This is a genomic window from Streptomyces sp. NPDC059861, from assembly GCF_042731435.1.
Classification (GTDB): Bacteria; Actinomycetota; Actinomycetes; order Streptomycetales; family Streptomycetaceae; genus Streptomyces.
On sequence record NZ_JBHWJQ010000021.1, the window covers coordinates 1 to 56,302 of the forward strand.

The 56,302-nt window shown below is 72.9% G+C and carries 53 protein-coding genes (1 of these 53 cut by a window edge); 33 read left to right on the forward strand and 20 right to left on the reverse strand.

Annotated elements, in window-relative coordinates:
• Positions 1-91: 91 nt before the first annotated feature.
• Positions 92-403 (reverse strand): hypothetical protein, encoded by a 312-nt coding sequence (locus ACFV6X_RS19550; protein WP_385385114.1) that lies wholly within the window; start codon positions 401-403, stop codon positions 92-94.
• Between the two features lie 321 nt (positions 404-724).
• Entirely contained in the window at positions 725-1,891 is a 1,167-nt protein-coding gene (gene xylA, locus ACFV6X_RS19555; protein WP_365450829.1) for a xylose isomerase, read from the reverse strand.
• A gap of 210 nt (positions 1,892-2,101) precedes the next feature.
• On the opposite strand from xylA, the gene xylB reads away from it, so the two are divergent.
• The 3 genes from xylB (at position 2,102) to ACFV6X_RS19570 (ending at position 5,669) form a co-directional block, all read left to right on the forward strand.
• Complete coding sequence (xylB, locus tag ACFV6X_RS19560) at positions 2,102-3,547, forward strand: xylulokinase (protein WP_385385117.1); 1,446 nt, start codon at positions 2,102-2,104, stop codon at positions 3,545-3,547.
• 106 nt (positions 3,548-3,653) lie between these two features.
• Positions 3,654-4,868, forward strand: a complete 1,215-nt coding sequence (locus ACFV6X_RS19565) for an ROK family protein (RefSeq protein ID WP_385385120.1) — start codon at positions 3,654-3,656, stop codon at positions 4,866-4,868.
• 201 nt (positions 4,869-5,069) lie between these two features.
• Positions 5,070-5,669, forward strand: a complete 600-nt coding sequence (locus ACFV6X_RS19570; RefSeq protein WP_385385123.1) for an N-acetylmuramoyl-L-alanine amidase — start codon at positions 5,070-5,072, stop codon at positions 5,667-5,669.
• 30 nt (positions 5,670-5,699) lie between these two features.
• On the opposite strand, the gene ACFV6X_RS19575 is transcribed toward ACFV6X_RS19570, so the two are convergent.
• Entirely contained in the window at positions 5,700-7,151 is a 1,452-nt protein-coding gene (locus tag ACFV6X_RS19575; RefSeq protein WP_385385126.1) for an FAD-dependent oxidoreductase, read from the reverse strand.
• 48 nt (positions 7,152-7,199) lie between these two features.
• Positions 7,200-8,432: a polysaccharide pyruvyl transferase family protein gene (locus tag ACFV6X_RS19580; protein ID WP_385385128.1), complete on the reverse strand. Its 1,233-nt coding sequence runs from the start codon at positions 8,430-8,432 to the stop codon at positions 7,200-7,202.
• 562 nt (positions 8,433-8,994) lie between these two features.
• On the opposite strand from ACFV6X_RS19580, the gene ACFV6X_RS19585 reads away from it, so the two are divergent.
• From ACFV6X_RS19585 to ACFV6X_RS19630, 10 genes are all read left to right on the forward strand, one after another.
• On the forward strand, positions 8,995-9,960 hold the full coding sequence (locus ACFV6X_RS19585) for an NAD-dependent epimerase/dehydratase family protein (RefSeq protein ID WP_385385131.1): 966 nt from the start codon (positions 8,995-8,997) through the stop codon (positions 9,958-9,960).
• 127 nt (positions 9,961-10,087) lie between these two features.
• Positions 10,088-11,749, forward strand: coding sequence for a carbamoyltransferase (locus ACFV6X_RS19590; RefSeq protein ID WP_385385134.1), 1,662 nt, complete (start codon positions 10,088-10,090; stop codon positions 11,747-11,749).
• Between the two features lie 208 nt (positions 11,750-11,957).
• Positions 11,958-13,043 (forward strand): glycosyltransferase family 2 protein, encoded by a 1,086-nt coding sequence (locus ACFV6X_RS19595; RefSeq protein ID WP_385385137.1) that lies wholly within the window; start codon positions 11,958-11,960, stop codon positions 13,041-13,043.
• On the forward strand, positions 13,040-13,666 hold the full coding sequence (locus ACFV6X_RS19600) for a D-glycero-alpha-D-manno-heptose-1,7-bisphosphate 7-phosphatase (RefSeq protein WP_385385139.1): 627 nt from the start codon (positions 13,040-13,042) through the stop codon (positions 13,664-13,666). Before ACFV6X_RS19595 ends, ACFV6X_RS19600 begins: the two co-directional genes overlap by 4 nt.
• Entirely contained in the window at positions 13,663-14,829 is a 1,167-nt protein-coding gene (locus tag ACFV6X_RS19605; protein ID WP_385385142.1) for a glycosyltransferase family 9 protein, read from the forward strand. The genes ACFV6X_RS19600 and ACFV6X_RS19605 overlap by 4 nt, the downstream gene beginning before the upstream one ends.
• A complete protein-coding gene (locus tag ACFV6X_RS19610; protein ID WP_385385145.1) occupies positions 14,826-15,791 on the forward strand; it encodes a glycosyltransferase in 966 nt (321 codons plus the stop codon). Before ACFV6X_RS19605 ends, ACFV6X_RS19610 begins: the two co-directional genes overlap by 4 nt.
• Positions 15,788-17,059: a glycosyltransferase gene (locus tag ACFV6X_RS19615; protein WP_385385148.1), complete on the forward strand. Its 1,272-nt coding sequence runs from the start codon at positions 15,788-15,790 to the stop codon at positions 17,057-17,059. Before ACFV6X_RS19610 ends, ACFV6X_RS19615 begins: the two co-directional genes overlap by 4 nt.
• Positions 17,060-17,191: 132 nt before the next feature.
• Positions 17,192-17,851: an SIS domain-containing protein gene (locus ACFV6X_RS19620; protein WP_385385150.1), complete on the forward strand. Its 660-nt coding sequence runs from the start codon at positions 17,192-17,194 to the stop codon at positions 17,849-17,851.
• Positions 17,848-19,257, forward strand: a complete 1,410-nt coding sequence (gene rfaE2 / locus ACFV6X_RS19625) for a D-glycero-beta-D-manno-heptose 1-phosphate adenylyltransferase (protein ID WP_385385153.1) — start codon at positions 17,848-17,850, stop codon at positions 19,255-19,257. The genes ACFV6X_RS19620 and rfaE2 overlap by 4 nt, the downstream gene beginning before the upstream one ends.
• The gene (locus ACFV6X_RS19630; RefSeq protein ID WP_385385156.1) at positions 19,254-20,267 is read left to right on the forward strand and encodes a glycosyltransferase family 9 protein; all 1,014 of its coding nucleotides are present in this window, start codon (positions 19,254-19,256) and stop codon (positions 20,265-20,267) included. Before rfaE2 ends, ACFV6X_RS19630 begins: the two co-directional genes overlap by 4 nt.
• A gap of 26 nt (positions 20,268-20,293) precedes the next feature.
• Here the strand turns inward: ACFV6X_RS19630 and ACFV6X_RS19635 are convergent, their stop codons facing one another.
• Positions 20,294-21,559, reverse strand: coding sequence for an MFS transporter (locus ACFV6X_RS19635; RefSeq protein ID WP_385385341.1), 1,266 nt, complete (start codon positions 21,557-21,559; stop codon positions 20,294-20,296).
• A 383-nt stretch (positions 21,560-21,942) separates the two neighbouring features.
• Between ACFV6X_RS19635 and ACFV6X_RS19640 the strand changes: the two genes are divergently transcribed.
• A complete protein-coding gene (locus tag ACFV6X_RS19640; RefSeq protein WP_365445053.1) occupies positions 21,943-22,137 on the forward strand; it encodes a DUF2795 domain-containing protein in 195 nt (64 codons plus the stop codon).
• A gap of 165 nt (positions 22,138-22,302) precedes the next feature.
• Here the strand turns inward: ACFV6X_RS19640 and ACFV6X_RS19645 are convergent, their stop codons facing one another.
• The 9 genes from ACFV6X_RS19645 to ACFV6X_RS19685 form a co-directional block, all read right to left on the reverse strand.
• Entirely contained in the window at positions 22,303-23,145 is an 843-nt protein-coding gene (locus ACFV6X_RS19645) for a glycosyltransferase family 2 protein (protein ID WP_385385159.1), read from the reverse strand.
• A 173-nt stretch (positions 23,146-23,318) separates the two neighbouring features.
• Positions 23,319-24,188 (reverse strand): glycosyltransferase family 9 protein, encoded by an 870-nt coding sequence (locus ACFV6X_RS19650; RefSeq protein WP_385385162.1) that lies wholly within the window; start codon positions 24,186-24,188, stop codon positions 23,319-23,321.
• Positions 24,185-25,282, reverse strand: coding sequence for an NAD-dependent epimerase/dehydratase family protein (locus ACFV6X_RS19655; RefSeq protein WP_385385165.1), 1,098 nt, complete (start codon positions 25,280-25,282; stop codon positions 24,185-24,187). Before ACFV6X_RS19655 ends, ACFV6X_RS19650 begins: the two co-directional genes overlap by 4 nt.
• A 421-nt stretch (positions 25,283-25,703) precedes the next feature.
• Positions 25,704-25,898 carry a hypothetical protein gene (locus ACFV6X_RS19660; RefSeq protein ID WP_365445044.1) on the reverse strand — a complete coding sequence of 65 codons (195 nt, stop codon included), beginning with the start codon at positions 25,896-25,898 and terminating at the stop codon, positions 25,704-25,706.
• 144 nt (positions 25,899-26,042) lie between these two features.
• Positions 26,043-26,915, reverse strand: coding sequence for a phosphatidylinositol-specific phospholipase C/glycerophosphodiester phosphodiesterase family protein (locus ACFV6X_RS19665; RefSeq protein WP_385385167.1), 873 nt, complete (start codon positions 26,913-26,915; stop codon positions 26,043-26,045).
• A gap of 209 nt (positions 26,916-27,124) precedes the next feature.
• Complete coding sequence (locus tag ACFV6X_RS19670) at positions 27,125-28,198, reverse strand: acyl-CoA dehydrogenase family protein (RefSeq protein ID WP_385385169.1); 1,074 nt, start codon at positions 28,196-28,198, stop codon at positions 27,125-27,127.
• Positions 28,195-29,376 carry an acyl-CoA dehydrogenase family protein gene (locus tag ACFV6X_RS19675; RefSeq protein WP_385385170.1) on the reverse strand — a complete coding sequence of 394 codons (1,182 nt, stop codon included), beginning with the start codon at positions 29,374-29,376 and terminating at the stop codon, positions 28,195-28,197. The genes ACFV6X_RS19670 and ACFV6X_RS19675 overlap by 4 nt, the downstream gene beginning before the upstream one ends.
• Positions 29,373-30,344, reverse strand: a complete 972-nt coding sequence (locus ACFV6X_RS19680) for an NADPH:quinone oxidoreductase family protein (RefSeq protein ID WP_385385172.1) — start codon at positions 30,342-30,344, stop codon at positions 29,373-29,375. The genes ACFV6X_RS19675 and ACFV6X_RS19680 overlap by 4 nt, the downstream gene beginning before the upstream one ends.
• A 209-nt stretch (positions 30,345-30,553) precedes the next feature.
• Positions 30,554-31,126, reverse strand: a complete 573-nt coding sequence (locus ACFV6X_RS19685; protein WP_385385174.1) for a helix-turn-helix domain-containing protein — start codon at positions 31,124-31,126, stop codon at positions 30,554-30,556.
• A gap of 77 nt (positions 31,127-31,203) precedes the next feature.
• On the opposite strand from ACFV6X_RS19685, the gene ACFV6X_RS19690 reads away from it, so the two are divergent.
• The 8 genes from ACFV6X_RS19690 to ACFV6X_RS19725 all read left to right on the forward strand — a co-directional run bounded on the left by ACFV6X_RS19690 (position 31,204) and on the right by ACFV6X_RS19725 (position 38,857).
• A complete protein-coding gene (locus ACFV6X_RS19690; protein ID WP_385385176.1) occupies positions 31,204-32,142 on the forward strand; it encodes an NAD(P)/FAD-dependent oxidoreductase in 939 nt (312 codons plus the stop codon).
• Positions 32,143-32,171: 29 nt separating this feature from the next.
• Positions 32,172-33,710 carry an ATP-dependent DNA ligase gene (locus tag ACFV6X_RS19695; protein WP_385385178.1) on the forward strand — a complete coding sequence of 513 codons (1,539 nt, stop codon included), beginning with the start codon at positions 32,172-32,174 and terminating at the stop codon, positions 33,708-33,710.
• Positions 33,707-34,177 (forward strand): NUDIX domain-containing protein, encoded by a 471-nt coding sequence (locus ACFV6X_RS19700; protein WP_385385180.1) that lies wholly within the window; start codon positions 33,707-33,709, stop codon positions 34,175-34,177. Before ACFV6X_RS19695 ends, ACFV6X_RS19700 begins: the two co-directional genes overlap by 4 nt.
• 70 nt (positions 34,178-34,247) lie before the next feature.
• Positions 34,248-35,633, forward strand: a complete 1,386-nt coding sequence (locus ACFV6X_RS19705) for an NADP-dependent succinic semialdehyde dehydrogenase (protein WP_385385182.1) — start codon at positions 34,248-34,250, stop codon at positions 35,631-35,633.
• 25 nt (positions 35,634-35,658) lie between these two features.
• On the forward strand, positions 35,659-35,895 hold the full coding sequence (locus tag ACFV6X_RS19710; RefSeq protein WP_365445014.1) for a DUF6213 family protein: 237 nt from the start codon (positions 35,659-35,661) through the stop codon (positions 35,893-35,895).
• Positions 35,896-36,000: 105 nt separating this feature from the next.
• On the forward strand, positions 36,001-37,107 hold the full coding sequence (locus ACFV6X_RS19715; protein ID WP_385385343.1) for a type III polyketide synthase: 1,107 nt from the start codon (positions 36,001-36,003) through the stop codon (positions 37,105-37,107).
• Position 37,108: 1 nt separating this feature from the next.
• On the forward strand, positions 37,109-38,323 hold the full coding sequence (locus ACFV6X_RS19720) for a cytochrome P450 (RefSeq protein ID WP_385385184.1): 1,215 nt from the start codon (positions 37,109-37,111) through the stop codon (positions 38,321-38,323).
• A gap of 12 nt (positions 38,324-38,335) precedes the next feature.
• Positions 38,336-38,857 (forward strand): cupin domain-containing protein, encoded by a 522-nt coding sequence (locus ACFV6X_RS19725; RefSeq protein WP_385385186.1) that lies wholly within the window; start codon positions 38,336-38,338, stop codon positions 38,855-38,857.
• Positions 38,858-38,869: 12 nt separating this feature from the next.
• Here the strand turns inward: ACFV6X_RS19725 and ACFV6X_RS19730 are convergent, their stop codons facing one another.
• Positions 38,870-40,096: an acyl-CoA dehydrogenase family protein gene (locus ACFV6X_RS19730; protein ID WP_385385188.1), complete on the reverse strand. Its 1,227-nt coding sequence runs from the start codon at positions 40,094-40,096 to the stop codon at positions 38,870-38,872.
• 170 nt (positions 40,097-40,266) lie between these two features.
• On the opposite strand from ACFV6X_RS19730, the gene ACFV6X_RS19735 reads away from it, so the two are divergent.
• On the forward strand, positions 40,267-40,908 hold the full coding sequence (locus tag ACFV6X_RS19735) for a TetR family transcriptional regulator (protein WP_385385190.1): 642 nt from the start codon (positions 40,267-40,269) through the stop codon (positions 40,906-40,908).
• Positions 40,909-40,942: 34 nt separating this feature from the next.
• Here the strand turns inward: ACFV6X_RS19735 and def are convergent, their stop codons facing one another.
• Entirely contained in the window at positions 40,943-41,482 is a 540-nt protein-coding gene (gene def / locus ACFV6X_RS19740; protein WP_385385192.1) for a peptide deformylase, read from the reverse strand.
• Positions 41,483-41,638: 156 nt separating this feature from the next.
• Here def and ACFV6X_RS19745 point away from each other — a divergent pair, with 156 nt between their 5' ends.
• The 5 genes from ACFV6X_RS19745 (at position 41,639) to ACFV6X_RS19765 (ending at position 46,320) form a co-directional block, all read left to right on the forward strand.
• Positions 41,639-42,877 (forward strand): MurT ligase domain-containing protein, encoded by a 1,239-nt coding sequence (locus ACFV6X_RS19745; protein WP_385385193.1) that lies wholly within the window; start codon positions 41,639-41,641, stop codon positions 42,875-42,877.
• A gap of 20 nt (positions 42,878-42,897) precedes the next feature.
• Positions 42,898-43,629 carry a type 1 glutamine amidotransferase gene (locus ACFV6X_RS19750; RefSeq protein WP_385385195.1) on the forward strand — a complete coding sequence of 244 codons (732 nt, stop codon included), beginning with the start codon at positions 42,898-42,900 and terminating at the stop codon, positions 43,627-43,629.
• A gap of 188 nt (positions 43,630-43,817) precedes the next feature.
• Positions 43,818-44,843 carry a 6-phosphofructokinase gene (locus ACFV6X_RS19755; protein ID WP_385385197.1) on the forward strand — a complete coding sequence of 342 codons (1,026 nt, stop codon included), beginning with the start codon at positions 43,818-43,820 and terminating at the stop codon, positions 44,841-44,843.
• A gap of 112 nt (positions 44,844-44,955) precedes the next feature.
• On the forward strand, positions 44,956-45,906 hold the full coding sequence (locus ACFV6X_RS19760) for a cytochrome c oxidase assembly protein (protein ID WP_385385199.1): 951 nt from the start codon (positions 44,956-44,958) through the stop codon (positions 45,904-45,906).
• A gap of 243 nt (positions 45,907-46,149) precedes the next feature.
• On the forward strand, positions 46,150-46,320 hold the full coding sequence (locus ACFV6X_RS19765) for a hypothetical protein (protein ID WP_385385201.1): 171 nt from the start codon (positions 46,150-46,152) through the stop codon (positions 46,318-46,320).
• Between the two features lie 6 nt (positions 46,321-46,326).
• Here ACFV6X_RS19765 and ACFV6X_RS19770 read toward each other — a convergent pair whose 3' ends face one another.
• The 4 genes from ACFV6X_RS19770 to ACFV6X_RS19785 form a co-directional block, all read right to left on the reverse strand.
• Complete coding sequence (locus ACFV6X_RS19770; RefSeq protein WP_385385203.1) at positions 46,327-47,532, reverse strand: sensor histidine kinase; 1,206 nt, start codon at positions 47,530-47,532, stop codon at positions 46,327-46,329.
• Positions 47,533-47,623: 91 nt separating this feature from the next.
• On the reverse strand, positions 47,624-49,336 hold the full coding sequence (locus tag ACFV6X_RS19775; protein WP_385385205.1) for a cation acetate symporter: 1,713 nt from the start codon (positions 49,334-49,336) through the stop codon (positions 47,624-47,626).
• 23 nt (positions 49,337-49,359) lie between these two features.
• The gene (locus ACFV6X_RS19780) at positions 49,360-49,719 is read right to left on the reverse strand and encodes a hypothetical protein (RefSeq protein WP_385385345.1); all 360 of its coding nucleotides are present in this window, start codon (positions 49,717-49,719) and stop codon (positions 49,360-49,362) included.
• Between the two features lie 2 nt (positions 49,720-49,721).
• The gene (locus tag ACFV6X_RS19785; RefSeq protein ID WP_385385207.1) at positions 49,722-50,471 is read right to left on the reverse strand and encodes a LytR/AlgR family response regulator transcription factor; all 750 of its coding nucleotides are present in this window, start codon (positions 50,469-50,471) and stop codon (positions 49,722-49,724) included.
• Between the two features lie 77 nt (positions 50,472-50,548).
• Here ACFV6X_RS19785 and ACFV6X_RS19790 point away from each other — a divergent pair, with 77 nt between their 5' ends.
• The 5 genes from ACFV6X_RS19790 to ACFV6X_RS19810 form a co-directional block, all read left to right on the forward strand.
• On the forward strand, positions 50,549-51,052 hold the full coding sequence (locus tag ACFV6X_RS19790; RefSeq protein ID WP_385385209.1) for an Lrp/AsnC family transcriptional regulator: 504 nt from the start codon (positions 50,549-50,551) through the stop codon (positions 51,050-51,052).
• A gap of 121 nt (positions 51,053-51,173) precedes the next feature.
• Positions 51,174-51,995, forward strand: a complete 822-nt coding sequence (gene ddaH / locus ACFV6X_RS19795) for a dimethylargininase (protein WP_385385211.1) — start codon at positions 51,174-51,176, stop codon at positions 51,993-51,995.
• Positions 51,992-53,215, forward strand: coding sequence for an ornithine--oxo-acid transaminase (rocD, locus tag ACFV6X_RS19800; protein WP_385385213.1), 1,224 nt, complete (start codon positions 51,992-51,994; stop codon positions 53,213-53,215). Before ddaH ends, rocD begins: the two co-directional genes overlap by 4 nt.
• Positions 53,216-53,436: 221 nt before the next feature.
• A complete protein-coding gene (locus ACFV6X_RS19805) occupies positions 53,437-55,935 on the forward strand; it encodes a SpoIIE family protein phosphatase (RefSeq protein ID WP_385385215.1) in 2,499 nt (832 codons plus the stop codon).
• Positions 55,936-55,999: 64 nt separating this feature from the next.
• Positions 56,000-56,302, forward strand: partial view of a PP2C family protein-serine/threonine phosphatase gene (locus ACFV6X_RS19810; RefSeq protein WP_385385216.1) — the 5' portion only. It continues 927 nt past the right edge of the window; only the first 303 of its 1,230 coding nucleotides appear in the window; it begins with the start codon at positions 56,000-56,002; the stop codon falls past the right edge of the window.

Here is a 56,302-nt window from a genome sequence, read left to right on the forward strand (position 1 = left end):
CAACGTCGCCCGAACACGGTTCACTTCATGTGCGTCCACACACTCACCGTGCCCCTGAACAAGGTAGACACACAGACCTAACGGAGTCCTACTAGGGCAGTTCGTCGACCGGAAGGTCCGAGATCAGGGATTCCAGATCGCTCGGAAGATCGCTCGGAAGATCGTTGGGCAGCCCGCTCAGCAGGTCGCTGGGCAGCTCCGAGGGGAACTGGGTCGGAAGTGACGGCAGTCCGCTCGGCAACCTGGTGGGGAGCTCGGTGGGCAGCTCGCCGGGGATGCCGAGGCTCGGGTCCGCAGAAGTGCTGCTGCCGCCGGTCGGCTTCCCGTCCGGCGACTCGTCACTCCCGGAGTCCATCAGCACCAGCACGGCGACGGCGACCGCGACAGCCACGAGCACGGCCACGGCGAGCAGGACGGGACCGCGCCGCCGTCGCGGGGGTACTGAACCGAATTCCGTGGTGGACGGTCCGAAACCGCCGCCCGGAGGCGGCGCGTCACCCGGTGGCCCGGGCGGTTGAGGCGGTACGGGCGGAATGGCCATGGTGACCAGATTCCCGAAGCGGGCACCCGCGCCGCGACCCCCACGCGGTGGTTGACACGGGCTCATGGCATGGAGCGCACGATTCCGTGGCATCCCGCGCGGAGGTCGGACCTGCGTACTCCGGTCGGACCCTGCGCGTGCGCCGGTCGGACCTGCGTACGCCCCGCACGGCCTCGTAGGGCCTCAGCCGCGCGCGCCCAGCAGGTGGTCCATCGCCAACTGGTCGAGCCGCTCGAACGCCATCCCGCGCGCGGCGACCGCGTCGACGTCGAACTCCTCGAACGCGGTGCGGTCGGCGAGCAGCGCCTGCACGCCGTCCGCGGCCGTGGGCTGGGCCAGTTCGTCCAGTCGCGAGGCGCGCAGGGCCTCCTGGACCTCGGGGTCGGCGCGGAAGGCGGCGGCACGCTCCTTCAGGATGAGGTAGTTGCGCATGCAGCCCGCGGCCGACGCCCACACGCCGTCGAGGTCCTCGGTCCGCGGCGGCTTGAAGTCGAAGTGGCGCGGACCCTCGTAGCCGGCGGTCTCCAGGAGGTCGACCAGCCAGAAGGCGGACCGAAGGTCACCGGCGCCGAAACGCAGGTCCTGGTCGTACTTGATGCCGGACTGACCGTTGAGGTCGATGTGGAAGAGCTTGCCCGCCCACAGGGCCTGCGCGATGCCGTGCGGGAAGTTCAGCCCGGCCATCTGCTCGTGACCGACCTCGGGGTTGACGCCGTACAGCTCCGGCCGCTCCAGGCGCTCGATGAACGCCAGGGCATGGCCGACGGTGGGAAGCAGGATGTCGCCGCGGGGCTCGTTCGGCTTGGGCTCGATCGCGAAGCGCAGGTCGTAGCCCTGAGAGGTGACGTACTCGCCGAGGAGGTCGAACGCCTCCTTCATGCGGTCGAGTGCGGCGCGCACGTCCTTGGCGGCACCGGACTCGGCCCCCTCACGCCCGCCCCACGCGACGTAGGTCCGCGCGCCCAGTTCCGCCGCCAGGTCGATGTTGCGGATGGTCTTGCGCAGCGCGTACCGGCGGACGTCGCGGTCGTTCGCGGTGAACGCGCCGTCCTTGAAGACCGGGTGCGTGAAGAGGTTGGTGGTGGCCATCGGGACGGTCATGCCGGTCGCGTCCAGAGCCTGACGGAAGCGCTTGATGTGTGACTCGCGCTCGGTGTCCGAGGATCCGAAGGGGATCAGGTCGTCGTCGTGGAAGGTCACTCCGTGGGCCCCGAGCTCGGCCAGGCGCTGCACCGTCTCGACCGGGTCGAGGGCACGCCGCGTGGCGTCGCCGAACGGGTCCCTTCCCTGCCAGCCGACGGTCCACAGGCCGAAGGTGAACCTGTCCTCGGGGGTGGGCTGGTAGTTCATGCCGCGGCTCCCTTGCTCGCTTGCGACTGTCGCACACGACTATTTCGTCATGGCGGTTTACAAATTAGTATGCGAACGCATCCCTGGGAAGACACCACCGCCTCAGTGGGAAGAGACACAGGAGAGACCCAGGTGTCTCATCCCGAGACATGAGCAGCAGGAACCCCCAGGCACGAGCCGCAATGACGCCGCAGAAACAGGGAGAGCCCGATGTCAGCAGCCGAGGGTCCGCTCGTCGTCGGCGTGGACACGTCCACGCAGTCCACCAAGGCGCTGGTCGTCGACGTGTCCACCGGTCAGATCGTGGCGAGCGGCCAGGCGCCGCACACCGTCACGTCCGGCGCCGGCCGGGAGAGCGATCCCCGGCAGTGGTGGGAGGCGCTGCGCGAGGCGCTACGCCAGTGCGGTGAGCCCGCCCACGAGGCCGCCGCGGTGTCCATCGGCGGCCAGCAGCACGGCCTCGTCACGCTGGACGCCCGGGGCGAACCGGTGCGTCCCGCCCTGCTGTGGAACGACGTGCGCTCGGCGCCGCAGGCACGGCGGCTGGTCGACGAGCTGGGCGGCGCGAAGTTCTGGGCGGACCGCACGGGCAGCGTGCCCGCCGCGTCGTTCACCGTCACCAAGTGGGCCTGGCTCGCGGAGCACGAGCCCGAGGCGGTGCGCGCGACGAAGGCGGTACGGCTCCCCCACGACTACCTCACCGAACACCTCACGGGCCAGGGCACGACCGATCGCGGCGACGCCTCCGGCACCGGCTGGTGGGCGTCCGGCAGCGAGGCGTACGACGAGGAGATCCTCGCGCGCGTGGGTCTGGATCCGGCACTGCTGCCGCGCCTGGTCCGGCCCGGCGAGGTGGCGGGCACCGTGCGGGACAGTCATGACCTGCCGTTCTCCAAGGGCACCCTGGTGGCCCCGGGCACCGGCGACAACGCCGCCGCCGCGCTCGGTCTCGGCCTGCGCCCCGGCAGCCCCGTGATGAGTCTGGGCACGTCCGGCACGGTGTACGCGGTGTCGCAGCGGCGTCCCGCCGACCCGACCGGCACGGTGGCGGGCTTCGCCGACGCGCGCGGGGACTGGCTGCCGCTGGCCTGCACCCTGAACTGCACGCTCGCCGTCGACCGTGTCGCGGCCCTGCTCGGCCTGGACCGCGAGGCCGTCAAGCCCGGCACGAGCGTGACCCTGCTGCCGTACCTGGACGGTGAACGCACCCCCGACCTGCCGAACGCCTCGGGGCTGCTGCACGGCCTGCGGCACGACACCACCGGCGGTCAGCTCCTCCAGGCGGCGTACGACGGCGCCGTGCACGCGCTCCTGGGCGCACTGGACCTGGTCCTCGACGCGGACGCGGACCCCTCGGCGCCCCTGCTGCTGATCGGCGGCGGCGCCCGGGGGACGGCCTGGCAGGAGACGGTACGACGGCTCTCCGGGCGGCCCGTCCAGGTACCCGAGGCCCGCGAGCTGGTCGCTCTCGGCGCGGCCGCCCAGGCGGCCGGCGTGCTCACCGGCGAGGATCCGGCCGCGGTCGCCCGGCGTTGGAACACCGCGAACGGGCCGGTGCTGGATGCGGTCGAGCGGGACGAGGAGACGCTGGCCAGGATCTCCGGGGTACTCTCCGACGCGGCCCCGCTGCTGGAGCGGAGCCCCGAGAGCCGGTGACACCACTGATGACATCACGGAGCCGCCTGGGCCCACTGGGCCACCAGGATTGACCTAGCTGACCGAACCGGCCGAACCGGCCGAACAGATCGACAAGGACGGGGGCATGACCGCACCGCTGCACAGGGCCGACCCCGCCGGTCCCGGACGCGCGCTGCCGGACACCCAGCAGGGCATGCGGCGCCGCAATCTCGCCCGGGTGATGCACACCGTCAGCGCGGAGGGCCCCGTGTCCCGCGCCGCGGTGGCCTCGCGCATCGGCCTGACCCGTGCGGCGGTCTCCACCCTGGTCGACGACCTCATCCGTACCGGCCTGCTGGAGGAACTCGGGCCCGAACGTCCCGGCCGCGTGGGCCGGGGCCGCCCCGGATCCGCCCTCGCGGTCAGCGGGCACGGCCCCGCGGGGATCGGCGCGGAGGTCGGCGTCGACCATCTCGCCGTCTGCGCGGTCGACCTGCGCGGAGAGGTGCGCGCGCGGGTCGTACGGCACGGCACGAACCGCGACCGCCCGCCCGAGCCGGTGATCGAGGAACTCACCGCGCTGGTGCGCCAGGTCGTCGCCGAGGTGGAACGCGAAGGGTTGTGGCCCGCGGGGCTCGCGGTTGCGGTGCCCGGGCTGGTGGCGCGCGACGCCCGGACCGTTGTACGCGCCCCCAACCTCGGCTGGCACGACACCGACCTCGGCTCCCTGCTGCCCGCGGAGCTGCCCCTCACCGTGGACAACGAGGCCAACTTCGGTGCGCTCGCCGAGCTCTGGCTCGGCGAGGCGACGCCACGGGACTTCGTGCATGTGTCGGCCGAGATCGGTATCGGCGCGGGCGTGGTCGTGGACGGCGGACTGCTGCGCGGAACGCGGGGATTCGCGGGCGAGCTGGGGCACGTGCCGGTCCGGCCGGACGGGCCGGCGTGCGCCTGCGGCGGACGGGGGTGCCTGGAGCAGTACGCAGGCGAGGAGGCCGTGCTGCGTGCGGCCGGTCTGCGGCCGGGCGGGGACCGCGTCGGACTGCTCGCCGGGCTGGCTGCGGAAGGTGACGAGAGCGTACGGCGGGCGCTGAGCGAGGCGGGCGAGGCACTCGGCGTCGCGCTGACCGGGGCGGTGAATCTGCTGGACCCCGAGAGCGTGGTCCTGGGCGGCGCGCTGGCCGGGCTCGCTCCCTGGCTGCTGCCGTCCCTGCGCTCAGAGCTGGCCCGCCGCACGGCGGGGCCGGCCTGTCCGGTGTCCGTGTCGCGGCTGGGTTCCGAGGGGCCGTTGCTGGGGGCCGGGCACTGGGTGGTGCGGGGCGTGCTGGATGATCCGGCGGGGGTCGGATCGGGGGGCTGACACCTTCCGAAAAGCTCGTCAAGGTCCTGCCCGCTCCCCGTTCGGGTGAGCGAGTTGTCCACAACGTCGCGGTCGTCCACGGAACGACGGCGCCACCTTCACGCAACCGTCCCGCGCCGTACCTTGAATGACGAGAGGCGCGGTCGGCCGACCCGATTCCTCCCTTGCTCCGAACTTCCTCCAGTTGAGAGGCGATTCCCCATGGAACGGGCACGACCGCTCCCCCACCGGCGACGGATCCTCAAGGGCGCCGCCCTCGCCGTCGCCCCCTACGCTCTGCTGCCCGGGCCCAGAGCGGACGCGCAGACCCCGGCTCCGGACCACCCGCTCGCGGAGTGGCAGCCGGCGACCCACGCCAACTACACCGAGGCGAACCGTCCGGCGACCCACCCCATAGACCTGGTGGTCATCCACGTCACGCAGACCGACTACTCCGGGACCCTGGCGGTCTTCCAGCACCCCCGCAAGAAGGTGTCCGCGCACTACGTCGTCCGGTCCGGCGACGGACACGTGGCGCAGTGCGTCCGCGAGTCCGACATCGCCTGGCACGCGGGGAACTGGGGGTACAACACGCGCAGCATCGGCATCGAGCACGAGGGGTGGGTGGACCAGCCCGGCTACTTCACGGACGCCATGTACACACGCTCGGCCGCCCTCACCGCGGCGATCTGCGCCAAGCACGGCATCCCCAGGGACCGCACCCACGTCATCGGCCACTACGAGATACCGGGCACCGACCACACCGACCCCGGCCCGCACTGGGACTGGCCGCGGTACATGAGGCTCGTCAACTCCGCCTGACCTGAGCGGGGCCCAGGAGGGGCCCGGTCCTCAGCCGTGCTCCGCCGCCGCCCCGGCCGGCAGGTGCAGCCGCGCCCCCTGACGCATCAGCTCCTGCTGGACCAAGGCGTGCGGTACCTCACGTGGGCTGCGGTTGATCCGGGTGGACAGCGCGGCGCAGACGCCCGCGGCCTGGCCGGTGGCCATGGCGATAGGCATGACGCGATAGGAGGAGTGCGCCACATGGGAGCCGGAGATGCAGCGGCCCGCGACGAGCAGGTGGTCCGTGTCGCGGGGCAGCAGGCAGCGCAGCGGGATGTCGTAGAAGCGGCCACGGGGGACGCGTTTGAGGACCGTGCCGCTGCCCCTGGGGTTGTGGATGTCGACGGGGTAGGCGCCGTGCGCGACCACGTCGGGGAAGGGGCGCGCCGCCAGGATGTCGTGGCCGGTGAGCCGGTAGTCGCCGAGGATGCGCCGGGTCTCGCGGACGCCGATCTGGGTGCCGCTCTGCCCGACGTAGGCCTCCTCGAATCCGGGGACGTGCCCGCGAAGGAAGCGGTCGATCTGTTCCATCTGGCGGCGGGCGACGTACTCGGCGCGGCTCAGGTCCCACACGTCGATGCCGAGTGCCCGGGTGACGCGGGTGCTGTTGACGCTGACCTCGCGAGGGTGCGGGGTGCCGAAGAAGAGGATGTCCTCGCGGGGCAGGCTCAGTTCGCCCGCCTTGGTGGCCTCCTCCACGAGGTCCCACAGCCCGTGCACGCCGCGCCACTGGTCGGGGTGCTCACGGACGTACTCGCCGAACCGGGGCCGCAGGAAGTCCACGACGCGGAACATCAGCGTCATCGGCTGTACCAGCCCGTCCTCGGGCCGGCCGATCTCCCACGGTGCTCCGCAGGCGGCGGCCACGTCGCCGTCGCCCGTGCCGTCGACGACGACATCGGCGTCGATCACCACCGGGCCGGACTTGGTCTCGAAGACGACCCGCCAGCCGTCGCCGAGGGGAAGCGCCGAGGAGGCGAAGGAGTGGAACAGCATCTGGACGCCAACCTCGTCGAGCAGGTCGAGGAGGACGAGTTTGTAGATCTCGGGGTCGAACGGCACGGTGTACCCGGTCTGGAGGGAGGGCGGGATGCAGCCGCCGCGCTCGTTCAGCCTGTCCAGCAGCCGCCACAGGAAGCCCGCGACCACCGCCTCGCCCTCGCCGTGGTCGGTCGGCAGCAGCTGGTCGCCCTCCTCGCCGGGTTCGGTGAAGACGGCCTGCTTCTGCTCGTTGTGGAACGACATCAGCGGCATCACGAGGGCCACGGTCGCGTTGCCGCCCAGGAAGCCGTACCGCTCCACGAGCACGACGTCGGCGCCTGCGTCGGCCGCGGCGTACGCGGCAGCGGTGCCGGCCGGTCCGCCGCCGATGACCAGGACCTCCGTACGGCCCCCGTGACGGGCCTCGCGCGGGGGCAGGGTGACGGTCCGTGGCACTGGAGGTCGTTGCAGGATCGGCATCGGTTCTTCCCGTCGGAGGTGTTCCGAAGGCGGTGGGGGCCCGGCGCGTCAGGTCACCGATCCGGAACCGGGCCGCAGCAGGTGCAGGCCGGGACGTTCGGTGTCCGGCATCTCCTCGGACCGCTCGGTCCGCTCCTCCAGCGCGTCGAGAACCACGGAGCACCGGACGCAGGTCTGACGGGCGGCCCCCCGCAGCGCCTGGACGCGCGCGTCGAGATCGTCGCGCCGTTGCGGGAACTCGTCCCACAGCCGGTCGACCTCCGCGAGCAGCAGCCCGGCCTGCTCGCGCGCCACACCGACCAGCGCGGGCGCCCCGATACGGCGGGAGAAGTCGAAAACCTTGCCGGAGTAGGGCAGCGGCAGCACAGGCAGCCCCGAAAGAGCGGCGAAGATCACGAAGTGCAGGCGCATGCCGACGGCGAGGTCGAGGTGGTTCATGAAGCCGAGGACCTGGCCGGGGCTGTAGACGCTGTGCAGGATGCGCCCGCGATCAGGTGCGGTCATCCGGGAGAGCACGCCGTGGGCGTGGTGGACGTCCTGGCGTTCCATCGGCACGAAGACCACGTGCGCCTCCAGCCGCCGTACCAGGAAGTCCGCCACGTCGGCGAGGAGGGCGTGGTAGTCGCTCTCGTCGAGCTTCTCCGCGGCCCGGCCCGGTTCGCGGACCGACATCCCCACCAGGCGGGTGTCGGCGGGGATGCCCTCCTGCCGCATCATCTGCTCGGTGAAGGGCTCCGGCGGCAGCAGCAGCGCCGGATCGGCGGTCACGGTGATGTCGCGATCCAGCCCGGCCTCCTCCAGCACCAGCCGGGACTCCTCGTCACGTACGACGACCTCGTCCATGGCGGACAGCACAGTACGCACGGCCTCCCGGTCCTCCGCCTCACGCAACGGCCCCGCGCCCACGGCGTACGCGAAGGTGCGCACGCCTCTGGCCTGGGCGGCGCCCACCAGGCGCAGATACCGGCGTGCCTCACCGTCGTAGAGGAGGCCGCCGCCACCGAGCACCAGCAGGTCCAGGTCGGACAGGACGTCCAGGATCTGTTTCTGCGGGACGCCCTCCCAGTCGACCACCTCGTCGGCGGCGGGCTGGTGAGCGCGGGTGTGCTCGGCGTCCCGGCTGAAGACGACGAGCCGGGCCTGCGGGCGGTGGACGCGCAGGCAGCCCAGGACGCAGGTGAGGATGGCCTCGTCGCCGATGTTGAAGCCGCCGTACGAGCCGAGCAGACCGATGCGCGGCCCCGGTCCTGGGGGCCGGAAGGGCTGGGTGGTGAGGGTCATCCGGAACTCCTGTCCAAGGAGCTGACGAGCAGTTCGGGGGTCCGGGACAGCTAGGTGGGCGCGGCGGGGGTCGGGGGCAGGCTTCATGGGTCGCTGCGGTCGCTGCCGCGGGCCGGGCCCGGGTTGCCTTGCCCGCGCAGAAGAAACCCCAAGGCGGGGACAAACCCCTCGACCAGTTACTTTCCGACGGGCAGCGTCATCTTTTCACGGGATCGGTGCCACCACCATCGCAGCGTCGGGCCCTCTGGGCGGGGCACCCCCCGGCTCGGGTGGGTGGTCCCGGCCGGTGAGGAAACCGGCGTCGCACGTCGACGCCCGCACCTCTCCTGCCTCACTCGCCGGGGCCTCACGCTGCGTGCATCACCCGAATGCCGTACGCCTCCGCGCCTCCCGGGCCCGGGCGGAGGACGCTGATCTCGGTAACTCGGCGCGCCCCCACGGCGCCCGCGGCCGGCGTCGGAAGAGAAGGCGGAGAAAGCGGCGTCGACAAGGCAACGACCAGGGTCCCGTACCGGCGCCGGGCTTCGAAAGGCCGCCGTCGTCACGTGCAGAGGAGACCTCAATGACCACCACATCCTCACGTACCTGGGAGCACGCCGTCGTCACCGGCGGTGCGGGATTCGTCGGCTCGCATCTGTGCGCCGCGCTGCTGGACTCCGGCGCGGCGGTCACCTGCGTGGACGACTTCAGCACCGGGCGGCCCGAGAACATCGCCCCGCTTCTGGAGCGCCCCGGATTCACTCTGGTCAACGCGAACGTCGCCGAACAGCTGCCCGTCAGGCGGCCCCCCGATCTCGTCCTGCACTTCGCCTCCCCGGCCTCCCCTGCCGACTACCTGCGGCTGCCCCTGCACACGATGGAGACCGGCAGCCTCGGTACCCGCCACGCGCTGGAACTTGCCCATGCGCACGGCGCCCGCTTTCTGCTCGCGTCGACGTCCGAGGTCTACGGCGACCCGCAGCAGAACCCGCAGGACGAGCGGTACTGGGGGAACGTCAACCCGGTCGGCCCGCGCAGTGTGTACGACGAGGCCAAGCGGTTCGGCGAGGCGCTCGCCACGGCGCACGCCGACGCGGAGGGCACGGACACGTGCATCGTGCGGCTGTTCAACACCTACGGCCCACGGATGCGCGGTCACGACGGGCGGGCCGTGCCGACCTTCGTTCGCCAGGCCCTGGGCGGCGAACCGCTCACGGTCACCGGCGACGGCGGCCAGACGCGTTCGCTGTGCTACGTCGAGGACACCGTCCGGGGCATCCTCGCGGCGGCGGGGCACGGCATGCGCGGGCCGGTGAACATCGGCAATCCGGGCGAGATCACCATGCTGGACCTCGCTCGCCTGGTCATCCGGCTCGCCGGTTCCTCCTCGGAGATCCGCTTCATCGAACGGCCGACCGACGACCCTGCCGTGCGCTGCCCGGACATCACGCTGGCCCGCGACAAGCTCGGCTGGGAGCCCACGGTGGACGCGGAGGAAGGCCTGCGCCGCACGATCGACTGGTTTCGCGCGACGGCCGACGCGAGCTGAGATCCCGCGGGCAGGCGGCGGCGCCGACCCGCTCCGAAGCGGAAATGAAGCGCTGAAGGGCCCTGACGCGCACCACGCTCACGCCCGCAGGCCCCCACTCACCGCACCCGAACCCCCTGGGACCCCTATGCGCATCCTCGGAATCAACGCCCTCTTCCACGACCCCGCCGCCGCCCTCGTGATCGACGGCCGCACCGTGGCTGCCGCCGAGGAGGAGCGGTTCTCCCGCCGAAAGCACGGCAAGCGGCCGGTGCCGTTCTCCGCCTGGGAGCTGCCGGAGAAGGCCGCCGCGTGGTGTCTGCGCCGGGCGGGACTGCGCCCGCGGGACCTGGACGCGGTCGCCTACTCCTACGACCCGCGGCTCGCCCGGCCCGCCGAGGCGATGGGCCTGGACGACCCCTGGGACCACCTCCGGCAGACGTACGCCCGCGAGGCCCCCGGCTTCCTAGCGGCCGCACTCCCGGGGCTCGACGCCGAGAAGGTCCGTTTCGTCCCGCACCACATGGCGCACGCCGCGTCCAGCGCCTTCGCCGCACCCGACGCCGGAGACTCGTCCGTGCTGGTGCTGGACGGTCGCGGGGAGCGCGCCTCGCACCTCGCGGCGCGGCGGGTCGGGGACCGGCTGGAGCCGCTGCACGCGCAGGAGCTGCCGCACTCCCTGGGCCTCATCTACGAGGAACTGACCGATCATCTGGGCTTCCTGCGGTCCTCGGACGAGTTCAAGGTGATGGCCCTGGCCTCGCACGGCAACCCGAGAGTGCTGGCCGAGCTGCGCCGGTACGTGTATCCCACCGGGGACGGCGGGTTCCACGCCGCGGGCGTCCCATGGCACGAGTTGTGCCCACCGCGCGGAGCGGACGAGCCGTGGACGCAGGAGCACGCGGACGTGGCGGCGAGCGCGCAGGCGGTGCTGGAGGAGACACTGCTCGACCTGGTGCGCTGGCTGCACGGCCGGACCCACCACAGCGTGCTCACCCTCGCCGGGGGCGTCGCGCTGAACTGTGTCGCCAACTCCCGTATCGCCCGCGAGGGCCCCTTCTCACGGGTGTGGGTGCAGCCGGCGGCCGGTGACGCGGGCACGGCGCTGGGCGGTGCGCTGCTGCTGGCCGCGGGCGCGGGGGACGCGCCGGAGCCGATGGCGGGCGCCGACCTGGGCCGGGACTGGTCCGACGCGGAGCTGGGCGCGTGGCTGAAGACGGCGGCCGTACCGTTCGAACGTCCGGCGGACATAGCGGAGACGGTGGCAGAGGCCCTCGCTGACAACGGGATCGTCGCCTGGTTCCAGGGACGCTCCGAGTACGGTCCCCGGGCGCTCGGCCACCGCTCGCTGCTGGCCCATCCCGGGCACGCGGGAAATCTCGAACGACTCAACGACGTCAAGGGACGTGAGCAGTTCCGGCCCGTGGCGCCCATGGTGCCGGCCGACCGCGCCGCCGAGATCTTCGACGGGCCGCTGCCCAGCCCTTACATGCTGTTCGTGCATGACGTGGCCGAGTCCTGGCGCGAGCGCATCCCGGCCGTCGTGCACGTCGACGGCACGGCCCGCATCCAGACCGTGGATCCGGCCCAGGAACCGCTGGTCGCCCGGATGCTGGACGCGTTCGAACGGCGCACCGGACTGCCGGTGGTGGTCAACACCAGCCTCAACACGGCCGGCCGGCCGATGGTCGACGATCCGCGCGACGCCCTGGAGTGCTTCGGCTCCTCACCGGTGGACCTGCTCGCCATCGGCCCGTACGCGATCCGGCGCGGCGAGTTCTTCCGCGCCACCGGGGAGGGGAGGGCCTGATGCGGAAGCACACGGCTCGGGCGGCACATGGCGTAGGACGCCCGCAAGCCCCCGCTACCGAGCGCACCGTCCGGGCGGCACGGCGACTGCAGGGCCCCACGCCGGGCCACGCGACCCCGGCGTCCCCCGGCCGCATGACCCGGTCCGCGTACCCCGCCGGCCCTACGGCCCCCGCCGCCGACCTCGAGCACGCCCCCCGGAGGCCCCGATGAGCGAGGCAGCACCGTCGGCCCCCGCCGCGTACGCCGACGACGCCTACGCGGTGGTGATCCCCACCCTCGGCCGCCCCAGTCTGACCGCCTGCCTGCGCGCGCTGGCCCGGTCCGGCGGTCCGCGCCCGGTTCGGCTGGTCCTCGTCGACGACCGCCCGGACCCCGCGGTGGCCGAGCTGACGGGCAAGGTTCCCGAGCAGTTGCGCGCGCTCACCACGGTCGTCCGGGGTGGCGCCCGGGGCCCTGCCGCGGCCCGAAACGCGGGGTGGCGGGCGGCCGGAAGCGTGCCTTGGATCGTGTTCCTCGACGACGACGTGGTGCCCAGCGCCTCCTGGGGGGAGGACTTGGCCCTCGACCTGGCCGGGGCGGCGTTCCGGACGGGCGCGGTCACCGCGCGGATCGACGTCCCCCTGCCGCCGGACCGCCGCCCCACCGACTGGGAACGCAACACCGCCGGACTGGCCACCGCCCGCTGGATCACCGCCGACATGGCCTACCGCAGGGCCGCCCTGGAGGCGGTCGGCGGTTTCGACGAACGCTTCCGGCGGGCCTTCCGGGAGGACGCCGAGCTGGCCCTGCGGATCATCGCGGCCGGCTGGACGGTGACGGCCGGGTGCCGCCGTACGACGCATCCGGTGCGGCCCGCGGGCCGCTGGGTCTCGGTACGGCTCCAGGCAGGCAACGCGGACGACGTGCTCATGACCCGGCTGCACGGCCGGACGTGGTGGCGCCGGGCGGGGGCGCCGCGCGGGCGGCTGCCCCGGCATCTGGCGGTGACCGGGGCGGCGGTGACGGGCCTTGCCTGCGCGGCCCTGGGTCGGCGCCGGGCGGCCGCCGCGTGCGCCGGGCTGTGGCTGGCCGGGACGGCCGAGTTCGCGCTGGCCCGGACCGTGCCGGGGCCGCGCACCCGCGACGAGGTGGCCACGGTGGCGCTGACCAGCGTGGCGATCCCCCCTGCGGCCGTGTGGCACTGGCTGCGCGGACAGCTCGTCCACCGTGGGGTGCTGCCCGTCACCGGGCCCGGGCCCGGTGAGCCGCCGCGTCACCCGCGGGCACCGGACCGGGAGCGGGTTCCCTCATGACGCCGCTCACGACGCCCCGCGAGCCGCGCCGGGCACCGGGACCGTGGCTGTTCGACGGCCCCCCGCAGCCCGTCCCCGACGGCTTTCCGGCCGCCGTCCTGTTCGACCGTGACGGCACCCTCGTCGTCGACGTCCCCTACAACGGCGACCCGGCGCGGGTCGTGCCGATGCCGACGGCGCGTGAAGCCGTCGACGCGGTGCGGGCACAGGGCATCCCGGTCGGCGTGGTGAGCAACCAGTCGGGCGTCGCCCGGGGCTTGTTGACGTACCGCCAGGTCGCGGACGTGCGACGGCGGGTGGACGACCTGCTCGGCCCGTTCGCGCTGTGGGCGGTCTGCCCGCACGGCCCGGACGACGGCTGCGGCTGCCGCAAGCCCGCGCCGGGCCTGGTGCTGGCCGCGTGCGCACGGCTCGGCGCGCCGGTCGACCGCACGGTCGTCATCGGCGACATCGGGGCCGACGTGACCGCCGCCCGCGCCGCCGGTGCCCGCGGCGTGCTGGTGCCGACCCCGGTGACCCGCCCCGAGGAGACCGCACAGGCCGAGACCACCGCTCCCGACCTCCGCGCGGCGGTCCGGCGCGCCTTGGCCCTGGCACCCGACTTGACACCGGGAGAGTCATGACGGCCGATTCCCGAACGCTGCCCCGCTCGCTGGTCGTTCGTCTGGACAGCGCCGGCGACGTTCTGCTGGCCGGTCCCGCCGTGCGGGCCGTGGCCACCGCATCGTCGTACACGGCGATGCTGTGCGGGCCCCAGGGGGCAAGCGCGGGGCGGCTGTTGCCAGGCGTGGACGAGGTGCTCGTGCACGACGCGCCGTGGGTGGGCCTGGAACCGGCGCCGGCCTCCCGGCAGGCGACCCGGCAACTGGTGGACACGCTGGCGGCCCGGCGCTTCGACCGGGCGCTGGTGCTCGTGTCGTACCACCAGAGCCCGTTGCCCGCGGCCCTGCTGCTGAAGCTGGCGGGGGTCGCCTGGACGGCCGCCGACAGCGAGGACTACCCGGGGGCCCTGCTGAACCTGCGCCACCACCGGCAGCCGCACCGGCACGAGGTGCTGGCGGCGCTCGACCTGGCCCGGGCCGCGGGATTCGCCCTGCCGCCGGGCGACGACGGGGCGCTGCGTATCGCGCCGCCGCCGGACACGACCCACCTGACCGGACCCGATCCGTACGTGGTGCTGCACCCCGGCGCCGCCGTGCCCGCGCGGGCGTGGAGCGCCGGGCGGGCGGCCCGGGCGTCTGCCGCGCTGTCCGCCGCCGGGTACCGCGTCGTCGTCACCGGCGGCCCCGGCGAGCGGGACCTGACCGCCCGGGTGGCCGGGGCGCATGCCCTCGACCTGGGCGGGGTCACCGATCTGGAGCGGCTTGCCGGTGTGCTCGCCGGGGCGCGGGTCGCGGTGATCGGCAACACGGGACCCGCGCATCTGGCCGCCGCCGTCGGCACGCCGGTGGTGTCGCTGTTCGCGCCGGTGGTCCCCGCCGAGCTCTGGCGGCCGTACGGCGTCCCGCATGTGCTGCTCGGTGACCAGAAGGCGACCTGCGCGGGCACCAGGGCCCGGAACTGCCCCACGCCGGGCCATCCCTGTCTCGACGGGATAGGTGACGCGGAAGTGCTGGCCGCGGTGACCGCACTGAGCACAAACCAACCAGTCGGAACGAATGACTTCAGGCAGACAAGAAAGACATACCGGACAGGGCCCGTACTGAACCAGGACCCGTCGCCCAGGTCGGCCGGCACGCGCGGGCCGGGCGGCAGGGCCGGAACGGAACGAGGAGCGGCCAAATGAACATCCTGTTATGGCATGTGCACGGCTCCTGGACCACGGCGTTCGTCCAGGGACCTCACACCTACCTCGTTCCTGCCACTCCGGGTCGCGACGCGGACGGCCTCGGCCGCGCCCGCACGTTCTCTTGGCCCCCCTCGGTGCGGGAACTGACGCCCGCCCAGCTGCGGGACGCGGAGGTGGATCTCGTGATCCTCCAGCGCCCCCACGAACTGGAGCTGGCCGAGCGCTGGCTGGGCGGCCGGCGTCCCGGCCGTGACCTGCCCGCCGTCTACCTGGAGCACAACGCCCCGGACGGCGACGTGCCCACGACCCGGCACCCGTTCGCCGACCGCGACGATCTGAAGCTGGTGCACGTCACCCACTTCAACCGCCTTTTCTGGGACTGCGGCAGCACCCGCGTCGAGGTGATCGAGCACGGCATCGTCGACCCGGGCCACCAGTACACCGGCCGCCTTCCCCGCGCGGCCGTCGTCGTGAACGAACCGCTGCGGCGCGGCCGCTACACCGGGACCGACCTGCTGCCCGAACTGGCCCGCGCCACACCCCTGGACGTCTTCGGCATGCGAACCAAGGGGCTGGCCGACCACCTCGGCCTGCCCGAGGAGCGCTGTCGCTCCGCCGATCTGCCGCAGAGCGAACTCCACGCGGCCATGGCCGAACGCCGGATGTATCTGCACCCGGTGCGCTGGACGTCGCTCGGTCTGTCGCTCCTGGAGGCGATGCACCTGGGCATGCCGATCGTGGCGCTCGCCACCACGGAGACCGTCGAGGCCGTCCCGCCGGACGCGGGCACGCTGTCCACCCGTCCCGAGGTGCTGGCACATGCCGCTCGGCGCTACCTCGAAGAACCGGAGGCCGCCGTCGAGGACGGCGCCCGGGCCCGTCAGGCGGCCCTCGAACGCTACGGGCTCAAGCGCTTCCTGAACGACTGGGAGCGTCTGCTGACGGAGGTGCGCTCATGACGTCAACGGTCGGATCCCTGCCGCACAGCGACTTGGACGCAGAAGGGCCGGGCTCGCTGTCCATCGCCCTGGTCTCCGAGCACGCGAGCCCGCTGGCCGCGCTGGGCGGAGTCGACGCGGGCGGGCAGAACGTCCATGTGGCCTGCCTCGCGAGCGCGCTGGCAGACCGGGGCCACCACGTGACGGTGCACACCCGCCGCGACGACCCCGACCTGCCAGACATCGTGCCCCTGCGCGACGGCGTCGAGGTGCACCACGTCCCGGCGGGGCCGGCGGAGCCCATACCCAAGGACGAACTGCTGCCTCACATGGGGGACTTCGCCCACCAACTGACCCGGCTCTGGCGGGCCCGGCCGCCCGACGTCGTGCACTCGCACTTCTGGATGTCAGGACTCGCCTCGCTGCGCGCGGTGCGCTCCCTGGACCTGCCCCTGCTGCACACCTATCACGCGCTGGGCACGGTGAAGAGGCGGCACCAGCAGCTCGCGGACACCAGCCCGCCACAGCGGATCGGCCACGAGACGGACGTCGGCCTGGGCTGCGACCGGGTGGTCGCCACCTGCCGGGACGAGGTCATGGAGCTGACCCGGATGGGCATCTGCGCCGACAAGGTCGGCGTCGTGCCGTGCGGGGTCGACACCGAGCTGTTCACCCCCCGGGGACCGGTCGCGAAGCACCGGACCCGGCGCTACCGGCTGCTTCAGCTGGGCCGGCTCGTCCCCCGCAAGGGCGCGGCGGTCTCCGTCGCCGCGCTGACCCGGCTGCCGGACACCGAACTCCTCATCGTCGGCGGTCCCCCGAAGGACCGGCTCGACGAGGACCCGGAGGTCTGTCGCCTGCGCGCCCTCGCCCGTCGGGCCGGGGTCGCCGACCGGGTCCACTTCACCGGCGGGGTGCCCAGCCACCAGGTGCCCGCGCTGCTGCGCGGCTCCGACGTGGTGCTCTGCCCGGCCGACTACGAGCCCTTCGGCATCGTCCCGCTCGAGGCGATGGCCTGCGGCCGCCCCGTCGTCGCCAGCGCGGTGGGCGGCCAGCTGGACACCGTCGCCGACCCGGCCACCGGACGGCTGGTGCCGCCCCAGGACCCCGAGGCACTCGCCCGGGCCGTCGCCGAACTGCTGGCCCGGCCCGAGGTTCGGGAGACGTGCGGCGCCGCCGGGCGCCGTCGTGTGCTGCGCCGCTACGGCTGGAACCGCGTCGCGGCCGAGACCGAGGCGGCGTACTGCGCCGTCCTGGACGCCCGCCACGCCGCGACGGAGGTGGTGTGAGCCCTCGACGCCCGCCGGTCCGGGCGGCCCCGCCCGGTCTTCGACAGCGTTCCGACCCACCGCACAGCACCGACGCCCGAAGGAGGTGCGGGTCCGGCCGCCGTCCCGTGTGACGCGGTACGCCCGACCAGCATGAGCGAATTCGTGAACCCCGCGTCACCCCTGTCCCCCGCCCCGGCCGCCTTGGAGACCGCACAGAGCCACTGCCGGTCCTTGGAGCAGGCGCTGGTCCGGCTGCGCCGGGACGGGCTCGGCCGGATAGCCGGCTGGGGCGGCCGGCTTGCCGCCGTCCTGCCGGCCGGCGGCCGCCTCCTGGCCGCGGGCAACGGCGGCAGCGCCGCCCAGGCCCAGCATCTGACCGCCGAGCTGGTGGGCCGGTACGGCAGGGAGCGGCCCGCGTTTTCGGCCATCTCCCTGCACGCCGAGACCTCCAGTCTCACCGCTCTCGGCAACGACTACGGGTTCGACCAGGTGTACGCCCGTCAGGTGGCCGCCCACGGCCGCCCCGGGGACGTCCTCGTGCTGCTCTCAACCTCCGGCCGCAGCGCCAACCTGATCAGCGCGGCCGCCACCGCCCGGACGGCGGGCCTGAGCGTCTGGGCGCTGACGGGACCCCGGCCGAATCCGCTGGCCGAGGCCGCCGACGAGGCACTGTGCATCGACGCCGACACGACGGCGACCGTCCAGGAGGCCCATCTGGTCGCCGTGCACCTGCTGTGCGAGGCCTTCGACACGGCACTCGCCCCCCGCGCCGCGTCCCGCGCCGTCGCCGCCCACGGGAGGGTCTCGTGACGGCGCCGAAGCCGCTGGTGGTCGTCGGGGACGTACTGCTGGACGAGGACATCGAGGGCGTCGCCACCCGCCTGGCCCCCGACGCGCCCGCTCCGGTCGTCGACGTCACCCAGGACCGCACACATCCCGGCGGTGCGGGGCTGGCCGCGGCCCTGGCGGCCCGCGGTGGGCGCGAGGTGATCCTGGTGACCGCCCTCGGCGACGACGCCGCGAGCGAGGCGGTACGCCGTCAGCTGCGCGGCAGGGTCCGGCTGGTGGAGATTCCGCTGACGGGCAGCCTGCCCGTGAAGACCCGCGTGCTGGCGGGCGGGCGCCCCCTGGTGCGGATCGACCGGGGCGGCGGCGTTCCCGGTGAACCCGACGGGGCGGTACGGGAGGCACTCACCCAGGCCCACGCCGTACTCGTCGCCGACTACGGGCGGCACACCGCGAGCGCCGTCCGTCAGCATCTCGCCGCGGTGGCGCCGCGCACCCCGCTGGTGTGGGATCCGCATCCCAAGGGAGCGGAGCCCGTCCCCGGGGCGCGGCTGGTCACGCCGAACGCCGCAGAGGCGCGCGGCCTGTGCCCCTCCCCGGAGTGCGGGGCCTCCGGAGGCTCCAGGAGCGACTCGCTGCGCGCACACGCCGAACGCGGGGCGGCGCTCGCGGAGCGCTGGCAGGCGGCCGGAGTCGCGGTGACGCTCGGCGACCGGGGAGTCCTGCTGGCCCGGCCGGGCGACGGCACGCCGATGCTGATCCCACCGCCCTACCAGGCCACCGGGGACCCGTGCGGCGCCGGTGACTGCTTCGCCGCCGCGACCGCCACGGCACTGGCGGACGGCGCGCTCCCGGAGGAGGCCCTCCAGCGGGCGGTGGCCGAAGCGGCCGCGTTCGTGTCGGAGGGCGGGGCCGGCAATCCGGCGCTGTGGCGGACCACGCCCGCCCTGCCCGCCACCGGCGGGCGGGGCTCGGACCCCCTCGCCCTCGCCGAGCAGGTCCGGGCGCGCGGCGGGACGGTGGTCGCCACCGGCGGCTGCTTCGACCTGCTGCACGCCGGTCACGTGGGGCTGCTGGACAGCGCCCGCAACATCGGCGACTGCCTCATCGTCTGCGTCAACTCGGACGCCTCCGTCGCCCGGCTCAAAGGCCCGGGACGACCGCTCAACCCGGTGGCGGACCGGGCCCGCGTCCTGCAGGCCCTCGGCAGCGTCGACGCCGTGGCGGTCTTCGACGAGGACACCCCCGAGCAAGTGCTCGCCCGGCTGCGGCCCGACGTGTGGGTGAAGGGCGGCGACTACTCCGTCCAGGACCTGCCCGAGGCCGAGTCCCTGCGTGCCTGGGGCGGGCAGGCGGTGGTCCTGCCCTATCTGGACGGCCGGTCCACGACAGTGCTGGCACGTCGTGCCGCCCGGGCCGCCGCCCGATGACCGCCCGGCCGGTCCCCCGGGTGCTGGTGCTGCGCGCGCTCGGTCTGGGCGACCTGCTGACCGCGGTGCCCGCCCTGCGGGCGCTGCGCCGGCACGCCCCGGGTCATGAGCTGGTGCTGGCCGCCCCGGAACGGCTGTCCGAGCCGGCCGCCGCCACCGGCCTGGTGGACCGGTTGCTGCCCACGTCCGCCCCCGGCCGGGAGGTGCCGACCGATCTGCCCTGGACGGGCCCCGCGCCCGACCTGGCTGTGGACCTGCACGGCAACGGCCCGCCGAGCCACCTGCTGCTGCAGCGCCTGCGCCCGCACCGCCTGCTCGCCTACGCGCACCCGGACACGCCGGACGTCACCGGCCCCGTCTGGCGCCAGGACGAGCACGAACGGGACCGCTGGTGCCGGCTGCTGCGCTGGTACGACATCCCGGCCGACCCTGCGGACCTGGGCATTCCGTTGCCCAGGACGGCCTCCCCGGCGCCGGGCGCCGTCGTCGTTCACCCCGGCGCCGACGCCCCCGCCCGCTGCTGGCCGAAGGAACGGTTCGCGGCCGTGGCCCGGGAACTGCGCCGGTGCGGTCACGACGTCGTGGTGACCGCCGGTGCGGGCGAGGGCGCGCTGGCCGCGTACGTGGCCGCGGAGGCCGGGCTGCCACCGGGAGCGGTTCTCGGCGGGACCGGTGAGGTGCCGTTCCACCAACTGGCCGCGCTGATCGCGGAAGCCCGCTGCGTGCTGGTGGGCGACACCGGGCCGGCCCATCTGGCCACCGCGCTGGGCACCTGCTCGGTCGTCCTCTTCGGGCCGGTCGCCCCTCGGCTGTGGGGGCCGCCGCCCGACTCGCGCCATCGGGTGCTGTGGCATCCCGGGGAGGACGACGCGGCCCGGCCGGGCGACGCCCACGGCCGGGTACCGGACGCCCGGCTGCGGCAGATCGGCGTCGAGGAGGTGGTGGAGGCGGTGCGGGCGGTGACGGAGGGGGTGACCGGCGCGCCGGTCACCGGGTCCTCCCCCCGCTGAGGCCTCCGCCGGGCCGCCCCGCTGCCTCAGGCAGCCGTGCCGAGCGCGGGCTGCGCTGCCGTCGCGTCGCGCTCGCCGGTCCGCAGCGGCACGGGGCCCGGCGTGCGACGGTTCCGCAACAGGTAGCCCGAACCCAGGGCGCCGGCGACGACCAGGCCGCCGATCACCAGGGCGCCCCTGGCTCCGGCGACTTCCATCAGCAGGCCGAGCAGCGGCGGACCGGCAAGTCCCCAGCCCGTGCTGATGCTGCCCCAGACACCGAGGACGCGGCCGCGCATGTGGGCGGGCGGGTCGGTCTGCAGGACGGTCGTACCGGCGGTGTCCGAGACGGACTCCACGACGGCCATGGGCAGCACGAGCACGAGGAGGACGGCGATCGACGGCGACAGCCCCGCCACCGCCTGGAGCAGCGCGCCGACGGCGGCCAGGGCACCCACCAGCCGCACCGAGGGCTTGCGCAGCCGCGCGCCGAGCACGGCGCCGACGATGCCACCGACGGCGAGGACGGTCGAGACGGTGCCGAAAGCGCCGGCGCCGGCCGCGAGCGGGCCGGTGACGAGGACGGCGAGGGTCAGGCCGTAGTTCCGGCCGAAGATCGCGCTCAGTCCGGTGATCCCCGCGAGAGCGACCAGCCTGGGGCGGCGCGCGAAGTAGGCGAGGCCCTGCCGCACGCTCATGTCCTGCGCCTGCTGTCGTGCCGCCGCCTCGGTGCCCCGCAGGGCGGGGACGACGTACTTGACCGCTGCGGCGGCGGGGCGCAGGAACGGGATGACCGAGGCGACGAAGAGGAACGACAGCCCGTTGGCCGCGTAGGCGGCGGCCGTGCCGAGGAAGCCGACCGCGATGCCGGCGAGCGCGGTGCCGGCGAGTCGGCCCGCACTGTGCACCAGCGAACCGACCCCGATCGCGGAGGGCACGTCCTCGGCGGGGACGAGGTCGTTGCCCAGCAAGGCGCAGGCGGGTCCGTCGACCGTGGCGATGGTTCCGGTGACGGCGGCCAGCACCAGCAGGACGGTCAGGTCGAGCCGGTCGGTCGCCACCAGCAGGGCCGTCACGAGGGCGACCACGCCGAGCAGCGCCTGGCTGACGAGGGCGGTGAGTTTCCGGGGCCAGCGGTCGACGGCGGCGCCGCCCACCAGGCTCACCAGGAGCGCGGGCGCGGCCTGCACGGAGACGGACAGCCCGGTGGCCGCGGCCGACCCCGTGATCTGCAGCACCAGCAGGTTCTGCACGGTGAGCTGCATCCACGTTCCGGCGTTCGACACGAAGTTCGCGAGCGACCACCAGCGCATGCTGCGGTACTTCAGGGACCGCCACGGCGAGCTGGAGCCGGCGGCGGAAGGCATGGAGGAGGCAGGTGAGGAAGGCACAGGAACACTCGGAGACAGGGGCGCGGTCGGCGCGGGAGCGGTCGTTCAATCCGGCTGAGCTCGGAACACCGGCTGCGCTGCGCGGCCGCTCCACCTGGATCTGGGCGTCGCCCATCGTGGCAGACGGAACGTGTGAGCCGGGACCGGCGCGCGCACCGCGCGAAGATCCACGAAGGGCAACCGACCGTCGTGCTCAGGGATTTACCAACGCGTGTGCACTTGCTCACAGGTTCCTGCGCCCATCGCGTTATGCGACGCACGTCACGGGAACGCGGGAGCTGAAACCTCACCACAGTGGAGGAGTCATGGCTGGTATCAGCCCTCCGGATCTGCAGAAGGCCCTGTCCGGTGCGGAGTACCCGGCCGACCGCGAACAACTGGTCGAGGTCGCCCGGCACAATCACGCGCCCAAGGAGGTCACGGATCGGATCGAGCACCTCGGCAAGGAGCAGTACGAGAACCCGGCCGAGGTGAGCAAGGCCGTCTTCCGGAACGAGTGACACCCACACGCCCCTGGCGGCGGTCGGCCTGGCGCCCGGCCGCCGCTTCGTGTGGCCGCGGCGCCGCTCCTGCGCGATCCGCCGCGGACGGTGACACCGCGTGACGGATGGTCAGTTTCGGCACATGGCTCAGCGCCATCCGCGCACCTTCCGCCTGGGCGCCGCTCACGGGGTCGCCCGGTCCAGCAGCCGGGCCGCTTGTTCGATGCGTTCGGGGAGCCTCTCCCGGTCCCTCAGCGCCGCGGGGAGCCGCGCGAGGGTGCCGCGCAGGGCTGTGCCGGCCTCCCGTTCGCCACGGGCCGCTGCGGCACAGAGGTGAGCGGTGTGCCGTAGCGCGACCTGCACGGGGCGGCGCAGCCATGCGGTGAGCAGGGCGTTGCGCAGCTGTGCGGCCGAGCGGCCGGGGCGCTCGCCCGGGTCGGGGTGGTGCAGGGCCGTCACCGTGGGCACATGGCTCACGCCCCAGCCGCGGGCCGCCAGATCGTAGGCGAGCAGGGTCTCCTCGCCGCCGAAGAACAGCACCGGGTGGTAGCCGCCGGCCTCCAGGAACGCCTCGCGCCGGACCACCGCCGCGCAGGCGAGGAACCCCAGGACCGGTCGTCCGGGCAGGTCGGCGGCGGGCGGCAGCGGTGAGGCGGCGAGCACGGAGTTCAGCGGATCCTCGAGGGCGTCGGGGCCGACCAGGGTCCGCGCGGCCAACAGGCCCAGGCGCGGGTAGGCGTCGAGGAGGTCGGCGGCTGTGTCCAGGGCGCCCGGCGCCCACCACGAGTCGTCGTCGCTGAAGGCGACGTAGGGCGTCGTGGCGTGCCGTACCGCGAGGTTGCGGCCCAAGGCGCCGGTGTTGTGCCCGGCGGCCAGGAGGTGCGCGGGCACCGGGTGCTGCCGTACGGCCTCCACCGTCCCGTCGACGGAGCCGTTGTCGACGACGACGATCTCCGGGTGTTCGGGCAGCGCGGCCAGCCGGTCAAGGGTGCGCAGGACACTCCGCCGCCTGTTGCGCGTGATCATCGCGACGGTGACCCGGCAAGGGCGCCGATCGGCCACGGCGGGCCATGGGACGACGACTTCGGCCACGGGGTCCTCCAGGTGAGGTGTCGGGAACGGCGGGCAACGGGCCTCCCCCGCCCACGCCGTACCGCCGGACGCACGGCGAAACCCCCCGCGATCTCCCACGCGCACAGTCACGCGTCGGCCAGCTTCCGCACGGCACTCGCCACCTCCTGTGCCGTGGCGTCCCCGCCTGCCAGGACGGCCGGCACGCCGTAGGGGCCGCGCCGCTCGGGCGGCGGCTCCGGGGGGACGAGCGAGACGACCGGCGTGCCGTTGGCCGCGGCCAGGTGGACCGCGCCGGAGGATCCGGCCACGACGACATCGGCGGCCCGCAGTACGCCGGACAGCCGCCGCGCGTCGGTTCGGCCGCCCAGGTCGACTGCCGTTCCGCCGCTTACGTACCCGGTCAGCGAGGTCTCCTCGGGGCCGCCGGTGACGACGACGCGGTGCCCCGTGTCGGCGAGCAGCGCGACGACCTCCGCGCAGCGGACGGGCGGGGATCCGGCACCGGGGTGGACGACGACGTAGGGACCGTTGCCGGTGAGGCCGACGGTGTCCGGCGCGGGCACCACGCGCAGCCGTCCGTCGTCTCCCGCTCGGGGGACGAAGCCCATGGCCGAGGCCGCGTCGAGTGCCGCCTCGACGTCGTGCCGGCCCGGAGGCCGGGACGGGACGCTCCGGTCGGCGCCGGTACGGGGCACCTGCGCCCGGCTCAGCAGGTCCACGGCGGACGACGGGTTCCCCCCGTAGGGTGCGAGGACGAGGGCCACGTCGTAGGCCTCGTCCCGTAGCCGCCGGACGAGGGCGGCATCGTCGTCGAGCGGCGATGCCCCGGGCACTTCGAGTACTTCGTCGACGTGCGGCAGCAGTCGCGCCGCGGGCACGCCACCGGGTTCGCAGAGCACGGCCACCCGGCCGGCCCGCGCGGCCACCGCGCGCACCGCCGGTCCGGCCAGCAGCACTCCGCCGAAGCCGTCGAGTCGCACGACGAGGGCCTTCACGTGAGCCGCTCCCCCGTCGGCCGGTCCGGGTCACCGGCAACGCGCACGCCCGGGCCTTCCTCGGGGCCCGTCGAGGGACCGCCGGTCACCGCATACTCGCCACCGGGTGTGCGCGGGCCCGCGAAGTGGTCGATCGTCCGCTTGAAGCCTTCCTTCCAGGACACCGTGGGCATCCAGCCGAACAGTTCGGAGGCGAACGACGGATCGGGCCGCCGCCGGGCGGGACCGGGGGTGTGAGCCGTGCCGAACTCCAGGCCCCCGCGGCAACCGGTCAGGTCGATCACCCGGCGGGCGATCTCCTGGACGGTCGTCTCGTCCCCGCCACCGATGTCGACGGGGCGCAGGGACCGGCTCGCGGCGACGCGCAGCACCCCCTCGACCACGTCGTCGACGTAGCACAGGGAGCGGGCGCCCGTCCCGTCGTCCTTCACGGTGACCGGACCGCCCGCCAGGGCCTGCTCGACGATGACCGGGATCGATTCAGGGCCGTCCGCGCGCATCCGCGGGCCGTAGGTGTCGAAGAGGCGCACGATTCCCGCGTCCGTGCCGTGCGCGACGGCGTACGCGGCCGTCAGTGCCTCGGAGAAGCGCGTGGTCACGTCGTACACCCCGCCGGGTCCGTCGGATGCGGAGTCGTCAGGCGCCTCCCCCGGCGTGGCAGGCCCCAGAGGGTCCCCGCGCACCCGCCCCGTCGAGGCGAGCAGGAACCGCGCCCCGGCCCGGGCCGCGACGGCCAGCGCGTTGCGGGTGCCGAGGCCGGCGGCGTCCAGCGCCTCCAGCGGGCGGTCCCGGCAGTCGGCCGGGGAGGCGGGACCCGCGCAGTGCAGGACCAGGTCGTAGGGCCCGTCCAGCGCGTCCTGCACATCGGGGTCCGTCACGTCGAGCTCCAGGAACCGGAAGCCCGGGTGGCCGGCGAGGTGCCGGATGTTGTCCGCCGAGCCGGACGACAGGTGGTCCGCGCAGTCGACGCCGACACCGGCTTCGATCAGGCGTTCGCATAAATGCGAACCCAGGAACCCTGCTCCGCCGGTCAGCAGGGCTCGCCGCCAGGGGGGCCGCGTCGCGGGCACCGCAGAAATGGCCGTCGTGGTCATCAGCCCGACCTCCCTTCCGCCGCTGAGGCACATGCCCCCTCGTGAAGCCCCCGCGGTGTCCGCCGCCTTTCGGCGACGGCAGCCCGAGTGCCCCCGCCGGGTCCTTCATACTCGGCCGCCCGCAGCGCCCGTGCCACACGAGCCTGCGCGAAGCGGTTCGTACGCGGCAGAGCGTTCAGGCTCGCCGCACTCGGGACACTCACAAGTGCGGCACCGGCCGGGGGGGACCGGTCGGCGCAGGGCCGGTGACCCTGCGGGGCAAGGTCGCGCTGGGCGGTTGTCCGGTGGGGCGGGTGCTGCTGCCGGCGGTGGACGGCGCACCCGAGTACCGCACCGGCCTGACGATCGCCGAGGTGGCGGACACGATGCGGCGGCTGGGCTCGGTGCATGCCTTCAGCCGACGATCAGGGACACAGGGACCTCACGGTCTGAGGCCGCTCACGATGTCGGCCGTGGCCGTGAGGCCGCTGTGGATGGTCGGGGCGATGCTCGAACCGGCGAGGTAGAAGCCGAGCAGCAGGCAGACGATCGCGTGCGTGAGCTTGAGCCCCCCGTTGCGTACGAAGATCACCGCCAAGATGAAGAGCAGCAGCACCACAGAGATGGAAATCGCCATCGTCAACCTCCTCCGCCACGTCCGCTTCGCGGCGTTCGGCCGCAAGTGTGGCGTAGCGGAGGGTTCCTCCGGGCGGCTGACCTGTCCCCCGAAAGTGTGGTGTCCGCGGCAGTGTGGTGTCCGCGGCCGGCGGGCGGGTGAGGGCTACGCCCGCTCGTGGGCGTCCAGGAACGCCTCCAGCCCGAGCAGGTCGTCGGTGTTGAGGAAATCGACGTCCGCGGCGAGCAACTCGCGCCACAGCGCGTCCCGTTCCGGCCCCGCGACGTCCGGCGTGGCCCAGAACCGCACCTTCTGCCCGCGCGAGTGCGCCGCCCGCATGATGCCGCGCAGCTTCTGCCGCTCGGCCGCCGGGAACTCGCCCGCGCCCCGCCAGGTGAAGTTCAGGGTCCAGTTGTCGCTGATCAGCGGGACGAAGGAGGCGGGCGCCGGGCTGCCGAGGTCCGCGAGCCGGCCGTCGTAGAAGGCGCGGCGCACCTTCTGCGTCTCCATCGGCCCACGCGCCGCCCGGTCGCCGGAAATGACGGCGGTGACCGGTCCGGGGAGGACCTTGCCGTGGGCGTACGTCGTGAACAGGTGCCGGTAGCGACGCAGATGACGGTCGAGTTCGCGGTAGGTCGAGGCGCCCTCGGTCTTGATGTCGATCAGCAGCTGGAGCGAGCCGCGGTGATCGCGGTGGACCGAGCCGCGGTTGGCCTTGACGCGGGCGGCGAGGGTGTCGAGGTAGAGGGACTCCAGGGTGCGGGCCGGGTCGAGGTCCTCGGGGTCGTGGGCGACGAGGAGCTGGTCGCCGACCAGGTAGATGTCGGCCTCGACACTGCCGAAGCGGTGGTCGAGGGCGTCGAGCAGCGGCCGGGGGTGCTCGTAGTCGTTGTGCGCGTGGGCACGCCACAACGGGCGCGGCGGGCGCGGGCGGGGCGTGCGGTCGTCCGCCAGCGCGCTCGCGCCGGGCAGGGCCACCGCGCCCGCGAGGGCGGCGCCGAAGGTGGTGAGGGCTCTGCGACGGGTGGTGAGGGCCATGCTCGGCCTCCCTGGTGTGGGCGGGGAACGGAACCTCAGCGAGTATGGGGTTCGCCGCCGCTCAACTGGCAGATGGCGGCGGTCGAGTTGGCCGGACCGCCGCCATGAGTTCACTTCACCGGCGTACACGCACCGAAAAGCCCGCCCCAGGTGGGACGGGCTTTCCTCAGGGTTCCCGCGTGCTTCGGCGGCGCGTCTCCAGATGTACCTCAGGGGGCCTGAAGGTCCACCAGCTCGGCAAGCGCCGTACGGTGGGCGCCCGCGGAGCCGTACGCGAGGGAGTCCGCCTTGGCCCGCTTCAGATACAGGTGTGCCGGGTGCTCCCAGGTCATCCCGAGGCCGCCGTGCAGTTGCAGCGCCTCCTCGGCGGCCCGCACGGCCACGGGCGCGGCGTACGCCTGGGCGACCGCCACGGGCACGTCGGCGTCCTCGCCGGTCGCCAGTGCGTCCGCCGCGCCGCGTGCCGCGGCCCGCAGGTGGACGACCTCCAGCCACCGCTGGGCGAGCCGGTGCTTGAGCGCCTGGAATCCGCCGACGGGTCGGTTGAACTGCTTGCGGTCCTTCAGGTAGCGGACCGTCTCGGTCAGCGCCCAGTCGGCGAGCCCGAGTTGCTCGGAGGCGAGCAGTCCGGCGCCGGCCCGCAGGGCGCGGCGGACGGCCGGTCCGGCCTCGCCGAGGCGACGGCCCGCAGCGCCGCTCAACGTGACGGTCGCAAGGGGCCGGGTGAGGTCGAGGGAGACCTGCGCAGTGACGGTCGCGGCCGAGGCGTCGACCGCGTACAGACCGCCGTCGTCCGCGGGTACCAGCAGCAGGCCGGCACCCGTCGCGTCGGCGATGCCCGTCAACTCGCCGTGCAGCGTTCCGCCTTCGAGCCGTACGGTCTTGAAGGCGGCGCCGGGAGCGGTGTGCAGGGCGACGGCGAGCGCACCGACCAGCGTCGCGGACGCCAGCTGCGCCAGCAGGTCGTCGGCCCCGCACTCCAGCAGCGCCTCCGTCGCGACGACGGCACTCGTCAGGTACGGCACGGGCGCGACCGCGCGCCCGAGTTCCTCCAGGACGACGGCGGCTTCCCGGTGGGTGGCGCCCTGGCCGTCCAGTTCTTGCGGGATCAGCAGACCCGCGAGGCCCATGCCGTCGGTGAGCGTCTTCCACAGCGAGACGTCGTGCGGGGTGTCCGACTCGGTGCGCGCGATCACCCCGGCCGGGTCGCAACGGTCGGCGAGCAGATCCCGCACCGCCGATCGCAGGGCCTCTTCCTCCTCCGAGTAGAGAAGATCGGTCATCGGGCCAGGTCCTTCCAGGCGACGTCCTTGTCGGTGCGCGGCTCGGAGGGCAGTCCGAGGACGCGTTCGGCGACGATGTTCAGCAGGACCTCGCTGGTCCCGCCCTCGATGCTGTTGCCCTTGGAGCGCAGGTAGCGGTAGCCGGCGTCGCGGCCGGTGAAGTCCACCAGCTCGGGGCGGCGCATGGTCCAGTCGTCGTACAGCAGCCCTTCCTCCCCGAGGAGTTCGACCTCCAGGCCGCTGATCTCCTGGTTGAGACGGGCGAAGGCGAGCTTCATGCCGGAGCCCTCGGGGCCGGGCTGGCCCGCGACGAGCTGCTGGCGCAGCCGTTCGCCGGTGAGCCGGGCGACCTCGGCCTCCACCCACAGGGTGAGCAGCCGCTGGTGGAGGTCGTGGGTGCGCAGTTCCGGGCGCTCGCGCCAGGTTGCGGACACGGGGCCGATCATCCCGCCCTCGCGGGGCAGTCGCATGCCGCCGATGGAGACGCGCTCGTTCATGAGGGTGGTCTGCGCGACGCGCCAGCCGTCGCCGACCTCACCGAGGCGACGCGCGTCCGGGATCCGGACGTCCGTCAGGAACACCTCGTTGAACTCGGCCTCGCCGGTGATCTGGCGCAGCGGCCGCACCTCGACGCCGGGGTCGGCCATGTCGCAGACGAAGTACGTGATGCCCTGGTGCTTGGGGACGTCCGGGTCGGTGCGGGCGATGAGGATGGCCCAGCGGGCGACGTGCGCGCTGGACGTCCACACCTTCTGCCCGTTGACCACCCACTCGTCGCCCTCGCGCACGGCCCGGGTGCCGAGCGCTGCGAGGTCGGAGCCGGCACCGGGCTCGCTGAACAGCTGGCACCAGACCTCCTCCCCCACCCACAGGGGCCGCAGAAACCGCTGCTTCTGCTCCTCGGTGCCGTAGCGCAGGATCGTCGGCGCGGCCATGCCCAGGCCGATGCCGATCCGCCGGGGGTCGTTGTCCGGTGCGCCCGCGGCCTCCAACTCGGCGTCGACCACCGCCTGGAGGGAGCGCGGGGCGCCGAGCCCGCCGAGCCCCTCGGGGTAGTGCACCCAGGCCAGCCCGGCGTCGAAGCGGGCTTTGAGGAAGTCGTCACGGTCCGTGGACGCGGGCGGATGCGCGGCCAGCAACTCCTGGGTCCGTCGGCGCAGTTCGGCGGCGTCGGTCATGCGGTCGCTCCGTTCCCGGGGACGACGGCGACGCGGCCGGTGGTCACTCCGTCGGCGACCCGCTGCACGGCGGCCGCGGCCCCGCTCAGCGGCACCCGCTCGCTCACCAGCGGCTTGATCGCGCCCCGGGCCGCCAGTTCGCTGAGCTGCTCGTGGCAGTGCTGGACCAGCTTCGGATTCCTGGTGTTGTACAGGCCCCAGTGCAGGCCGAGGATCGAGTAGTTCTTCACCAGGGCGTGGTTGAGCGCGGGGCTCGGGATCGCGCCGCTCGCGAAGCCGACGACCACGATCCGGCCCTCGAAGGCGACCGTCTTGGCGGACTGGGTGTACGCCTCGCCGCCCACAGGGTCGTAGATCACGTCCGCGCCCCGGCCGCCGGTGGCCTCCTTGACCGCCGCGACGACGTCGTCGGCACGCCGGTCGATCACGACGTCGCAGCCGAGCTCACGGGCGACGGCGGCCTTCCCGGCGCCGCCCACGACGCCGATGACCGTGGCGCCGGCCGCCTTGCCGAGCTGGACGGCGGCGCTGCCGACACCCCCGGCGGCGGCGTGGACGAGCAGCGTCTCGCCCGCTTCCAGCCGGGCCCGACGGTGCAGGCCGAACCAGCCGGTCTGGTAGCCGATGTGCAGGGCGGCTGCCTCGGCGTCGTCCAGGGCGTCGGGCGCGGGCAGCAGGGCGGCCGCGTCGGCGACGGCGTACTCGGCGAAACCGCCGTGCGGCAGCGCCGGGTTGGCGAGCACGCGGCGGCCGTCCTCGGTCTCGCCGCAGATCTCCACGCCGGGCGTGAAGGGCAGCGGAGGCCGGACCTGGTACTGGCCCCGGCAGAGCAGGGCGTCCGGGAAGTTGATGTTCGCGGCCCGCACCTTCAGCAGGACCTGGCCGTCGCCGGGCGTGGGCGGCGCCACGTCGCCGAGGCGCATCACCTCGCTCGGCTCGCCGTTCTCGTGCACCTGCCATGCCTGCATGCGGGGCCTCCACGGGGGACTGCGTCGTCTGACCGGGTCCACCGCATACTAAGCGGTCGCTTGCCGCACTGGGAACAGTCGGGTAGGTCACGCCTGCCCGGCAGCACGAGGAAGACCGCCCGTCGCCTCACGCCTGCATCGGCAGCGCGGGCAGGACAACCCGTCGCGTCACGCCTGCATAGGCAGCGCGGGCAGGACAACCCGTCGCGTCACGCCTGCTTCGGCCGCGCCCGCACGTGCATCCGCTCGCCCTGCGGCCCGAACAGGCTCAGGAACTCCACCGGCCCCTCCCCCGTCGACCCGAACCAGTGCGGCACCCGGGTGTCGAACTCCGCCGCCTCCCCTGCCGCGAGCACCACGTCGTGCTCGCCCAGCACCAGCCGCAGCCGCCCGGACAGCACGTACAGCCACTCATACCCCTCGTGGGTCCGCGGCTCCGGTTCGAGGGTGCGCTGCGGCTCCAGCACCTTGAACGCCTGGAGCCCGCCGGGCTGGCGGGTGAGCGGCCAGTGGACACGGCCGTACCTCTCGATCGGCTTGGACCGCACCCGCGGATCACCCACGGCGGGCGCGCCGACCAGCTCGTCCAGCGGCACCTGATGGGCCTGCGCGATCGGCAGCAGCAGCTCCAGGCTGGGCTTGCGCAGGCCCGACTCCAGCCGGGAGAGCGTGCTCACCGAGATGCCGGTCGCCTCCGACAGCCCGGACAGCGTCACCTCCCGCTCCTTGCGGATCCGCCGCAGCCGCGGCCCCACCCCTGCCAGCACGTCGTCGGTCGTCATGCCGCTATTGCAGATTCGGCAAACACATTTGTCAATCCCGCAGCGATCGGGCGACTGTCTCCGTGGAGGTGGTCACCATGACCGGAACAACCGAGTCGTACGAAGTGGTCGTCATCGGCGGTGGCGCGGCGGGCCTGTCCGCCGCGCTCGTGCTGGGCCGGGCCAGGCGCCGCACACTCGTCGTCGACGTGGGCGAGCCGCGCAACGCGCCGGCCGCGCACATGCAGGGGTATCTGTCGCGGGACGGTATGTCGCCCGCCGAGTTCCTCGCGATCGGCCGGGAGGAGATCGCGCGGTACGGCGTGGAGCTGGTCCGGGACCGGGCGGTGGACGTCACCCGGGGCGAGGACTTCGCCGTCGAGCTGGCGGGCGGCCGGACCGTGCGCGCCCGGCGCCTGGTCGTCACCACCGGCCTCAGGGACGAACTGCCGGACGTGCCCGGCGTCGCCGAGCGGTTCGGCCGGGACGTGCTGCACTGCCCGTACTGCCACGGCTGGGAGGTCCGCGACCAGGCGTTCGGCGTCCTCGCCACCGGCCCGCAGAGCGTGCACCAGGCGCTGATCGTCACCCAGTGGTCGAAGGACGTGACGTTCTTCCTGCACCGGGTCGCCGAGGAAGACCTGTCCGACGACGACCTGCGCCGGCTCGCCGCGGCCGGTGTCAAGGTGGTGCCCGGCGAGGTCGAGGGCCTGGTCGTCCAGAACGACCGACTCACCGGGGTGCGGCTGGCGGACGGCACGGCCCATGACCGGGAGGTGGTGTTCACGGCGCCCCGCGCCGTTGCCAGGACCGCTCTGCTGGAGCGACTCGGCGCCGAGCTGAACGAGACGCCGTTCGGCGCGTACGCCGTGGTGGACGCGACGGGTCTGACGACCGTGCCGGGCGTGTGGGCCGCGGGCAACGCCGTCGGCTTCGCCGAGCAGGTCGTGAACGCGGCGAGCGGCGGCTACCGCGCGGGCGCCACGATCAACGGGGAGCTGCTGATGTCCGACCTCGACGCGGCCGTCCAGGTGTAGGCCCCGCGTCCCCGGTGCACCATGACTGCATGCTGCTGACCCGGCTCGCCGACGTGTCCCGGGAGGTCGCCGCCACCTCGGCGAGGTCCCGCAAGATCGCCCTGCTCGCCGAGTTGTTCCGCGACGCGGAGCCGGACGACGTGCCGGTCGTCATCCCGTACCTCGCCGGCCGGCTGCCGCAGGGCCGGCTCGGCATCGGCTGGAAGGTGCTCGGCCGCCCGGTCGCGCCGGCCGCCGCGCCGAGCCTGACCGTGCGCGAGGTGGACGCCCGCCTCACCGCGATCGGCAAGGTCACCGGCACCGGCTCGCAGGCCGAGCGGGCCCGCCTGCTCGGCGAGCTGATGGGCGCCGCAACCGAGGACGAGCAGCGTTTCCTGATCGGCCTGCTCACGGGCGAGGTCCGGCAGGGTGCGCTGGAGGCGGTCGCCGTCGAGGGGCTGGCGCGGGCGACCGGGGCGCCCGCCACGGACGTGCGGCGGGCGGTGATGCTGGCCGGGTCGCTGCAGGACGTCGCCCAGGCGCTGCTCGCCGAAGGGCCCGAGGCCCTGGACCGCTTCCGCCTGACCGTGGGCCGCCCGGTGCTGCCGATGCTGGCGCACACCACGTCCTCGGTGACCGAGGCGATCGGCAAGCTGGGCGCCTGCGCGGTCGAGGAGAAGCTGGACGGCATCCGCGTCCAGGTCCACCGCGACGGCGACGACGTACGCCTCTACACCCGCACCCTCGACGACATCACCGACCGCCTGCCCGAGCTGACCTCGGCCGCGCGGGAGCTGCGCGGGGAGCGGTTCGTCCTGGACGGCGAGGTGATCGCCTTCGACGAGACCGGCCGGCCGCGCTCCTTCCAGGAGACGGCCGGCCGGGTCGGCTCCCGGGTGGACGTGACCACGGCCGCGCAGGCGGTCCCGGTCTCCCCTGTCTTCTTCGACGCACTGTCCGTCGACGGCCGCGATCTGCTCGACCTGCCGCTCGCCGAGCGGCACGCGGAGCTCGCCCGGCTGGTGCCCGAGCCGATGCGGGTGCGGCGGACCGTGGTCTCCGGGCCCGGCGACGTGCCCGCCGCGGAGGCGTTCCTCGCGGAGACCCTGCGCCGCGGTCACGAGGGCGTCGTGATCAAGGCGCTGGACGCGCCCTACAGCGCGGGGCGGCGCGGGGCCTCCTGGCTGAAGCTCAAGCCGGTGCACACCCTCGACCTCGTGGTCCTGGCAGCCGAGTGGGGCCACGGCCGCCGCACCGGCAAGCTCTCGAACCTGCACCTCGGCGCCCGCACGGCCGACGGCGGCTTCGCGATGCTCGGCAAGACGTTCAAGGGCATGACGGATGCCATGCTGGCCTGGCAGACCGAGCGGCTCCAGGAGCTGGCCGTCGCGTCCGAGGGCTCCGTCCTGACCGTGCGCCCCGAGCTCGTGGTCGAGATCGCCTACGACGGCCTCCAGAGGTCCACCCGCTACCCGGCCGGCGTCACCCTCCGCTTCGCCCGCGTGCTGCGCTACCGCGAGGACAAGCGCCCGCAGGACGCGGACACCGTCGAGACCCTGCTGGCCGCGCATCCGGAGGTCCGCCCGTGAGGTCGCGGCGCAGCGCGGGCCTGCTGTTGTTCCGGCACACCGAGGGCGGCCCGGAGGTGTTGCTGGGCCATATGGGCGGACCGCTCTGGGCCCGGCGGGACGCCGGCGCGTGGACCGTGCCGAAGGGCGAGTACGACCCCGAGGAGTCCGCCTGGGACGCGGCCGTCAGGGAGTTCCAGGAGGAGCTCGGGCTGCCGCCGCCGGACGGCGAGGCGGTGCCGCTCGGGGAGGTCCGGCAGAGCAGCGGCAAGATCGTCACGGCGTGGGCGGTGGAGGCGGACCTCGATCCCGGCTCCGTGACTCCCGGCACCTTCACCATGGAGTGGCCGCCGAAGTCGGGGCGCACCCAGGAGTTCCCGGAGCTGGACCGCGTCGCGTGGTTCGGGCTGGACCGGGCCCGCGAGGTGATCGTCAAGGCGCAGTCCGCGTTTCTCGACCGACTGGCGGAGCACTCGTCCCGAGGATGACCCGTACGCGTTGCGGCGCCCACCGCCGCGCGGGAAGGTCGAAGCACAGCAGCTCCTCAGGAGGTCAGCCATGCCCATCGCGACGGTGAACCCGGCGAACGGCGAGACGATCAAGACGTACGAGGCCATGGGCGCGGAGGAGATCGAGCGCCGGATCCAGCTCGCCGAGGCCACGTTCCGCACCTACCGGGAGAGCGGCTTCGCCGACCGGGCACGGCTGCTGAACCGGGCCGCGGACCTCCTGGACGAGGACGAGCAGGACATCGCCCGCGTCCTGACCACCGAGATGGGCAAGCCGGTCGAGCAGGCCCGTGCGGAAGCCGCGAAGTGCGCCAAGGCGATGCGCTGGTACGCCGCGAACGCCGAGCGCCTGCTCGCCGACGAGCAGCCCGCCGAGTCCGACGTCAGGGACTCCGGCGCCTCCCGGGTCCACGTCCGCTACCGGCCGCTCGGACCGGTGCTCGCGGTGATGCCGTGGAACTTCCCCCTGTGGCAGGTGATCCGCTTCGCGGCGCCCGCGCTGATGGCGGGCAACGTCGGCCTGCTCAAGCACGCCTCCAACGTGCCCCAGACCGCCCTCTACCTGGAGGATTTGTTCCACCGGGCGGGCTTCGCCGAGGGCTGCTTCCAGACCCTGCTCATCGGCTCCGGCGCCGTCGACGAGATCCTGCGCGACGAGCGGGTCAAGGCGGCGACCCTGACCGGCAGCGAGCCCGCCGGGCGCGCGGTGGCCGCCACGGCCGGGGAGATGGTCAAGAAGACGGTGCTGGAGCTGGGCGGCAGCGACCCCTTCGTCGTGATGCCGTCGGCGGACATCGACCGGGCGGCGCGGGTCGCGGTGACCGCCCGGGTGCAGAACAACGGGCAGTCGTGCATCGCCGCGAAGCGGTTCATCGTGCACACGGACGTCTACGACGCCTTCGCCGAGCGCTTCACCGAGGCCATGAAGGCGCTGAAGGTCGGTGACCCGATGGCCGAGGGGACGGAGGTCGGGCCGCTGGCCAGCGAGCAGGGCCGGGCCGACGTGGAGGAGCTGGTGGACGACGCCCGGCGCAGCGGTGCGACGGTGCTGTGCGGCGGTGAGCGGCCCGAGGGGGACGGCTGGTACTACCCGCCGACGGTCCTCGCCGGCATCACCCGCGAGATGCGCATCCACCGCGAGGAGGCGTTCGGGCCGGTCGCCACGCTGTACCGGGCGGGCGACCTGGACGAGGCGGTGCTCATCGCCAACGACTCGCCCTTCGGACTGAGTTCCAACGTCTGGACGCGCGAGGAGGCGGATGTCGACCGGTTCGTGCGGGACCTGGAGGCTGGCGGTGTGTTCGTCAACGGGATGACCGCCTCCCACCCGGCGTTCCCGTTCGGGGGTGTGAAGCGCTCCGGGTACGGGCGTGAGCTGTCCGGGCACGGAATCCGCGAGTTCTGCAACATCACGACCGTATGGCACGGAGCGTGAGGGTTCCAGGGCTACGATCCCCTTTGTGAACCGCGAAGTGACCCTGCCTCTGATCGTCGACGACCGCGGTACCTTGCAGGTGGCCGCGTCCGACGTGAGCAAGCTGCTCCGCACGGTGGGCGGCCGGTGGCTGCGGCTCGTCGAGGCCGGGCAGGAGGGGCTCGACGAGGACACCGTGGCTGCGCTGACCATCGAGCTGGCCAAGCTGGCCGACCGGATCGACGTGGCGTGCATCGCGCACAGCAGCGGAGCCGGTTCGTAGCAAGGGTAGCGAAAGCCGTCGTCGCCTGGACGGAGTAATCCCGCGAGAGATCGTGGCGCTCCCGGGTGATCGTGGGTTTACACCTTCTCGGAGGTGAACCACCTTCTGACCGGGGCTCAAGAGCCTTCCGGACGGCGAAAGCAGGCACGGTTCATGGCGACTTTGTGCAGACCCTCGGTGTCCGTTCCAGAACACGTGATCACGATGGAAGAGACGCTGGAGCTGGCACGCTCCCGCCACGCGGACCACCCCCAACTCCCGCTGGCCCTCAGGCTGATCGAGAACACCGGTGTGCGCACCAGGCACATCGTGCAGCCGATCGAGGAAACCCTCAAGCATCCCGGCTTCGAGGCGCGCAACAAGATCTACGAGTACGAGGCCAAGGCCCGCGTCCCGGCGGTCGTGCAACGGGCGCTCGACGACGCGGAGCTCCTCACCAGCGACATCGACGTGATCATCTACGTCTCGTGCACGGGCTTCATGATGCCCTCGCTCACAGCGTGGCTGATCAACGAGATGGACTTCTCCAGCACCACCCGCCAGATACCCATAGCCCAGCTGGGCTGTGCGGCGGGCGGCGCGGCCATCAACCGGGCCCACGACTTCTGTGTGGCCTACCCGGAGTGCAATGTGCTGATCGTGGCCTGCGAGTTCTGCTCGCTGTGCTACCAGCCCACCGACATCGGCATCGGATCGCTGCTGTCCAACGGCCTGTTCGGCGACGGCGTCGCCGCCGCCGTGGTCCGCGGCCGTGGCGGCACCGGCGTGAAGCTGGAGCGCAACGGCTCGTACCTGATCCCCAAGACCGAGGACTGGATCTCGTACGACGTCCGGGCCACCGGGTTCCACTTCCTGCTGGACAAGCGGGTGCCCGGCACCATGGAGCCGCTGGCTCCGGCCCTGCACGAACTGGCGGGCGCCCACGGCTGGGACGCCTCCGACCTGGACTTCTACATCATCCACGCCGGAGGGCCCCGCATCCTCGACGACCTCAGCAAGTTCCTGCAGGTCGAGCCGCACGCCTTCCGGTTCAGCCGGGCCACCCTCACCGAGTACGGCAACATCGCCAGCGCCGTCGTCCTGGACGCGCTGCGCAGGCTCTTCGACGAGGGCGGCGCGGAGCACCGGGCGCGCGGCCTGCTCGCCGGGTTCGGGCCCGGCATCACCGCGGAGATGTCCGTGGGGCGCTGGCAGATCGACGAGTCGGCGTGACATGAGCCAGGAGACCCTCACCGGGACCGCGCTCCCCGTCCGGCAGTGGCCGGCACTGGATCTGGCCGGAGTCGACTTCGATCCGGTGCTGCGCGAACTGATGGACGAGGGGCCGGTCACCCGGGTCCGCCTGCCGAACGGTGAGGACTGGGCCTGGCTGGTCACCCGCCACGACGATGTGCGCAGGGTGACCAACGACCCCCGGTTAAGCCGTGCGGCGGTCATGGACCGGCAGGTCACGCGGCTCGCCCCGCACTTCGTGCCGGCTCGTGACGCGGTCGGTCTTCTCGACCCGCCGGACCACACCCGGCTGCGCCGCTCCGTGGCCTCCGCGTTCACGGCGGGGGGCGTGGAGCGGGTGCGGGAGAAGTCCCGGCGGATGCTCGACGAGTTGGTGGACGGGCTGCTCGGGGGCGGCCCGCCCGCCGACCTCACGGCGGCGGTGCTGAGCCCGTTCCCGATCGCGGTGATCTGCGAGCTGATGGGCGTCCCGGCCGCCGACCGGCAGAGCATGCACGACTGGACGCAGCTGATCCTTTCCGCCACGCACGGCGCGGACGTCAGCGAACGGGCCAGGGACGAGATGGGCGACTACTTCACCGATCTCATCGGGCTCAGGGAGAACAGCACGGGCGAGGACGTCACGTCCCTGCTCGGCGCCGCCCTGGGCCGGGGCGAGATCACGCTGGAGGAGGCCGTGGGCCTCGCCGTGCTGGTCCAGATCGGTGGTGAGGCGGTCACCGGCAACAGCGGGCAGATGTTCTACGTCCTGCTCACCCGGCCGGACCTCGCCGAGCGACTGCGCGCCGAGCCGGGAATCCGCGCCCAGGCCGTCGACGAGCTGCTGCGCTGGATCCCGCACCGCAACGCCGTCGGCCTGTCCCGGATCGCCATGGAGGATGTGGAGATCCAGGGCCGGCTGATCCGCGCGGGCGACGCGGTCTACGTGTCGTATCTCGCGGCGAACCGGGACCCGGACGTCTTCCCCGACCCCGGGACGATCGACTTCGCCCGTGAGCCCAACCCGCATCTGGCGTTCGGCTTCGGGCCCCACTACTGCGTGGGCGGCATGCTGGCGAAGCTGGAGTCCGAGCTTCTGGTCGACGCCCTGCTCGACCGGGTGCCGGGCCTGCGGCTGGCCGTGCCGCCCGAGGAAGTGCCCTTCAGGAAGGGCGCCTTGATCCGAGGGCCGCTGGCCCTGCCCGTGACCTGGTGAGGTGAGCACACGGTGACCGCGACCGAAGGACTGCTGGTACCGCCCGGCCATGGCCGGATCGTCGAGACCCCGGCCCAGCACGTCACGTTCAAGGTGACCGGTGCGCACTCACGGATGGCGTCCACCTTCGAGGTGCTCGTCCCTCCGGGATTCGACGTCGGCGCCCATGTGCACACCCGCAGCGAGGAGTTGTTCTACGTGCTGGAGGGCGAGCTGGACGTGCTCGCCTTCGAGCCACGCGTCCGGACCCCCGACAACTGGCAGAAGTGGGAGTCCCGTTCGGGCAACCAGGTGGTCCGCGCGACACCGGGCACGGTGATCGTCGTACCGCCGGGCTGCCCGCACGCGTTCGCCAATCCGACGGAGACCCCGGCGAAGATGTTCTTCCAGGCGTCCCCGCCGCCGGATCACGAGCGGTACTTCGAGGAGCTGCTGGAGATCCTCAGGGACGGGGGTCCGCCGGATCACGCGGCGATCGAGGCACTCCGGGCCAGGTACGACATCGAACAGCTCACCCCTCTGAAGCACCGGTGAGCACCGCGCGTCCTACCGGAGAGGCATCCCCGAGAGCGCCCGGGCGATCACCAGCCGCTGGATCTCGCTGGTCCCCTCGAAGATCGTGTAGATCGCCGCGTCCCGGTGCATCCGCTCCACGGGGTACTCGCGGGTGTACCCGTTGCCGCCCAGGATCTGGATCGCCTGGGCGGTGACCGTCTTCGCGGTCTCGCTGGCGAACAGCTTGGACATCGACCCCTCCGCGGCCGTGAACGGCTTGCCGTTGACAGCCATCCAGGACGCCCGCCACACCAGCAGCCGCGCCGCGTCGATGGACGTGCGCATGTCCGCGAGCTGGAACGCCACGCCCTGGTTGTCGATGATCGGCCGGCCGAACTGCTCACGGGTCGTCGCGTAGTCCAGCGCCACCTCGTAGGCTGCCCGGGCCGTGCCCACCGCCATCGCGCCGACGGCGGGACGGGACGCCTCGAACGTGGCCATGGCCGCGTTCTTCAGCCTCTCCCCACCGGTCCTCGCCCGCTCCCGGGCCCGCGCGAGCCGCTCGTCCAGCTTGTCCTTGCCGCCGAGCAGGCAGGAGCCTGGCACCCGGACGTCGTCGAGGACGACCTCGGCGGTGTGCGAGGCGCGGATGCCGTGCTTCTTGAACTTCTGGCCCTGGGACAGCCCGGGGGTGTTCGGCGGGACGATGAAGGAGGCGTGGCCCTTCGAGCCCAGCTCCGGGTCCACGACCGCGACGACCACATGGACGTTGGCGATGCCGCCGTTGGTCGCCCAGGTCTTGGTGCCGTTGAGGACCCATTCGTCCTTGGCCTCGTCGTACACCGCGCGCGTGCGCAGAGAGGCCACGTCCGAGCCGGCGTCGGGCTCGGATGAGCAGAAGGCGGCGACCTTGACATCGTTGGCGTCGCCGTACATCTGAGGGATCCAGGTGCCGATCTGCTCCTCGGTGCCGTTGGCGAGCACGCCCACCGCCGCGAGGCCGGTGCCGACGATCGACAGGGCGATGCCCGCGTCGCCCCAGAACAGCTCCTCCATGGCCATCGGGATGCCGAGGCCGGTGGCGTCGAAGTACTGCTGCGCGTAGAAGTCGAGGGAGTAGATGCCGACCTTGGCGGCCTCCTGGATGACCGGCCAGGGAGTCTCCTCACGCTCGTCCCATTCGGCGGCCGCGGGCCGGATGACATCGGCGGCGAAGCCGTGCAGCCAGTCCCGGACCTCCTTCTGTTCGTCGTTGAGCTCCATGGTGAACTCGGCCATGTCCCCTCCAGCGGCGCGCACTGCATGTTACTTGCGGTAACCGCAGTCTGTTACCGCCGGGTAGGAAAAGTCAACTCACCACGATCCCTCGGCAGCCCGTTCGAGTCGCCGGTCGTGTCAGGTGTTAGTTTGCGCTGGCGTCACCGATTGAGCACGGGTGGGGAGAGCACATGGACACCACGCAGCGGACCGAGCAGCAGAGGTCCGCCGACCGCCGACGGCGCGAGTTGCTGGAGGCCGCCGACCGCGTCGTGCTGCGGGACGGTCCGCAGGCGTCGATGAACGCCATCGCGGCGGAGGCGGGCATCACGAAGCCGATCCTCTACCGCCACTTCGGCGACAAGGGCGGACTGTACGCGGCACTGGCCAAACGGCACACCGACGCGCTGCTCGACTCGCTGCGGGCCGCGCTGGACGCTCCGGCGGAGCGGCGCGAGCGGGTGGAGGCCACGCTCGACACCTACCTCGCGGCGATCGAGGCCCGGCCTCAGGTGTACCGCTTCCTGATGCATCCGGCGGAGGGTTCGCCGGGAGACCAGGGCTTCGACGTGGGCAAGCACTCGGCGCCGTTGCTGCGGCGGATGGGTGAGGAACTGGCCCAGGTGATCGAGGAGCGGCTCGATCTCGGGCCGGAGAGTCAGCGGCTCGCTCGGGTCTGGGGGCACGGGATCGTCGGGATGATGCATGCCGCCGGGGACTGGTGGCTCGGGGAACGGCCCTGTTCGCGGGCCGAGTTGGTGCGGTGTCTCGCCGATCTGCTGTGGGGGCGGCTCGCCGCCGCGGGGGACCGGGTGGGGGGGCCGGGCTTCTGAGGCCGTGTACCGTCCGCCCCTCAGGGACACCGTCTCACCGGCGCCATGAGGCTCGGGACACCTGCCGCATCAGGCGTCTGTGGCGCCGGCCCCGGACACGGTCCGCGTAGACCGTACCCTCCAGGTGGTCGCACTCGTGCTGGAGGCAGCGGGCGAAGAAGCCGGTGCCGTGGATCGTGATCGGGTCGCCCGTCGTCGTCACCCCCTCCACCACCGCGTGGTCGTAGCGCTCCGTGCCCGCTTCCAGGCCCGGCAGGGACAGACAGCCCTCCGGGCCGCGGATCACCACGCCGTCCGCGTCGACCAGGCGCGGGTTGACCACGTGGCCCAGGTGCCGTACGTCCTCGTCGTCGGGGCAGTCGAAGACGAAGACCCGCAGCGGCTCGCCGACCTGGTTCGCGGCCAGGCCGACGCCCTGGGCGGCGTACATGGTCGCGAACAAGTCCTCCACGAGTCGGGAGAGTTCGGGGCCGAAGTCGGTGACTTCCGTGCAGGGTGTGTGCAGGACCGGGTCGCCGAGCAGGGTGAGGGGCCGGACACGCCCGTGAGCGCCCGGGATGGAGCCTTGTCGCATGCCGGCAAGGGTACGGTCCTCGCTGGCGCGCTCCCCGCGCGCGGGGATCGTGACGGTGCCGCGATTCGGGCAGGTGAGTGGATCTCGATAGGCTGAGGCATCACCACGTTGCCGGATGCTACGGCGCGGCGCGTACGCAAGGAGGATCGAGAACTGATGGCAGGCAACTCGGACCCGCTCTCGCCGCGGGCCAAGCTGGCCGTGACCGCGGGCAAGGCGGTAGCTGCGGCATCACGCGCAGCGGGACGCGGCAGCGGTTCGGTGATCGGTGGCCGGGTGGCCCTCAAACTCGACCCCGACCTTCTGGCCCGGCTCGCCCAGAACCTGGACGTGATCCTGGTGTCGGCGACGAACGGCAAGACCACGACCACGCGGCTCATCGCCGAGGCGCTGCGCGCCGCTGGCCCCGTGGTGTCCAACGCGCTCGGCGCCAACATGCCCGCCGGCATCACCTCGGCGCTGGCAGGCGGCTCGGACGCCAAGTTCGGTGTCATCGAGGTCGACGAGAAGTACCTGGCCGGTGTGGCCCGGGACACCGACCCGAAGTGCATCGCGCTGCTGAACCTCTCCCGCGACCAGCTCGACCGTGCCGCCGAGACCCGGATGCTCGCCGAGAACTGGCGTGAGGGGCTCGCCGGCACCAAGGCCGTGGTCGTCGCCAACGCCGACGACCCGCTGGTGGTGTGGGCGGCGTCGTCCTCCCCCAATGTGATCTGGGTCGCCGCCGGGCAGATGTGGAAGGACGACGCCTGGTCCTGCCCGTCCTGCGGCGGTGTGATGCGGCGCCCCGGCGACGACTGGTTCTGCGGCGACTGCGGCTTCCGCCGGCCCACGCCGAGCTGGGCGCTCTCCGGCGACCACGTGCTCGACCCGCACGGCTCCGCCTGGCCGATCCACCTTCAGCTGCCGGGCCGCGCCAACAAGGCCAACGCCACCTCCTCGGCGGCCGTCGCCGCCGTGTTCGGGGTGCCGCCACAGGTCGCCCTGGAGCGGATGTACCAGGTGCAGGCCGTGGCCGGACGGTACGACGTGGTCCAGTTCATGCAGCGCGATCTGCGGCTGCTGCTCGCCAAGAACCCGGCCGGGTGGCTGGAGACGTTCTCCCTCATCGACCCGCCGCCGACGCCGGTGATCCTGTCCGTGAACGCGCGCTCCGCCGACGGTACGGACACGTCCTGGCTGTGGGACGTCGACTACACGCGGCTGACCGGGCACCCGATCTTCGTCGTCGGCGACCGCAAGCTGGACCTCGCGGTGCGGCTGGAGGTGGCCAACCAGCACTTCCAGGTCTGCGACAACCTCGACGAGGCGGTGCAGAAGGCCCCGCCGGGCCGGATCGAGGTCATCGCCAACTACACCGCGTTCCAGGACCTGCGCCGCCGCGTCGGCAACTGACAAGACTTCAGGGGACTTTCGTGAGCGACAACCAACTGCGGGTCGTCTGGATCTACCCGGACCTGCTCAGCACGTACGGCGACCAGGGCAACGTCCTCGTCGTGGAGCGCCGGGCCCGGCAGCGGGGCCTGGACGTGGCACGGCTCGACGTGCGCAGCGACCAGCCGATCCCGACCTCCGGTGACATCTACCTGATCGGCGGCGGCGAGGACCGCCCGCAGCGGCTCGCGGCCGAGCGGCTGCGGCGGGACGGCGGTCTGTACCGGGCCGTCGAGAACGGCGCGATCGTGTTCTCGGTGTGCGCCGGCTACCAGATCCTCGGGCACGAGTTCATCAACGACCTCGGCCAGCGCGAGCCCGGCCTCGGCCTGCTCGACGTCGTCTCGGTGCGCGGCGAGGGCGAGCGGTGCGTCGGTGACGTGCTGGGCGACGTCGACCAGCGGCTGGGCCTGCCCCCACTGACCGGCTTCGAGAACCACCAGGGCATCACCCAGCTCGGCCCCACGGCCCGCCCCCTCGCCCGGGTGCGGTTCGGCAACGGCAACGGCACGGGCGACGGCACGGAGGGCGCGTACAACGACACGGTCTTCGGCACGTACATGCACGGACCGGTGCTGGCCCGGAACCCGCAGATCGCCGACCTGCTGCTGAAGCTGGCGCTGGACGTCAACGCGCTGCCGCCGACCGACGACCACTGGTACGAGGCGCTGCGCGACGAGCGCATCGCGGCGGCGCAGCAGCAGCCCGCCTGAGGCGACGTACAGGCGCGGTGGGGCACCGCTCGGCAAGCCCGTCTGACGGGTCGTCCGCACAGGTGAGCGCGGTCGTCCAGCAGTCGGACGCACGGTTCGGTCCCGCCCCCCTGTGCCGCTAGGGTGGCGGGGATCGAGCCGGACAGCGTGGTCCGGACCCGGCCCACGTCGAGAAGGTATTTCGGGCTATGCGCATTGGTGTCCTCACCTCCGGCGGCGACTGCCCCGGTCTGAACGCCGTCATCCGGTCCGTCGTACACCGTGCCGTCGTCGACCACGGCGACGAGGTCATCGGGTTCCGGGACGGCTGGAAGGGCCTCCTGGAGTGCGACTACCTCAAGCTCGACCTGGACGCGGTGGGCGGCATCCTCGCCCGCGGCGGCACCATCCTCGGCTCCTCCCGGGTGCGTCCCGAGCATCTGCGCGACGGTGTGGAGCGGGCCAGGGGGCATGTCCAGGAGCTCGGCCTCGACGCGATCATCCCGATCGGCGGTGAGGGCACCCTGAAGGCGGCCCGGCTGCTGTCGGACAACGGGCTGCCCATCGTGGGCGTGCCGAAGACCATCGACAACGACATCGCCGTGACCGACGTGACCTTCGGCTTCGACACCGCGGTGACCGTCGCGACCGAGGCGCTGGACCGGCTCAAGACCACCGCCGAGTCCCACCAGCGGGTGCTGATCGTGGAGGTCATGGGCCGGCACACCGGGTGGATCGCCCTGCACTCCGGCATGGCGGCGGGCGCCCACGCCATCGTCGTACCGGAGCGCCCCTTCGACATCGACGAGCTGACCGCGAAGGTCGGCGAGCGGTTCGAGGCGGGCAAGCGGTTCGCGATCGTCGTCGTGGCGGAGGGCGCGAAGCCGCGGCCCGGCACCATGGCGTTCGACGAGGGCGGCAAGGACGTCTACGGGCACGAGAGGTTCGCGGGGGTCGCACGGCAGCTCTCCGTCGAGCTGGAGAACCGGCTCGGGAAGGAAGCGCGGCCGGTCATCCTCGGGCATGTGCAGCGCGGCGGTACGCCGACCGCGTACGACCGGGTGCTGGCCACGCGGTTCGGGTGGCATGCGGTGGAGGCCGCGCACCGGGGGGAGTTCGGGAGGATGACCGCGCTGAACGGGACGGACATCGTGATGGTGCCGTTGGCGGAGGCGGTCGAGACGCTGAAGACGGTGCCGTCGGACCGGTACGCCGAGGCGGAGTGCGTGCTGTAGCCGTCCCCCTCCCAAGTGGGATGCGGTTGCCCCCGGTGACATGAGTCGCCGGGGGCAGTTCTAGTCTTGGGGCGGACAGACAGCACAACCCGTACGAAACAGGAGCCGTCGCATGGATCACAGCGGGCACGGCATGACCATGGACTTGCCGCCGTTCACGCTGGGGCGGGGGCTTCAGTGGTCGCCGGAGCCGTTCTTCCTCGTGGCCTGCCTGCTGGGGCTCGCGCTGTACGGGTGGGGCGTCGTCCGGCTGCGGCGGCGCGGGGACAGGTGGCCGGTCGGGCGGACCGTGTCCTTCGTCGCCGGTGTGCTGACCATCGGGCTGATGATGTGCACCCAGCTGAACGACTACGGCATGGTCATGTTCAGCGTGCACATGGTGCAGCACATGGTGATCAGCATGCTCTCGCCGATCCTGATCCTGCTCGGCGGCCCGATCACCCTCGCGCTGCGCGCGCTGCCGCCCGCCGCCCGGGGTCACAAGGGGCCGCGCGAGCTGCTGCTGGCGCTGCTGCACAGCCGGTACATGCGGATCATCACGCACCCGGCGTTCACGATCCCGCTGTTCATCGCCAGCCTCTACGCCCTGTACTTCAGCCCGATCTTCGACTTCCTGATGGGCTCCAAGCCGGGGCACATCGGGATGATGGTGCACTTCCTCGCCGTCGGCCTGGTGTTCTTCTGGCCGATCATCGGCGTGGACCCGGGGCCGCATCGGCCCGGCCACCTGATGCGGATGCTGGAGCTGTTCGCGGGCATGCCGTTCCACGCGTTCTTCGGCATCGCGCTGATGATGGCCTCGACACCGATGGTCGGCACCTACGCCGACCCGCCCGCGTCGCTGGGCATCGACGCGCTCGCCGACCAGAACGCGGCCGGCGGTATCGCCTGGGCGTTCAGCGAGATTCCGTCCGTGCTGGTGCTGATCGCGCTGCTGTTCCAGTGGCAGGCCTCGGAGCAGCGCCAGGCCCGGCGCAAGGACCGGGCCGCCGACCGCGACGGCGACAAGGAGCTCGAGGCCTACAACGCCTATCTGGCCTCACTGCAGGCACGCAGCCGTTGACCTGCCCTTCCGGGCGGTTCCTTTCCGTGGGAAGCCCGGCGGGCGGCTGCGGGCCGCGTGTCCGGTGCTGGGTGGGGCACGGGCCCTCGGGTTCACCCGAATGGACCAGGGGCCGACGCTCGTCCGGCGGCTCCTGGACGGGCGGGGCGTTCCGGAATTACTGCCCTCATTTCGCCGTGTGCGCCGTCAGGAGGCAGAACCGGGGCACCATGGGAGGGGACGAACCACGAGGAGGGTGTTGCGATGCCCGGTTCTACGGACGGTTCTACGAAGGCGATGGGGGTGCTCACCGTGGGCGGACTAGTCGTGGTGACCGCCTACACAGTGGCGCTCGGCAGCAACGGCTGGCTGTGGTTCGGCTGGGTCGTGCTGGGCCTGATCACCCTGGGGATGGTGGCCACCCGCAGCGCCTGAGGTGGTTCACTCGCGGGTGAGCCGCCCCGCCGAGTGCACGCCCGGCTGGTACTTCGGCAGCCGGGCGGTGACCTTCATACCCGCGCCGACGGCGGTCTCGATGACGAGGCCGTAGTCGTCGCCGTAGACCTGCCGCAACCGGTCGTCGACGTTGGACAGCCCGATCCCGCCCGACGGGCTGACCTCCCCGGCGAGGATGCGGCGCAGCAGGTCGGGGTCCATGCCGGCGCCGTCGTCCTCGATCACCACGAGGGCTTCGGCGCCGGTGTCCTGGGCGGTGATGCTGATGTGGCACTTGTCGGCCTTGCCTTCGAGGCCGTGCTTGACGGCGTTCTCGACGAGCGGCTGGAGGCAGAGGTAGGGCAGGGCCACCGGCAGTACCTCGGGGGCGATCTGGAGCGTGACGGAGAGGCGGTCGCCGAAACGTGCCCGGACGAGCGCCAGGTAGTGGTCGATGGCGTGAAGTTCGTCGGCGAGCGTGGTGAAGTCGCCGTGCCGGCGGAACGAGTAGCGGGTGAAGTCGGCGAACTCCAGCAGCAGTTCGCGGGCGCGCTCGGGGTCGGTGCGCACGAACGAGGCGATGACCGCGAGCGAGTTGAAGATGAAGTGCGGCGAGATCTGGGCGCGCAGGGCCTTGATCTCGGCCTCGATGAGCCGGGTGCGGGACTGGTCCAGGTCGGCGAGTTCGAGCTGTACGGAGACCCAGCGGGCCACCTCGCCGGCCGCCCGGACCAGCACGGCGGACTCGCGGGGCGCGCAGGCCACCAGGGCGCCGTGCACTCGGTCGTCGACGGTGAGCGGCGCGACCACCGCCCAGCGCAGGGGGCAGTCCGGGGCGGCGCAGGTCAGCCGGAAGGCCTCACCGCGGCCCGTTTCCAGCGGGCCGGTCAGGCGGTCCATGATCTCGGCGCGGTGGTGGGCGCCCACTCCGTCCCAGGCGAGGACCCGTGTGTCGTCGGTGAGGCACAGCGCGTCCGTGCCGAGCAGGGAACGCAGCCGACGGGCGGACTTGCGGGCCGTCTCCCCGGTGAGGCCGGCCCGCAGCGGGGGTGCGGCGAGGGAAGCGGCGTGCAGGGTCTCGAAGGTGGCGTGCTCGACAGGGGTGCCGAGGCCGCCGAGGCTCTCGGGGCGGGCCGTACGCCGGCCCAGCCAGAAGCCCGCGGCGAGCAGCGGGAGTACGGCGACACACAGCCCGGCGATGAAACCGCTCATGCCGACCCCTCCCTCGGACACCCCGGGGCCTGCGAGCAGCCGGTCACACCGCCACCTCTCCCGGACACCCCCAGAACCTGCGAGCAGCCGGTCATGCCTTCACCTCCGCCCGGACTTCCTCCGGGAGATGGAACCGCGCGAGGATCGCCGCCGTCCCCGCCGGGACCCGGCTCGCGGTCGCGAGCGACACCAGCACCATCGTGAGGAAGCCCAGCGGCACCGACCACAACGCGGGCCAGGCGAGCAACGCGTGCAGCGGCCCCGGTCCCGGGAAGCCCGCCATGGTCGCGGCCACCGCCAGGAAGGCCGAACCGCCGCCCACCAGCATCCCGGCCGCCGCCCCCGGCGGAGTCAGCCGCCGCCACCAGATGCCGAGCACCAGCAGCGGGCAGAAGGACGACGCCGACACGGCGAAGGCCAGCCCCACGGCGTCCGCCACCGGCAGCCCGCCGACGAGCACGCTCCCGGCGAGCGGCGCGGCCATCGCGAGGGCCGTGCCGAGCCGGAAGTGCCGCACGCCCCGCGCGGGCAGGACGTCCTGCGTCAGCACCCCCGCCACCGCCATGGTCAGCCCCGACGCCGTGGACAGGAACGCCGCGAAGGCCCCGCCCGCCACCAGCGCGCCGAGCAGATCGCCGCCGACGCCCCCGATCATGCGCTCCGGCAGCAGCAGGACCGCCGCGTCCGCGTCACCGGTGAGGGTGAGTTCGGGGGCGTAGATGCGGCCGAGGGCGCCGTACACCGGGGGCAGCAGGTAGAAGCCGCCGATCAGGGCGAGCACGGCGACCGTCGTCCGGCGGGCGGCGACCCCGTGCGGGCTGGTGTAGAAGCGGACGACGACGTGCGGCAGGCCCATGGTGCCGAGGAAGGTGGCGAGGATCAGTCCGTACGTGGCGTACAGCGGGCGATCCTCGTGGCTCTCGGCCGGTGACGGTGTGATGCCGCCGCCGCTCGCGGGGTCGGCCGTGGGGACGGGGGTGCCCTTGTCGAAGGTGAGGCGGGCGCCCTGTGCGATGCGGTGGGTGCCGGCCGGGAGGTCCAGCCGCCGCTCCTCGTACACCCGCCCGTCGACCGTGCCGCTCACCGTCACCGTCAGCGGCCTGTCGAGCTTCAGGTCGAGGGTGTCGTCGACGCGGATGACGCGCTGTTCGCGCAGGGCGGCCGGTTCGTCGAAGGCGTCGCGGGGGGCGCCGTCGCCCTGCCAGGCGAGGACGAGGAAGAGGGCGGGGACCAGGAGGGCGGTGAGCTTGAGCCAGTACTGGAAAGCCTGCACGAACGTGATGCTGCGCATGCCGCCCGCGGCGACGATCGCGGTGACCACGACGGCGACGATGATCCCGCCGAGCCAGTCGGGCGCTTCGGTCAGGACCGTCAACGTCAGTCCGGCGCCCTGGAGTTGGGGCAGCAGGTACAGCCAGCCGACGCCGACGACGAAGGCGCCCGCGAGCCGTCGTACGGCCGGGGAGGCGAGGCGGGCCTCGGCGAAGTCGGGCAACGTGTAGGCGCCGGAGCGGCGCAGGGGGGCGGCGACGAAGACGAGGAGCACCAGGTAGCCGGCGGTGTAGCCGACGGGGTACCAGAGCATGTCCGGGCCTTGGACGAGGACCAGTCCCGCTATGCCGAGGAAGGACGCCGCGGAGAGGTACTCGCCGCTGATCGCGGCGGCGTTCAGGCGGGGGCCGACGGTGCGGGAGGCCACGTAGAAGTCGGAGGTGGTCCGGGATATGCGCAGGCCGAAGGCGCCGACGAGGACGGTCGCCACGACGACCAGGGCGACGGCGGGGACGGCGTAACCGGAGTACATGAGCGGTCCTGTCGGTGGTCCTGTCAGCGGTCCTCGACCAGGCGGACGAAGTCGCGTTCGTTGCGCTCGGCGCGGCTGACGTACCAGCGGGCCAGGAGGACCAGGGGCGCGTACAGGCAGAAGCCGAGGACCAGCCACTCCAGGCGGCGGGCGTCGGGGGCGGTCGCGAACACCAGCGGCAGGGGGCCGACGAGCAGGACGAGGACCGCGAACGCCGTGAGGGCGGCGCGCAGTTGGGTGCGCATCAGGGAGCGGACGTAGGTGTGACCGAGGGTGGTCTGCTCGTCGATCTCGGTCTGCGGGCGGTAGTAGCCGGAGGCGCGGCGGGCGCCACGGCGTGGGCCGGTGACGACGACACGGCGTTCGGTGGGCTCCTGGGGCACCGTCACGCCCTCCTCATGAGCAGGTCCCGCAGCTCACGCGCGTGGCGGCGGCTGACCTGGAGTTCCTCGGAGCCGACCACGACACTCACCGTGCCCGCGTCCAGCCGGAGTTCGCCGATGTGGCGCAGGGCGACCAGATGGCGGCGGTGGATGCGCACGAAGCCGCGGGAGCGCCAGCGGTCCTCCAGGGTCGACAGCGGGATACGGACCAGGTGGCTGCCCTTGCCGGTGTGCAGCCGGGCGTAGTCGCCCTGGGCCTCGACGTGGGTGATGTCCTCGACGGCGACGAAACGTGTCACGCCGCCGAGTTCGACGGGTATCTGGTCGGGATCGGGCTCGTGCACGAGGATGCGCGGGGCGGTGCCGCGCTGCTCGGCGGCCCGGCGTACGGCTTCGGCGAGGCGTTCCTTGCGGACCGGCTTGAGGACGTAGTCGACCGCCTTGAGGTCGAAGGCCTGGACGGCGAAGTCCTCGTGCGCGGTGACGAAGACGACCAGCGGGGGCTGGGCGAAGCCGGTGAGCAGACGGGCCAGGTCGAGACCGTCGAGGCCCGGCATGTTGATGTCGAGGAAGACGACGTCGATGGCCTCGGGTCCGGTCGGGCCGGACTCCAGGGCGCGGGTGATCCGGCGCAGCGCCTCGGTCGCGTCGCCGGCGCCCTCCGCGCTGCCGATCCGCGGGTCCGCGTTCAGCAGGTACACGAGTTCCTCGAGGGAGGGGCGTTCGTCGTCGACAGCGAGGGCGCGCAGCATGAACGTGGAGTCTAGGAGCAATTCGTACGCCTGCACACGTGCCGGACGCGGACGTGCCCGCTGGATACAGTGCCCGCATGAACAGCAGGCCGACGCCCTTCGACGAACTGGACCGGAAGATCATCACCGCGCTGATGGCGAACTCCCGGACGAGCTTCGCCGAGATCGGCGCGGCGATCGGACTGTCCGCGACCGCGGTCAAGCGCCGGGTGGACCGGCTGCGCGAGACCGGCGTGATCACCGGGTTCACGGCGACGGTGGAGCCGTCGGCGCTGGGCTGGCGCACCGAGGCCTATGTCGAGGTGTACTGCGAGGGCGCGGCTCCGCCCCGGCGGCTGGCGGAGGTGGTGCGCGGCTATCCCGAGATCGCGGCGGCGATGACGGTGACCGGTGGCGCGGACGCGCTGCTGCACGTGCGGGCACGGGACGTGGAGCACTTCGAGGAGGTGCTGGAGCGGATCCGTACGGAGCCGTTCATCCGCAAGACGATCAGCGTGATGGTGCTGTCCCACCTCATTCCGGAGAGTCCCGAGGCGGGCGCCAGCCAGCCGGCCCCGCCACGCGCACCAGACGTGCGTTGAGTGGGGAAACTACGCAGCGATCCTGCGTGAACGCGCAGCTTTTGTTGCTTGTCGGGCGTCTTCGCCGTTTCTACCGTGGACTCACCCCAGTCGACACCGCAGGAAGCGGAGGGACCCCTCTGTGCCCGAAACCCGTGTGCCGCGCCGGCGGCGCTTCCTCGTCTGCGAACCCAGACACTTCGCCGTGCAGTACGCGATCAACCCCTGGATGCATCCCGACGTGCAGGTCGACGTCGGTCTGGCCCAGGAGCAGTGGCGGACGCTGATCCGCGTCTACGAGGACCACGGCCACACGGTCGACACCGTGCCGCCGGTGCCCGGCCTGCCGGACATGGTCTTCGCCGCCAACTCGGCGGTCGTCGTCGACGGCCGCGTCTTCGGCTCCCTCTTCCACGCGCCCGAGCGGCGCCCCGAGGCCACGCACTACGAAACCTGGTTCAAGGGCGCGGGCTTCGACGTCTACCGTCCGGAGAACGTGTGCGAGGGCGAGGGCGACCTCGTCCCGACGGGCCGGTACGTGCTCGCCGGCACCGGTTTCCGCACCACCCGCGAGGCGCATCGCGAGGTGCAGGAGTTCCTCGGTGTGCCGGTCATCTCCTTGACCCTGGTGGACCCGTACCTCTACCACCTCGACACGGCGCTGTTCGTGCTCGACGAGGAGAACATCGCGTACTACCCGGAGGCCTTCTCGCCCGGCAGCCGTGAGGTGCTCGCGCGGCTGTACCCGGACGCGGTGCTCGGCACCCGCGAGGACGCGATGACGTTCGGGCTCAACTCCGTCTCCGACGGACGAAACGTCTTCATCTCACCCCGCGCCGAGGGCCTCGCCGCGCAGCTCGCCGAACGCGGCTACGTGCCCGTCCCGGTGGACCTGTCGGAGCTCCACAAGGCCGGCGGGGGCATCAAGTGCTGCACCCAGGAGATCCGGGAGATCCGTTCATGACCGCACCCACCCGTACCCGCGACTCCGCCGAGCTGATCCGCGCCGAGGAACCGGTGCTCGCGCACAACTACCACCCGCTGCCCGTGGTCGTGGCCGGTGCCGAGGGCACCTGGGTGGAGGACGTCGAGGGCCGCCGCTACCTCGACATGCTGGCCGGCTACTCGGCCCTCAACTTCGGCCACCGCCACCCCGCGCTGATCGAGGCGGCCCACCGCCAGCTCGACCGCCTCACGCTGACCTCGCGGGCCTTCCACAACGACCGGCTCGCGGAGTTCGCCGAGCGGCTGGCCGCACTGACCGGCCTGGACATGGTGCTGCCCATGAACACGGGCGCCGAGGCCGTCGAGAGCGGCATCAAGGTGGCACGCAAGTGGGCGTACGACGTCAAGGGCGTCCCCGCCGACCGGGCGACGATCGTGGTCGCGGCGGAGAACTTCCACGGCCGTACGACGACGATCGTGAGCTTCTCCACGGACGAGACGGCACGGGCCGGATTCGGTCCGTTCACGCCGGGCTTCCGGATCGTGCCGTACAACGACCTCGCCGCGCTGGAGGCGGCGGTCGACGAGACGACGGCGGCGGTGCTGATCGAGCCGATCCAGGGCGAGGCCGGCGTCGTCATCCCGGACGACGGCTATCTGACGGGCGTACGGGAACTGACACGGCGCAAGGGATGCCTGTTCATCGCGGACGAGATCCAGTCGGGCCTCGGCCGTACGGCCCGCACGCTCGCCGTCGAGCACGAGGGCGTCGTCCCCGACATGGTGCTGCTGGGCAAGGCGCTGGGCGGGGGCATCGTCCCGGTGTCGGCGGTCGTGGCGCGCCGCGACGTGCTCGGCGTGCTGCGGCCAGGTGAGCACGGTTCGACGTTCGGCGGCAACCCGCTGGCCGCCGCGGTCGGCACGGCGGTCGTCGAGCTGCTGGAGACCGGCGAGTTCCAGCGCCGGGCCACGGAGCTGGGCGTGGTGCTGCGAGGCGGCCTGGAAGAGCTGGTCGGCAAGGGCGTCGTCGGCTTCCGGACACGGGGGCTGTGGGCCGGCGTCGACATCGACCCGGCGATCGGCACCGGACGCGAGATCAGCGAACGCCTGATGCGCGAGGGCGTCCTGGTGAAGGACACGCACGGCTCCACGATCCGGCTCGCCCCGCCGCTGACCATCACCGGCGAGGAGCTGCGGGCCGCGCTGGGCACGCTGGGCACGGTGCTGGGGCAGGCCTGAGCAGCAGGGCGGCGCCGTGGGGAGGGCACCTTGCACTCCCGGCCGCGCCGCCCGTTCCGCTCCTGCCGGGCCGCCCGCACCGCTCCCACCAGGGCACCCGCTCACGACCGGCCCGTCCGCTCCCCGGACGGGCGGCGTCCCACGCGGCAGCCCCGCCCCCGCAGGGGTGAAGATGGGGACAAGAGGTGGTAGACCACTCTCAGCGACAGAGAGGTCAACCGGTGGGCACATTCGAGGAGCGCGACGTCGAGCGTCGGCCGTTCGACGTGGCGGACGCCGCTCCCGTGCTGCTCGACGCCCAGGGCGTCGTGACGAGCTGGACCAGGGACGCCCAGCGCCTGCTCGGGTACACGCCCGGTGAGGCCGTGGGTCGCGGCGTCGCCGAACTGCTGACCGCCCAGGACGCGTCGCGCGTGCCGGGGCTGGTCGAGCGGTGCCGCAGGAACGGCGGCTGGACGGGCCTGCTGACCGCCCGGCGTGAGGACGGTTCGCCGGTCCGTGTGATGGTCCGGGTCACTCCGGCGCTGGAGACCCAGGGCCCGTCCCGCTGGCTGGTGCTGATGTCGGAGCTGGCCGAGGCCCCCGGCTGGGACATGAGCCGCGACATGCTGGAACAGATGGTGTCCCGCTCCCCCGTCGGCATAGCGATCGTCGACACGGACCTGCGCTACGTCTGGTCGAACATCGCCCTCGCCCAGTTCGGCGGCGGCCCGCCGAGCCGTCGGCTGGGCCTGCGGCTGGCGGACATCCAGCCGGGCCTGGACACCGAGGCGATCGAGGCGCAGATGCGGCACGTCCTGGCGACCGGTGAGTCGGTCGCCGGCTACGAGCTCGTGGGCCACGTACGGGCCGCCCCGTTCCGCGAGACCGCGCACATGATGTCGTTCACCCGGCTCGACGACGGCCACGGCCACCCAATGGGCGTGTACTACACCGTCCTCGACATCACCGACCGGCACCGCGACCGCCAGCGCCTGGCCCTGCTCGACCGGGCCGGCGAGCGCATCGGCCGCACCCTGGACATCACGCTGACCGCGCAGGAGCTGGCCGACGTGGCGGTGCCGGACCTCGCCGACTTCGTGACCGTGGACCTGCTGGAGTCGGTGCTGCACGGCGGGGAACCGGAGCCCGGCCCGCCGCGCGACACGGAGCGGGTGCCGCTGCGCCGCGCCGGCCAGCGCTCGCTCGACCGGAGCGTCACCGAGGCCGTCGTGGGTATCGGGGAGGTGGCGACGTATCTGGCCGGGTCGCCGCCGATCCGCTCCCTGACGACGGGCATGCCCTGGCTGGGGGCGCGGCTCGACCCGCTCGCCGAGGAGTGGGCCACGGACGCGCCCAGCACGCGGCGGTCCATCTTCCTGGAGCTGGGCCTGCACAGCGCGATGATCGTGCCGATCCGCGCGCGGGGTGTCACCCTCGGCGTCACCACGTTCTTCCGGCGCCGCCGGCACGAGCCCTTCGACGAGGGCGACCTGAGTCTGGCCGAGGACCTCGTCTCCCGGGCGGCGGTCTGCGTCGACAACGCCCGGCGCTACACCCGCGAGCGGGACGCGGCCCTGGTGCTGCAGCGCAGCCTGCTGCCGCACCGGCTGCCCCAGCAGGAGGCCGTCGAGGTGACGGCCTGCTACCGGCCCGCCGACGAGCTGACGGGCCTCGGCGGGGACTGGTACGACCTGATCCCCCTGTCGGGGGCGCGGGTCGCCCTCGTGGTGGGCGAGGTGGCCGGGCACGGCATCCAGGCCGCGGCGGCCATGGGGCGGCTGCGGACCGCCGTACGCACCCTCGCGGCGCTGGACCTGTCGCCGGAGGAGGTACTCGGCCATCTCGACGACCTGGTGGCGATGGGCGCGCCGGAGGAGGGTGTCGTACCGGACGCGGGCGGGGTGGAAAGCGCCGACGGCGCACCACAGGACGAGAGTCACGGCGGCTCCGAGTCCGTCGGATCCGGCTGCCTGTACGTCGTCTACGACCCGGTCGACGGCCGGTGCACCATGGCCGCCGCCGGGCATCCCGCGCCGGCGGTCGTCGGGGCCGACGGCAAGGTGGTGTTCATGGAGCTGCCGCAGGGTCCTGCCCTCGGCGTCGGCGGGCCGCCGTTCGAGTCGGTGGAGGTGACGCTGGCCGAGGGCAGCACGCTCGTGCTGCACACCGACGGGCTGCTGGCCAGCGACGGCGAGGCGTGGGCGACCGACGTGGGGCGGGACCGGCTGCGCGGCGCGCTGGAGCGGTCCGCCCCCTCGCTGGAACGGCGCTGCCGCGCCGTGATCGACGCGTTGGTGCCCGCGCGCCCGCACGACGACGTGGCCCTGCTGCTGGCACGCACCAGGCTGCTCAGCTCGGAACAGGTGGCGACCTGGGAGCTGCCCGTCGACCCGGTCGTGGTCGCCGACGCCCGCAGGGCGGCCTGCCGGCAGCTGTCCGCGTGGGGTCTGGAAGAGCTGGCCTTCACCACCGAGCTGGTGGTGAGCGAGCTGGTCACCAACGTCATCCGGCATGCCGTCGGCCCGATCCGGCTGCGGCTGATCAGGGCGGCCACGCTGGTCTGCGAGGTGTTCGACAGCGGCGCCACCGCACCGCATCTGCGCCACCCGCGCACCACGGACGAGGGCGGGCGCGGGCTGCTGCTGGTCTCGCAGCTCACCCAGCGATGGGGCACCCGGTTCGTGCCCGACGGCAAGGTCATCTGGGCGGAGCAGCCGCTGACCGGCCTTGCGGACTGACGCGAAAGGCCCTTTACCGCCGCGGCGTGGAAAATGGGTGAGACTCCGTTGTGAGGCGGCAGCCATGAAGGATGCGGCAACCGACTACGGGGCGGTCTTCCAGGCACTGCCCGGCATGGTCGCCCTGCTCACGCCCGACCTGGTGTACGCGGACGCCAACGAGGAGTTCCTGCGGATGTCCGGGCGCCGACGCGAGGACGTCGTCGGCCGCTATCTGTTCGATGTCTTCCCCGACAACCCCGACGACCCCGCCGCGACCGGCATGCGCAACCTGGAGGCCTCACTGCGCCGGGTGCTGGCCACCGGCGCACGGGACACCATGGCCCTGCAGCGGTACGACGTGGAGAGTCCCGGCCGGCCCGGGCAG

Coding starts and splice junctions, on each gene's coding strand:
- xylA (WP_365450829.1), bottom strand. CDS start 1,891: ATGAACTACCAGCCCACCCCCGAGGACAGGTTCACCTTCGGCCTGTGG.
- xylB (WP_385385117.1), top strand. CDS start 2,102: ATGTCAGCAGCCGAGGGTCCGCTCGTCGTCGGCGTGGACACGTCCACG.
- ACFV6X_RS19565 (WP_385385120.1), top strand. CDS start 3,654: ATGACCGCACCGCTGCACAGGGCCGACCCCGCCGGTCCCGGACGCGCG.
- ACFV6X_RS19570 (WP_385385123.1), top strand. CDS start 5,070: ATGGAACGGGCACGACCGCTCCCCCACCGGCGACGGATCCTCAAGGGC.
- ACFV6X_RS19575 (WP_385385126.1), bottom strand. CDS start 7,151: ATGCCGATCCTGCAACGACCTCCAGTGCCACGGACCGTCACCCTGCCC.
- ACFV6X_RS19580 (WP_385385128.1), bottom strand. CDS start 8,432: ATGACCCTCACCACCCAGCCCTTCCGGCCCCCAGGACCGGGGCCGCGC.
- ACFV6X_RS19585 (WP_385385131.1), top strand. CDS start 8,995: ATGACCACCACATCCTCACGTACCTGGGAGCACGCCGTCGTCACCGGC.
- ACFV6X_RS19590 (WP_385385134.1), top strand. CDS start 10,088: ATGCGCATCCTCGGAATCAACGCCCTCTTCCACGACCCCGCCGCCGCC.
- ACFV6X_RS19595 (WP_385385137.1), top strand. CDS start 11,958: ATGAGCGAGGCAGCACCGTCGGCCCCCGCCGCGTACGCCGACGACGCC.
- ACFV6X_RS19600 (WP_385385139.1), top strand. CDS start 13,040: ATGACGCCGCTCACGACGCCCCGCGAGCCGCGCCGGGCACCGGGACCG.
- ACFV6X_RS19605 (WP_385385142.1), top strand. CDS start 13,663: ATGACGGCCGATTCCCGAACGCTGCCCCGCTCGCTGGTCGTTCGTCTG.
- ACFV6X_RS19610 (WP_385385145.1), top strand. CDS start 14,826: ATGAACATCCTGTTATGGCATGTGCACGGCTCCTGGACCACGGCGTTC.
- ACFV6X_RS19615 (WP_385385148.1), top strand. CDS start 15,788: ATGACGTCAACGGTCGGATCCCTGCCGCACAGCGACTTGGACGCAGAA.
- ACFV6X_RS19620 (WP_385385150.1), top strand. CDS start 17,192: ATGAGCGAATTCGTGAACCCCGCGTCACCCCTGTCCCCCGCCCCGGCC.
- ACFV6X_RS19630 (WP_385385156.1), top strand. CDS start 19,254: ATGACCGCCCGGCCGGTCCCCCGGGTGCTGGTGCTGCGCGCGCTCGGT.
- ACFV6X_RS19635 (WP_385385341.1), bottom strand. CDS start 21,559: ATGCGCTGGTGGTCGCTCGCGAACTTCGTGTCGAACGCCGGAACGTGG.
- ACFV6X_RS19640 (WP_365445053.1), top strand. CDS start 21,943: ATGGCTGGTATCAGCCCTCCGGATCTGCAGAAGGCCCTGTCCGGTGCG.
- ACFV6X_RS19645 (WP_385385159.1), bottom strand. CDS start 23,145: ATGATCACGCGCAACAGGCGGCGGAGTGTCCTGCGCACCCTTGACCGG.
- ACFV6X_RS19655 (WP_385385165.1), bottom strand. CDS start 25,282: ATGACCACGACGGCCATTTCTGCGGTGCCCGCGACGCGGCCCCCCTGG.
- ACFV6X_RS19660 (WP_365445044.1), bottom strand. CDS start 25,898: ATGGCGATTTCCATCTCTGTGGTGCTGCTGCTCTTCATCTTGGCGGTG.
- ACFV6X_RS19665 (WP_385385167.1), bottom strand. CDS start 26,915: ATGGCCCTCACCACCCGTCGCAGAGCCCTCACCACCTTCGGCGCCGCC.
- ACFV6X_RS19670 (WP_385385169.1), bottom strand. CDS start 28,198: ATGACCGATCTTCTCTACTCGGAGGAGGAAGAGGCCCTGCGATCGGCG.
- ACFV6X_RS19675 (WP_385385170.1), bottom strand. CDS start 29,376: ATGACCGACGCCGCCGAACTGCGCCGACGGACCCAGGAGTTGCTGGCC.
- ACFV6X_RS19680 (WP_385385172.1), bottom strand. CDS start 30,344: ATGCAGGCATGGCAGGTGCACGAGAACGGCGAGCCGAGCGAGGTGATG.
- ACFV6X_RS19685 (WP_385385174.1), bottom strand. CDS start 31,126: ATGACGACCGACGACGTGCTGGCAGGGGTGGGGCCGCGGCTGCGGCGG.
- ACFV6X_RS19690 (WP_385385176.1), top strand. CDS start 31,204: ATGACCGGAACAACCGAGTCGTACGAAGTGGTCGTCATCGGCGGTGGC.
- ACFV6X_RS19695 (WP_385385178.1), top strand. CDS start 32,172: ATGCTGCTGACCCGGCTCGCCGACGTGTCCCGGGAGGTCGCCGCCACC.
- ACFV6X_RS19705 (WP_385385182.1), top strand. CDS start 34,248: ATGCCCATCGCGACGGTGAACCCGGCGAACGGCGAGACGATCAAGACG.
- ACFV6X_RS19720 (WP_385385184.1), top strand. CDS start 37,109: ATGAGCCAGGAGACCCTCACCGGGACCGCGCTCCCCGTCCGGCAGTGG.
- ACFV6X_RS19730 (WP_385385188.1), bottom strand. CDS start 40,096: ATGGCCGAGTTCACCATGGAGCTCAACGACGAACAGAAGGAGGTCCGG.
- ACFV6X_RS19735 (WP_385385190.1), top strand. CDS start 40,267: ATGGACACCACGCAGCGGACCGAGCAGCAGAGGTCCGCCGACCGCCGA.
- def (WP_385385192.1), bottom strand. CDS start 41,482: ATGCGACAAGGCTCCATCCCGGGCGCTCACGGGCGTGTCCGGCCCCTC.
- ACFV6X_RS19745 (WP_385385193.1), top strand. CDS start 41,639: ATGGCAGGCAACTCGGACCCGCTCTCGCCGCGGGCCAAGCTGGCCGTG.
- ACFV6X_RS19755 (WP_385385197.1), top strand. CDS start 43,818: ATGCGCATTGGTGTCCTCACCTCCGGCGGCGACTGCCCCGGTCTGAAC.
- ACFV6X_RS19760 (WP_385385199.1), top strand. CDS start 44,956: ATGGATCACAGCGGGCACGGCATGACCATGGACTTGCCGCCGTTCACG.
- ACFV6X_RS19765 (WP_385385201.1), top strand. CDS start 46,150: ATGCCCGGTTCTACGGACGGTTCTACGAAGGCGATGGGGGTGCTCACC.
- ACFV6X_RS19770 (WP_385385203.1), bottom strand. CDS start 47,532: ATGAGCGGTTTCATCGCCGGGCTGTGTGTCGCCGTACTCCCGCTGCTC.
- ACFV6X_RS19775 (WP_385385205.1), bottom strand. CDS start 49,336: ATGTACTCCGGTTACGCCGTCCCCGCCGTCGCCCTGGTCGTCGTGGCG.
- ACFV6X_RS19785 (WP_385385207.1), bottom strand. CDS start 50,471: ATGCTGCGCGCCCTCGCTGTCGACGACGAACGCCCCTCCCTCGAGGAA.
- ACFV6X_RS19790 (WP_385385209.1), top strand. CDS start 50,549: ATGAACAGCAGGCCGACGCCCTTCGACGAACTGGACCGGAAGATCATC.
- rocD (WP_385385213.1), top strand. CDS start 51,992: ATGACCGCACCCACCCGTACCCGCGACTCCGCCGAGCTGATCCGCGCC.